This window comes from Prosthecobacter sp. (assembly GCF_049294395.1).
Lineage (GTDB): Bacteria > Verrucomicrobiota > Verrucomicrobiia > Verrucomicrobiales > Verrucomicrobiaceae > Prosthecobacter.
Map to the genome: position 1 here is coordinate 1 of NZ_JBAQCR010000071.1, position 50574 is coordinate 50574.

Below are 50574 nucleotides of genomic sequence, written 5' to 3' on the forward strand. Positions count from 1 at the left end.
CGCACTTCATCTCCAGTCGCGTTGTCCAGGTTGAGTTCGATGCACGGGCGGGCCACCACCGCTTATTCATTACCATAATTCTAAAATGTACAGCCGGAATATGACATTCTTTTTGAGAACCGGTCTAGAATGGAGCAACTCGGACACATTCACTCCGGCCAATTTCCGGTCTTCGTTCACCGCATCGGCAGCTATGACGAGTTGAGGTCTGTCACTCCACCGAGCAGGCACTCTGTTATTCTTCTCGCGGGAGATGCTAAGGGCATATCGACGGACATCATCAGCGAAGCGGCTGACCATCTGCTGGCCGCTGGACTCTCCTACGTCTGCACTTGGGGGCCAGATTGTGAGCGAGTTCACGACATCTTTGACCAGAGCTACGTTGGGGACGGCACCACAGAACCAATGTCAGAATTCATGAGCACTTGGCACAGTGCAGAGAGTTTCGAAGAGGCCGTTGAGTTCTTTGCGGTGACAGCATGGCCGATGGATGACACCATCGAGCACCTATCTTATCTTGCCATTTTGGTCGGTTTTGTTCGGACTGAGGTCATGTTCACCGAGGCGGTTCGCCCCTACCTCATCCAGACCGCATGACCATTCACTATCCATCAACCAAGGGTGAACAAATCGGGGCAGGGTGGAAAAACAGACATAATTAGCACCTGCCTCCGCCCATTCCATGGCTCTCCATTCCTTTGCTAAAATCAAGGCCTCCGCAACACCACGCCCGTCATCCACCGCCTGTATCCCTCGATCTCCCGGAATAATTAATCAGCGGCTTCCCTGAATCTGCGGGAAAAATTCTCCCCCTCCACCAAGAAGTAAAACGGAACCAGCCCTCCCATGCGCTGATTCAAAAGCTCTTCTCTGCGGCGTTCCAGCCTCTGCGGTGTTAAATCCGTGATTCCCTCACGTAGTGCTCCACCACACGCCCATGCACCTCCGCCTCTTCTTCGCTTTCCTCCTGCTCCCCCTCACGGGCATCTCCGCAGCCCCCCTCATCCCCGCCGGTGCCGCCTCCGTGGACATCACCCCGGACTACCCTGTCCGCCTCAGCGGCTACGGCGGCCGCCGCGCCCCCAACACCGGCGTCTCCCAGCACATCTTCGCCAAAGCCCTCGCCCTCGGCAGCGACGCCGAAGGCCCCGCCATCCTCGTCACCGTCGACAACGTCGGCGTCCCCGCCTCCATCCGCACCGAAGTCCTGCGCCGTCTCCAAGCAGACACCAAAGCCACCGACGCCCGCTTCGCCCTCTGCTCCAGCCACACCCACTGCGCTCCCATGCTCATCGGCGTGCTCCCCAATCTCTTCGGCATGGACATCCCCGCCGAGCACCTACCCGCCATCGAGCGCTACACCCGCGAACTCACCGACCACATCGAAAAAGCCGCCCGCGCCGCTCTCGCAAATAGAAAGCCCTCCTCCCTCGCCTGGGGCATCGGCAAAGTCGGCTTCGCCGCCAACCGTCGCCTCTTCCCCCTGAAGCCCATCGATCACGACCTCCCCGTCCTTCGTGTCACCGGCACCGATGGCAAAGTGCGCGCCATCTTCACCAGCTACGCCTGCCACTGCACCACCATCGGCATCGATGAAATCCACGGCGACTGGGCCGGCGTCGCTCAAGAAGCCCTCCAGCGCGAATTCCCCGGAGCCATCGCCCTCACCGCCCTCGGCTGTGGTGCCGATCAAAATCCGAATCCCCGCCGCACCATGGAACTCGTCAAACAATACGGCGAAGACCTCGGCGCAGAAGCCAAGCGCATCGCCACCAGCGAACTCAAACCCCTCAACGGCCCGCTCGCCTGCCAATCAAAACAAATCGACCTCGCCTTCGACACTCTCCCAACCCGCGAAGAATGGCAAACCCTCGCCGCCTCCAAAACACCCGCCATCGCCTACCACGCGCAGAAGAATCTCGCCCGCCTCGATCGCGGCGAAAAACTCCCCACCCATCTGCCCTACCTCGTCCAGCGCTGGAGCTTCGGCAACGACATGGCCATGGTCTTCCTCCCCGGCGAAATCACCGTCGACTACTCCCTCCGCATCAAACGCGAGTTCGACCGCTCACGCATGTGGGTCAACGGCTACTCCAACGACGTCCCCTGCTACGTCCCCTCCCGCCGCGTCCTCGAAGAAGGCGGCTACGAAGGCGCCGGTGCCATGGTCTATTACGACCGCCCCACCAAGTTCGCCCCCGATGTCGAAGACCGCATCATGACCGCCGTGCATGCCGTCACCCCCAAAGAATTCCTCACCCGCCCGGACCAAATCAAAACCGCTGAAGCCCCGTCAGCCATCGCCTATCCCGACCACTCCAACCTCCTCGTCGTCCGCGACTCCAAAGGCGCCGAACGTCCCGTCCAAACCGCCGCCGACTGGGCCGAACGCGTCACCCACATCAAAGCCAGCATGCAGCAAGTCATGGGCTCCCTCCACGACACCTCCCGCTGGTCTCCTCTCAACGTCAAAACCATCTCCGAAGAAAAAAGAGAGAAATACCTCCGCCGCAAAATCCACTACACCCCCGAACTCGGCGACCACGTCCCCGCCTGGCTCCTCATCCCAAACGAACTCCCTGCCAGCGGCAAAGCACCCGCCATGCTCTGCCTCCATCAAACCACCCAGATCGGCAAAGACGAACCCGTCGGCCTCGGCGGCAAACCCTCCCTCCACTACGCCCACGAACTCGCCGAACGCGGCTACATCTGCCTCGTCCCCGACTATCCCTCCTTCGGCGAATACCCCTACGACTTCAAAACCCAGGGCGCACACCGCGCCAGCGGCTCCATGAAAGCCATCTGGAACAACCTGCGCGCCGTCGATCTCCTGCAAACCCTTCCTCAGGTAAACAAAGACCGCATTGGCGTCATCGGCCACTCCCTCGGCGGCCACAACTCCCTCTTCACCGCCGTCTTCGACGACCGCATCAAAGCCGTCGTCACCAGCTGCGGCTTCACCCCCTTCCACGACTACTACGGCGGCAAAGTCGCCGGCTGGACCAGCGACCGCTACATGCCCCGCATCCGCGATGCCTACGAAAACAACGCCGACAAAATCCCCTTCGACTTCTACGAAATCCTCGCCGCCATCGCCCCCCGCGCCGTCTTCTCCAACTCCCCCATCCACGACACCAACTTCGACATCACCGGCGTCCGCAAAGCCTTCACCAAAGCCACCGAAATCTACACCCTCCTCAAAGCCGAAAACAAACTCACCCTAGTCACCCCCGACGCCCCCCACGACTTCCCCGACCCCGAACGGAAAGCCGCATATCAGTGGCTCGATCAAATGCTAAAATAATCTCAGGCGCGAATGGCACTCAGTTAAGAACCATCATCGCGAATAGAGCGCCGCAGACCAAAGCGCCCCGGAGCGCGGACTTCCAGTCCGCAGCACTCCGCAAGCACCCATGCCTCCGCACGTCTCCTCATCCTCTTAACCTCCAGCGAGCCCTCCTGCTCCTCATTTCTTCACCAACGTCGGCTCCGCCCAGATCGCATAGTTGCTCTTGGAATCAACACCGCGTGAAGTGAGCGCAAGCTGAAGCTCCCTAACCCCCGTCACATCACACTCCAGCAACTTTGCCGGATCAGTCCCATTCAGAATAACCGTCGTCAGCACCTTGCCATTCCCGCTGATCGTAAACTCAACGCGCCCCTTGGCTCCCAATTCCGGATGCAATCCGGCCAGCACCGTGAACCGCGAATAAACATCTTTCGGCAGCAAAAAAGTCAGCGCCTTCCCCATGCCCGCGCTGATCCCGTTTTTGAACTCCTGATTGCCGGATCCGACACAAAGTTTGAGCGGCATGTCCGTGTTTCCACCCGCCAATATGACCCCGCTCCGCGCATGCCCCCAGTTCGGCGAACTGAAAAACTGCGACTGCGGATAGTAGCAACTGGTCGCCTCCAGCGGAAAGAAGCTGCCAATTTGCACCTGCTTGAGCGCCGCCTGCTCTTCCGCTGCAAACTTCTGCATCCCGAGGCACAGGATGGTATAAACCGCATCCGCCACCACCTGCGCATCCATCGTCGCCGCCCGCAGCTGATGCCTCACGACACTTTCCTTGTCCTCCTTGTACAGCGCCTGGATGATCGGCACCGTGGTGCTGCGCGCATTGAGAATCTCATCATGCACCCGGTGCATGAGCCTCCATGCAGCTTCATCCACCGTGGTGCCAAGCAGCCGCGGCTGGTACCCAGCAATGCTCACCTTGAAGTCCCCGTTCTCAATCGGTCCATGCATGAGCTGGCCCTTCATGGCATCCGTCGGCGGCAGGAACTGCTGCAGCAGCGTAAACATGTTGTCTCCGGGCACCGTGTGCGAAGGGCTGCCATAATCTTCGATCTGATGGCAGACCGTGCCCATGTAACGCGCTGCATCGCCAGGCTTCCCGTTGCGCAGAGATGCAACCGCCTGCTCCATGAAGTAACGCATCGCTTCAAGATATTCCGGCTGCTGCGTCGGCAGGTGCAGGATTTTCAAATACACCTCATTGGGAACTGACTCCATCTTGGCATACTTTGCGTTTTCCTTGTCCGAGAACACATGGTCCGGAATCATGCAGTAGTTGTCGCCAAGTTGCGTCAATTCACCACCCAGCACCTCCTTTTGCCACGCCGGCAAAACCTCCAGCGCCGCTCTTGTGATGGCATGATGCGGCTCATCCCAGCCCAAGACCAAGGAGGGAGTTGCAAGGGGCAAAAGAGCGGCAAATGCGAGCTGTCTCATTGTGATTGAAGTTAATACTAAAGTTACTCAATGCGAAAAAGGGGTGCGCCAAACCGTAGGTTTGAAGTGATAACAATGAAAGCACCTCTTAAAGCATGGATGATCGTGATGCTCGCCGGAACGAGTTTCGCGGCGGAATCGTCGCGCCCCTTAAGCTTCGTCAATGATATTCAACCCATCCTCACCAAGGCGGGATGCAATGCAGGCGTGTGCCATGCCAAGGCGATTACAGGGCAGCGCGGCTTCCGTCTGAGCGTGCTCGGTTTTGAGCCTGAAGAAGATTACGAGGCCATCGTGAAGCAGGGGAAGGGACGGCGTGTGTTTCCACCGGCACCTGAGGAAAGTCTGCTGATCACCAAGGGCGCAGCCATCGTGCCGCACACGGGCGGGAAGAAGCTGGAACCGGGCTCCGAAGACTACAAGATGCTCGTGCGCTGGATTGCCGAAGGCATGAACTATGCGCAAAAGGATGAGGCCAAGCTGAGCAGCATTTTGGTGGAGCCTGCGCGCGTGACGATGAAAGTTAAAACCACGCAGCAGCTCAAAGTAACCGCACGCTACTCGGATGGCCGCAGCCGGGATGTGACCAAACTGGCGCTCTTTGAAGCCAATGACCGCGCCATGGCCGAGGCAGGAGAGCAGGGATTGGTGAAGACCTTGGATATTCCCGGCAACGTGGCCGTGATGGTGCGCTTCGGCGGCCGTGTTTCCGTCTGCAGCGTCTCGATTCCACTGGGTGCGCCCGTTGACTCGCTTCCACCGGTAAAGAATTTCATCGACCAGCATGTGTTTGCCAATCTGAAGCAGATCGGCGTGCCCCCTTCACCCATTTGCGATGACTCGACCTTTCTGCGCCGCATCTCCCTCGATATCGGTGGTCGCCTGCCTACGGCGGAAGAGACCAAGGCTTTCCTGGAGAGCCAGGCGCCTGACAAGCGGGACCGCGCCATCGAGACCCTTCTGAACAGCCCCGACTACGCGGACTACTTCGCCAACAAATGGACTTCGCTTCTCAAGAACACCCGTTCGGAAGCGGCGGACATCACCTCGAACTTCGCTTTCCACGCCTGGATGCGCGACAGCTTGCTGGCGAACACCAAGTACGACCAGATCGTGCGTCAGATCCTCGCCTCCACCGGCACCATCGTTTCAAATCCTCCAGTAGCTTGGTACAAGCGCGTGAAGGAGCCCACGACGCAGCTCGAAGACGTTGCACAGCTTTTCCTCGGCGTGCGCATGCAGTGCGCGCAATGCCATCATCATCCCTTTGAGCGCTGGACGCAGGCTGAGTATTATCACCTCGCCGCCTTCTTCAGCCAGATTGGTCGCAAACCGACCGCCATTGCCGGTGAAGACCTCATTTTCCACAAACGCGGCACCGCGCAGACCGAGCATCGTAAAACTCGCGTGATGCTGAAGCCCGCAGGTCTCGGCGAGCCGGAGCTCGACATTGCCCCCGATGATGATCCGCGTCTCGCGCTGGTCGACTGGATGAGCAAGAAGGACAATCCCTTCTTCGCCAAGTCTCTCGTGAACCGCTACTGGAAGCATTTCTTCAAGCGCGGCCTCGTCGAACCCGAGGATGATCTGCGCGACACGAATCCGCCGACCAATCCCGATCTCTTCGAGGCGCTGGCCAAAAGCTTCACGGACAGCGGCTACGATTTGAAAGCGCTCGTGCGCACCATCACGCAGAGCCATGCATATCAGCTCAGTTCCACGCCGAACCAGTACAATGCCGTTGATCGGCAGGCCTACTCCCACTACTACCCAAGACGGATGACCGCCGAGGTGATGCTCGACAGCATCGACATGGTCACCGGCTCCAAGACCGACTTCGCCGATCTTCCGGCCGGTACACGCGCCATATCGCTGCCGGACAACAGCTACAACCGCGCCGCGCCTTTCCTCAAGGTCTTCGGCCGTCCTGAGGGGGCCAGCGTCTGCGAGTGCGAGCGCGTTTCGTCCGCCAGCCTGGCGCAAAGCCTGCATCTCATGAATGCCGCCGACGTGAAGGCCAAGCTCACCGCCAGCGGCGGACGTGCTGAATCCTTGAGCAAGGCCGAGATGCCCGAGCCCAAGCGCATCCGTGAACTCTACCTTGCCGCCTTCTCCCGCGAACCCACCGCCGATGAAGTACGAATCAGTGAAAATTATGTCGTCAAGCCCCGCACTGATGCTGCCGGGAAACCGCTCGATTCCCAGCGTGCCAAACGCAACGGCTACGAAGACCTGCTCTGGGCACTGCTGAACACAAAGGAATTTTTGTACAATCACTAATCTATGCTCGCGAAATCCACACTCACACTCGCCGTCTTCACATGGATGGCTGCTTCGGCCCTCGCCCAGCAGGTCACACTGCCGTTGCCACGTCTGCTCACGGTCATGCCCATGGGCGGCCAGGCGGGCACGACAGTCGAGGTCACGATCACCGGCGAGAACACGGAGAACATCAGCGAGCTGATGTTCTCGACGCCAAAGATCACCGCGAAGCCGGTCGCAGGCACGGAGAATAAGTTCACCGTGAGCATTGCGGCGGATGCACCGGTGGGCGTTTATGATGCGCGGGTGATGTCACGACTTGGCGTCTCGGCGGCGCGGGCGTTTTCGGTGAACAAACTGCCGGAGGTGATTCGCACCAAGGCGAACAATTCCGTGGAGACGGCGATGGTGCTGCCCCTGGGCACCATCTGCAATGCGACGATGACGAAGCGGTCAGTGGATTTTTATGCATTCCAAGGCGTGAAGGGGAAACGCGTGGCAGTGGATTGCGCCGCCACGGGCATCGACTCCCGACTGACGCCGGTGCTGATCCTGGCGGACGCCAAAGGCGGCGATTTGAAAGTGAACCGCACCGGAGGCGTGATCGACTTCACACCACCTGCTGACGGCACCTACCTGATCAAGGTGAGCGACCTCACCTATCAAGGTGGCGAGCGCCTGTTCTACCGCCTCGCTTTGCAGGAAGTGCCGGGCACCGGACCTGCGCCACGGCAGCCACAAACGCAGACGGTCAGCGCGATGTCCTGGCCGCCAGCCGGTCTTGCCGCGACTGCGAAGGCGAATGAAACGGAGCCGAACAACAAACCTTCTGAAGCGCAGAAGATCACTCTGCCCTGCGACATTGCGGGTTCCTTTTTCCCAGCCGCGGATGTCGATACCTTCGAGTTCACCGCCAAGAAAGGCGAGACATGGTGGGTCGAAGTGGCCTCAGAGCGCCTGGGTTTGAACACGGACCCCTTTGTGCTCGTGCAGCAGGTGAAAGCAACGGGTGGAAAAGAAACGCTGACCGATGTGGCCGAGCTCTATGACATTGCCCCGCCCATGAAGGTCACCAGCAACGGCTACTCGTACGACGGCCCTCCATACGACGCCGGATCACCCGACGTGAACGGTAAGTTTGTGGTCAAGGAAGACGGGACTTATCGCCTGCAGGTGCGCGATCTGTTCGGAGGTACGCGCAGCGATGCGAACAACATTTATCGCCTCATCGTGCGTCAGGCCACACCGGATTTCTCCCTCGCCGCCTGGGCCGTTCACATGACACTGCGCAACGGCGACCGCGCTGCGCTTTCCAAGCCGATGGCTATGCGTGCGGGTGAGACGCGCGCCTTTGAGGTCGCGGTGCAGCGTCGCGATGGGTTCGATGGCGAGATTGAGATCGGCATGGAAAACCTGCCGCCTGGGGTGAGTGCCGCCGGATTGAAGATCGCGAAAGGCAAGCCCTGCGGTCATCTGATTCTGACTGCCTCAAGCGATGCGAAGCGCGGCTTCTCCCTCGCGAAAATCACCGGCAAGGCCACGGTCAATGGGGCCGTCGTGACGCGCCCGGTGCGGGTGGCGAGCATGGAATGGCCGGTGAAAGATGCGAAGGGCGAGATTCCTGCGCCGCGTCTCATGGCCGACGTTCCGGTTTCCGTGAGTGATTCCGAGCAGGCACCACTGACCATCGCCACTGCTGAAAACAAGGTCTTCGAGGCGAAGGTGGGTGAGACACTGAAAATCCCGCTCAAGCTCACCTGGCGCAATGAATTCAACGGCACCTCGATCAAGGTGAAGGCCTACGGCGAAGGCTTCAGCGCCATCAAGGAGTTCGACATTCCCCTCAAAGCAGCCACCTACGAGGCTGTGATTGATCTTGCCGCGTTGAAGATTGCGCCAGGAGATTACACCTTCGCTTTCCAGAGCCTGGGCATCTGCAAGTACCGTTACAACCCTGCTGCGGTGCCGCTGGCCGAGGCTGAGCAGAAAAAGGCCGAGCAGCTTGCCGCCACGGTGGCCGCCGAAGCCAAAAAACTCGCCGCCACGGATGCAGAAGCCGCGAAGAAGGCCGCAGAGAAGCAAAAGCAGGCGGAAGCCGCCATGACTGCGGCCACCAACCGCATGAAGGCCATCACCACGGCGGCATCGCCCACCGACACGGTGGAAATTCTCATTTCTGAACCGATTCGCGTTTCGGTGAAGCCCGCCGCAACCACCACCGCCAGCAAGTGATGAAGCCGCATTCCCTCCTCGTTCTCCTGTTCACCTCGACCGCAGCTCTGGCGGCCGATCTCGACTACTATCGGGACGTTTATCCGTTCCTGAAAGCGAACTGCATTTCGTGTCATAACAAGACGACGACGAAAGCAGATCTGAACATGGAGACACCGGAACTGATGATCAAAGGCGGCGAAAGCGGTCCTGCGATCATTCCAGGGAAAGGCGCGGAGAGCCTGATCGTCACTGCCTCGCTGCACACGAAGGACATGGAAATGCCGCCGCCGAACAACAAGTCTGGCGCGGTGAATCTCATCCCTGAGCAGATCGCCACCCTACAGGCGTGGATTGACCAGGGTGCAAAGGGTTCGGTGATGGTGGAGCGCGCGGTGGTGCTGCAGGCATTCTCCGCCAGCATTGATCCGATTTACAGCGTGGCGATGACGAAGGACGGGCGTTACGTTGCCTGCGGGCGTTCGAACCACATCTATGTTTATGACATGGCCACGCGGCAGTTCGTCGCGCAGATCAGCGACCCTGCGGAGAAAAATGGCGCAGCGCACCGCGCGCTGGTGCAGTCGCTTTCATTCAGCCCGGACGGCACGCGCCTCGCGAGCGGCAGCTTTCGTGAGGTGAAGATTTGGAAACTGGCAGAAGGCAAGCCAACGGCGAGTGCCGCGAAAGCGTCCTCGGCTCCTGCGAGCGCCGAGTTGATCAAGAAGATCGCCACTGCAGGCAAAGTCACTGTCCTGAGCAGTGCGATGTCTGCCGATGGCAAGCAGGTGGTCACAGGATGTGAGGATGGCTCCGTGCGTGTGTGGGATGCGGCGACCGCGAAGCCTGTCATCGAACTGCGCGGCAGTGTGGCGGCGGCAAAGAAGATGGCGGAACTGGACTGGGTCATCGCGGCGCAGACCTTGGAGCAGGCATTTCAAAAAAGTGAGATCACCCGAATCGAGGCCCAGGACAAGGCTCTGGATATTCTGCTGGGCAAAGCCAAGGAGGCCATTGTGGCCATGAACAAGGTGCTGCCCGAGAAGCAGAAAGCCGTGCCGCCGACCACCGAGGCGAAAACGACGGCACAGAAAGCTGTCGATGAAGCCGCCGCCAAAATCAAAGCATTGCCTGGCGGCAAACCTGATGCTGCGCTTGAGAAGGAGCTCAAGGCCGCGCAAGAAAAGCTCATCACCGCAAAAATGACGGAGGTTTCCGCGCTCGCGGCCGTCTCCGCCACGCAGAGCAATGTGAAAGACGCCGAGGATGACTTGAAGCGCATCACGGATTCCAAAGCCGTCAATGCGAAGGTCGTTGCTGCTGCGAATGCCGCCATCGCTGCCGCGAAAACTGTGCAGGACAAGGCCACGGCCGATCTCGCTGCTGCGAAGCTGGCACTGACGAAGACCACCGCAAAACCCATTGCCGTATCATTCTCCGCCGATGCGCTGCGTGTGGCCTCGATGTTCGATGATGGCAGCCTGCGCGTCTGGGGAACTGCCACTGGTACGCCGATCGAAGAAAGCACCGGCAGTGCTGCCGCGACCACGACCATCACCTCCTCTCCCGATGGTTCATTTGTGGCCACCAAGGCTGTCACACAGTCGGCAGGCAGTTCACCGCGCTGGGCATTGGAGCGCAAGATCGATCAGAAGGGACTCTTTGCCGATCGTGTGAATGCGGTGCGGTTCAGTCCCGATGGCAAAACCCTCGCCACAGGGGGCGGTGAGCTGTCACGCAGCGGCGACATCATTTTCTTTGACGTCGCAACTGGCAAGGCCACGCAGACCTGGAAGGAAAAGCATGCTGATACGGTGCTCTGCCTTGATTACTCGCCGGATGGAAAGCGTCTGGCCTCCGGTGGGGCTGACAAGATCGCGCGTGTCACCGACATCGCCACGGGCAAGCAGTTGAACCTTTTCGAAGGCCACACTCATCACGTCATGGGTGTTGCGTTCCGCAGCGATGGCCGTGTGCTTGCCACGGCGGGTGCGGAGGGCACGGTGGTGACTTGGAATATGATCATCGGCGAGCGGAAGAGAAAGATCGAAGGCTGGACCAAGGAGGTCACTTCGCTGCAGTTCATCGGCGCCACGAATCAAATCGTCACTTCGGCCGGTGACAACCGCATTCGCATTGTCACCGATGACGGCACCGAAGTCCGTGCCATGGCCAACCTGCCGGACTTTATGCAGGCCGCCGTGAGCGCGCCCAATGGCAGCGCCATCATCGGCGGTGGTGAAGACAGCATCCTGCGTGTGTGGGATGGCGCAGGAAAAGAGCTGGTGGTGTTTGGGGCGAAGTAGCTCCTTCGATGGGAGAAAAAAGCCGCTGTTTATTTCGTGAATTTTTCCCATGTCCTCCCTCATCCAACCTCCTTCTGCCGTTCGCTGTGCGGGTCCCATGCAGCGCCGCGCTTTCATGCAGTTTGGTCTGACCGGCATGGCAGCGCTGAGCTGGCCGAGCCTGCTCAAGCTGCGTGCGGATAACGCGGCGCTGCCGAAGAGTGAGCGTAAATCCATCATCATGGTCTGGCTGCCGGGCGGGCAGTCGCACATCGACACCTACGATCCGAAGCCGGAATCCAGCAGCGAGTACCGTGGGCCGTTCAAGACGATTGCCACCAAGATTCCGGGCGTGCATTTCACGGAGTTGATGCCGTTGCAGGCGAAGATTGCGGACAAGTTCACGGTGCTGCGCTCGATGAGTCAAACGGCGGGCGGGCATCCGGCGGGAACGCTGCAAATGCTCTCGGGTGACCCCGATACGCGCGACAAACCGGTGCCGCGTTTGCCGGACTGGATGTCCGTGGCGCATTACCTGCGGTCCAAAGATCCGCAGCGCCCGCAGGCGCTGCCAAACTATGTCAGCGTCAATCCGATCAACGCGACCTACAGTGGGCCAGCGTATCTGGGTGCATCCTATGCGCCGTTCTCAGTGAGCGAGGATCCGAACCGCCCGAGTTTTGAGGTGCCGAACATTGGCCTGCCGGATGAGGCGGAGACGCGCCGGCTCAGCGACCGCGTCGCGCTGCGTCGCAGTCTCGACAAGATGGAACGTGCGTTTGATCGCGAGGGCGAACTCGGTGCGCTCGATCAATTTGAGTCCCAGGCGATGTCCCTGCTTACGAATGCACAGACTCGCGATGCTTTTGATGTGAGCCAAGAGGACGCCCGCACACGGGACCGCTATGGACGGAATCGCTGGGGGCAGCAGCTGCTGCTCGCGCGGCGTCTGGTGGAGGCGGGTGTGGAGATCATCACCAGCAGCCTGCATGGTCCGCTGTGCGGTCGCACACAGGTGTGGGACGACCATGCGGTGGACCACCACATCTTTGAGGCGCTGCGATTCCGCATGGGAAACTATGATCAGGCGGTGTCCGCGCTGATCGAGGACATTTATGCAAGGGGTCTCGACAAACGCGTGCTCGTGGTCGTCACGGGTGAGTTTGGACGCACGCCGAAAATCACGTTTGACCGCAGCACGGGAGCGGGAGATGCCAGCGGACCTGCGGGCACGCTGCAGCCGGGCCGCGACCACTGGCCGCGGGCTTTTTCCAACATCTGGGCCGGTGGCGGCATCCAGACGGGGGCGGTCATCGGTGCCACGGACAAACGCGGCGAGGACGTGATCGAGCGGCCGTGCAGTGCGGGGGATTTTCTTGCGACGATCTATCACCATCTGGGCATTGATGCCTCCAAGGTCACGATCAATGACTTTAATGGCCGCCCGACGCCCATTGTTGATCACGGCCGACCGATTCCAGAGCTGATGGCGTGAGTTTTACCGACGTATTGCCCGATAAACACCGGCATCGGCAAGCGTAGGTTTCAGTGCATGTCTTCCATCATTCAGCCCCCTTCTCTCGTTCGCTGCGCCGGTCCCTTGTCGCGTCGCGGTTTCATGCAGTTTGGATTGTCAGGAATGGCGACGCTGAGCTGGCCGGGCCTGCTGAAGCTGCGTGCAGAAAATGCGGCGAAGCCGAAGGGTGAACGCAAGTCCATCATCATGGTGTGGCTGCCGGGCGGGCAGTCGCACATTGACACCTACGATCCGAAGCCGGAGGCCAGCAGCGAGTATCGCGGGCCGTTCAAGACGATCAGCACCAAGGTGCCGGGCATGCAGTTCACTGAGATGCTGCCGATGAATGCGAAGATCGCGGACAAGTTCACGATTGTGCGCTCCATGAATCAATCGGCGGGTGGACATCCCGCAGGGACGATGCAGATGTTTTCCGGTGACAGTGACACGCGCGACAAGCCGAAGCCGCGCCTGCCTGACTGGATGTCTGTGGCGCACTACCTCCGGGCCAAGGATGGCGGCCGCGCAAACCCGCTGCCAAATTACATCGGGGTGCCTGCGGCATCGCCTGAGTATTCGAGTCCGGCGTATCTGGGCGATGCGTATGCGCCATTCGCGGTGAACGATGATCCGAACCGCCCGAGCTTTCAGGTGCCGAACATCGGACTGGCCGATGAGTCGGAAAATCGCCGTCTCAGTGACCGCATTGTTTTGCGCAAGAGCCTGGACAAGATGGAGCGTGCGTTTGATCGCGAGGGCGAACTCGGTGCACTGGATGAATTTGAAGCCCAGGCGGCCACGCTGCTGACGAATCCGCACACCCGCGATGCCTTTGACCTGAGCAAGGAGGATGCCGCGATCCGTGATCGTTATGGACGCAATCGCTGGGGGCAGCAGCTTCTGCTGGCACGTCGCCTTGTCGAAGCAGGTGTGGAAATTGTGACCAGCAGTCTCAGCGGTCCTCTGTGCGGCCGGGTGAACAACTGGGATGACCACGCGGTGAACCAGCATCAGTTTGAAGCGTTGCGTTTCCGCATGCCAACCTACGACCGCGCGGTGTCCGCGTTGATCGAGGACATTTATGCGCGGGGTCTCGACAAACGCGTGCTCGTTGTCGTCACCGGGGAGTTTGGCCGCACGCCGAAGATCAGCTTTGACCGCAGCACGGGTGCGGGTGATGCCAGCGGACCCACCGGCACACTGCAGCCCGGACGTGATCACTGGCCACGTGCCTTCACCAATGTGTGGGCCGGCGGTGGCATCCAGACGGGTGGCATCATCGGTGCCAGTGACAAGCGCGGTGAAGATGTGGTAGAGCGCCCCTGCAACGCGAGCGACTTCCTTGCCACGATTTATCATCATCTCGGGATCGACTACTCGAAGGTCACCCTCAACGATCTCAACGGACGTCCTGTTCACATTGTGGAAAATGGCAGACCGATTGCGGAGTTGATCGCGTGATTATTTGCAGCCTTTGAGAGCGTAGAAGAGAGCCATGCATCTCCGCCCGGCACTTCTTCTTGGTCTTTGCTTCATCCTTTCTCATGCGCACGCGCAGGAGATCAAGGATGGCAGTTTTCCCATCGTCTCGAATCTCAAAGCCGGGGTGGCCAAGGTGGACATCACCCCGCCAGATGCGGCGGAATCCAAAATCGTCGGGCATGTGCGTCAGGTGAGCGGTGTGCGTGATCCGCTGCGTGCAGGAGTTTTGATCCTGGACGATGGCGAAACGAAAGCGGCCATTGTCACGATGGACACCATCGGTGCGTGGGATGACATGGTGAAGGATGCGCGGGCACGGATCGAGGCGGAAACAGGTGTGCCATCCGCGAACATTCTTATCTCCGCCTCACACAATCACTCGGGGCCTGGGTACATGGAAAACATGCGGTGGGCGGCGGATTTGATCCGAAAGCTGGGGCTGGCTGCGAAGGAGGCTGCCGCCAGCATGAAGCCTGTAAACATCGGTTATGGTGAGGATCGTATCAGCTTTGGCATCAACCGTCGCAAAACGTACGATGGCCGGGCGGTGGTGAGTTTGAATCCCGATGGACCCAACGACAAACGTGTGAAAGTGCTGCGCTTCGATGATGGCCGAACGCTCACACCGCTGGCGGTCATCATGCACGCGGTCTGCCATCCGTGCTTTTTCACCTGGGGCGACAAAGGATCGCAGCCATATCCGAAGGGGTATCCGAAAATGAGCGCCGATTTTCCAGGGGAGGCACAGACGTTTGTGGAGATGTGCTACGCGCAAAAGACCAGCGCTTTGTTCATGCAGGGCTGTGCTGGAGACATCCGGCCCAATCTGCCCGGGTATCCGTATCGCTGTGCTGATGAGGCGGACATCCAGTGGGCGGGCCGCGATCTCGGAGGCGCGGTGGCGCGTGCGGCATCATTCAGCGTGACGCGTGAGCAACTGCGCAAACGCGAGACCTTTTACCCCATCCGTGTTGCCAGCGAGGTGGTGGAACTTCCAGGCAAAGAGCAGCCGGTGCGCGCTGAACTGATGGCGATGAAGATCGGCCCGTTTCTTCTGCTGACCATGCCGGGTGAGCCGATGGTGGAATATGGATTTAAACTTGAACAGGCCATCGCCAACCGGGCCACACCCATCATCCTCGGCTATGCGAATGGAAACATCGGCTACATCGCCACGGCGGATGCCCATACGGTGGGTGGTTACGAGCCCAACTTGTCCAAGCTCAAGCCCGAAGCTGAGGCGATCATTTTGAAGAAGCTTGGCGCGCTGGCGGATCGAGTGGTCGGTGATGTGTTTGAGAGTTTCTCAAAACATCCGAAGGATCTGCAGAAGCGCGAAGCCGAGGAAAAGGCGCGCCTGCAGTCTGCGCCAGCTGGCAAACCCTGATCTTCTTATCATCATGACACATCCGCTCGTCTCTTATCCCCAACTGCCCGATACGCCTACTTCACATCTGCCCTTCAGTCCCTGCGTGGTGGTGGGCGATTTGATTTTTGTTTCGGGTCAGGCTTCCGTGGATCAGGAGGGCAACATTGTCAGCGATACCTTCGAAGGGGAGTTTCGCCGCAGCATTGAAAATGTGCGCAAGGTGCTGGAAGCCGCCGGCAGCGATCTCGCCCACGTGGTGCAGACGCGGAACTACGTCCGCGATGCCGAGGATGTCCCGCTGTACAACCAGCTCTATCGTGAATACTTCCCGCAGCCTTCGCCTGCGCGCACCACGATCACGAACTGCCTGCCGCCCACACTGCGCTACGAGGTGGAGGCCGTGGCGGTACGCAAAGCCAACTGAACCGACCATGAACAACGACGAAGCAGCGCGCCGGGCCTACTGGGCGGATCAAATGGAGCAAGGCTATGCGATTGTGCAGAAGCTCATCGAGTTTCCAGTCAATGAGTGTGGCGAGCGCTTTGCCTCGATCCCGGATGCCGCGGCCGCGGCGAATGTGGAGATGCTGTTTTCCACCAGCAAGATCGCCGGGGATCTGGACCGCGTTTACTTCCTGCGCGAGAGCCTCGTGCGCGATGTCATCACTATCGGGCGCGAGATGAATGAGCGTGGTTGGATCTTGAAAATTGAGGACGGCTTTCGTTCGCTGGACATGCAGCGGCAGCTTGTGCGCAAGCCGTCGGTTTTTGATACGGTTTTGAAGAAGTGCATCTGGGAGCTCGGAGGAGAGATCCCGAGCACGGAGATGATGTTTCGGCGTGCCATCGTGCTGACGGCCAACATGCCGAAGATCGGGGCGCACATGTCGGGATCAGCCATCGACATTTCGGTGTTTCGTCGTGATGACAGCACCGAGGTCTGGCGCGGCTATCCGTATCTTGAAATGAGCGAATGCACGCCGATGAGGTCGCCTTTTGTCGCGCCCGAGCACGTCGCCACACGGCTGGAGATCGCGGCGATGATGGAAAAGCATGGCTTCATACATTTCCCGTTCGAGTTCTGGCACTTCGATAAGGACGATGCGGGTATGCACATACTGACTGGGAATCCCGCGCCCTGCCGTTTTGGCCCGGTGAACTGGGATCCACGCACCAACGAAGTCACGCCTGTGTCAGATCCACTCAACTTGCTCAATCCGCTGCCGGTCATCGAAAAAGAAATCGCCGCTGCCTTGGAACGTGTCCGCAATGCATAACCCTATGAAATCACTCCACTTGCTTCTTCTGCTGCCAGCTTTCGCCGCGCTCGGTGCTCCTCCAGCAGCACCAACCAAATCACCGGAAGTGCCAGCGCAACTGCCGCCGCAGATCGAAACGTTGCAGCCGGGCGTCAAACTCACGCTGCTCGCGGAGCATCCGGATCTGGTCACGCCAACGGGCATCGCCGTGGACAAAAGCGGGAACATTTATTCGATCTCATGTCACACTCATTTCCGGCCGGAAGACTATGACGGGCCGGTGCATGATGAGGTGCTGGTCTTTGATGCGAACGGCAAGAACCGCCGGGTGTTTTACAACAAGACTGATGCCACCATGCATGTGGAGATCGGGCCGGACGGCTGGATCTACCTTGCGGAGCGGGACCGCGTGCTGCGTGTAAAGGACACCAATGGCGATGGCGTGGGCGATGTTGAGGAGAATCTGGCCACGCTCGATTCCGTGGCGGACTATCCGCACAATGGTCTTAGCGGCATGTCGTGGCATCCCGACGGCGGCCTTGTCTTCTCACTCGGTGAGAATTTTGGCAAGGACTGGACGCTCACGGCCAAGGATGGCTCCAAGGTCAGCGGACGTGGTGAAGGCGGCGTGTTTCGCTGCACTGCGGATGGTGCGCAGATGCGCCGCATCGCCCGTGGTTTCTGGAATCCGTTTGGACTGATGGTGCGCAAAGATGGTGAAATCTTCGCTGCTGAAAATGATCCAGGCAGCCGCCCACCGTGCCGATTGTTGTATGTCGTGGAAGGAGCGGACTACGGTTTCCAGTGGGTGTATGGCAGCGCGCCGGTGCATCCTTTCGTGGCATGGAACGGTGAACTGCGCGGTACGCTTGGCATGGTGCATCCTTCTGGCGAAGGCCCCTGTGCCATCGTGGAACTCGGCGGCGGTGTATTGATCCCGAGCTGGAGCGATCACAGCATTGATTACTTTCCGCTTACACGAAAAGGTGCGGGATACACTTCAGAGCGGATTCCGTTGGTCAAAGGCAGTGATTTCTTCCGGCCAACGTGCATGGCGGTTGGTCCCGATGGTTCCTACTACCTCAATGACTGGGTGTTCAGCTCTTATCCGATTCACAAGCGCGGGCGTCTTTGGAAGCTGGAGATCGACAAAGCGAAAGCGGCCTGGGTGAACGACAAACCGGATGCGCTGAATGATGATGCGCGTCTTGCTGATGATCTGCGCACTGGCAAAGCCATGCTGGATACCAACAAGCTTCTCCAGCTTGCGCGTGGCAAGGATGCGTATCTCAGCGATGCCGCTTTGACTGCACTGGCGCGTGCGAAGTGGACAGTTGAAAAAGTGAAGCAGCTGCCGGCTCAAGATCGTCTCTGGGCCTTTGTGGCTCTGCGGCGGTTTGATTTGAGTGACGACCAATGGGTGAGCGCCTTCTTGGGCGACGGCGATCCTGAAATGCGTTTCGAGTGCCTGCGCTGGATTGCGGATGCGGTTTTGACCAAGTTCACGCCGCAGGTGGAGGCGATGCTGTCAGACTCGACACTGGACTATCATCTGTTTGAAGCTGTTCTGGCCACTTGGAACACGCTGCGCGGTGAACCCGCCGCAGGCGTGACGAATCCCGAAGTGCTTGTCGAGCGCATCATCAATCCCAAGACGCCCGCACGGCTCAAAGGTTATGCGCTTCGTCTTGCGCCAGCAACGCACAAGCAACTCACGGTGCCGTTGCTGCGTGAGCTTTTTGCTAATGGCGATTCCGTGCTGTCACAGGAAGTGGTGCGCACTCTGGTGGCACGCAATGCTGATGATGCGCGCGTGGTGCTGGCGGAGATTGCTGCCGATGAATCGCAGAAGACGGAGTTGCGTGCGGATGCCATCGTGGGGCTCGCCAGCTCCACCAAAGCGGAAGAGCAGGTACTGCTGGTGAAACTGGCTGCTGGCAAGGAGGGAAGTCTGCGCGATGAAGCGCGGCGCGCACTGCGCTACACCGACAAGGACAAGTCGTTTGTGATGAGCACGACCCGCCCTGTGTTTGATGACACCGCTGCGTGGCTGAAACTGCTGGATGCGCTGCCTGGCAAGGCGGATGTGGATGCTGGTCGTCGGATTTTCTTTCATTCCAAAGTCGGGCTTTGCGCCACCTGCCATCGCCACAGCGGGCGCGGCAATGTGGTGGGTCCTGATTTGAGCCTAGTATCGAAGCAGGGGGATCGAGCGGCGATTCTGCGCTCCATCTTAGAGCCCAGCCGCGAGGTGGCCCCGCAGTACTACCCCTCACAGGTGAAGCTCAAGGACGGCACCGAGTTCATCGGCATCATGCTGCGTTCTTCCAATACGGAGGTCTTTCGTGATCTCACCGGCAAGGAGCGTTCCTTTCCGCAGACGGACATTGTGAAGCGCACGGAGCTGAAAACATCGATCATGCCGCAGGGGCTCGCGGTGTCTCTGACAGATGAAGAATTGAGAGATTTGCTGGCCTTCCTCACCGTTCAGTAGGGGCATGCGCCCCAACCTGCTTCTAGCTGCCCTGTGTTTTACCGCTTCGGTGATGGCTGACGATTCGGTGATCCTGGCACCCGGGACACCTTGGAGTCGGCATACCATCGACAACACTTCACGTGGGGCCGACGGGGTGAAACTGGGGGATTTGAACAAGGATGGCCTGCCGGACATTGTGACCGGCTGGGAAGAGGGTGGTGTGGTGCGGGTGTATCTGAATCCGGGGCCGGCTAAAGCGCGCGAACCATGGTCGCAGATCACCGTGGGAGAGGTGAAGAATGTCGAGGAGGCGATCTTCACCGATCTGGATGGTGATGGAGAGCTGGAGGTTGTCAGTGGAACGGAAGGCAAGACGTGCACGCTGTACTGGCACCGAAGGGTGGACGGCGCCTGGACGACGCAACCCTTTCCAGCAGCGACGAACACGCAGATGTGGATGCAGGTGGCTACGCTCGATCTCGACGGGCAGCATGGGGCTGATCTCCTGGTGGCATCGAAAAACAAAGGCGCTGCGGTGAGCTGGCTGCAGGCTCCGAAGAAAGCGGATGATCTCAAGGAGTGGTCACTGCACAAGCTGCGGGATGCCGGCTGGGTGATGTCACTCACGCCGCAGGACATGGACAAAGATGGAGACGCGGATGCTGTGATCAGTGATCGCAAAGGTGAACGCACCGGGGTCTTCTGGCTGGAAAATCCAGGCGCTGAGGGGAATCGCAAGCATGCAGCGTGGAAAGAGCATGCCATTGGTGGTTTGGGCAAACAGGTCATGTTTGCCGACCTTGGCGATGTGAATGGTGACGGCCTGCTGGATGTCGCGGTGGCGGCCAAGCCGGTGGAGATCGTGCTTTGTTTGCGCAAGGCCGATGGTGGCTGGGAAGAGCACACAGTGAAACTGGATGGAGCAAATTTGGGCGATGCCAAGGCGGTGAAAATTGCGGACGTGAATGGTGACAAGCTCGCGGATCTCTTGTTCACCTGTGAAAATGCCAAAGGGAAACTTGACGGTATTGTGTGGCTGGAGCAGCAGCGCCATGGGCCCTGGAAGCAGCACACTCTGGGTGGGCCAGAAGGCTTGAAGTATGACCTCATGCAGACGCTGGATCTCGATGGGGATGGCGATCTCGATGTCATCACCTGCGAGGAGCGGGATCAGCTTGGGGTGATTTGGTATGAGAATCCGCACAAGTGAGACGTATTGGAGAGCCATGAAATCTGCCGTCTTTGCCCTGCTGCTCATTGCCCCATCCCTGTTTGCGCAAACCAAAACGCTGCGTGCCGGGGCGGCGGCGGTGGACATCACGCCCACGGAGTTTCCCATGAACATGCCGGGAGGATTCAGTGCCAATGCGGCGAACAAGGCGCATGATCCGTTTCATGCGCGGGCCCTGGTGCTTGATGATGGAAAAACGACGGTAGCGATGGTGGTGGTGGATGTTCTGGGCGCGGGTCCGGATGTGCTCAATGAGGCGAAGGCCATCGCAGCGGCAAAGACAGGCATGGCGGCGGACAAGATGCTCATCAGCTCCACGCACACGCACAGCGGGCCTTCGGTGAACACGCGCAGCGAGATGGCGGCGCGTTATTACAAACGGTTTGTGGAGGGCATCGCCGAATCAATCATCAAGGCGCATGCGGCTTTGAGGCCTGCCACTGTGGGAGCAGCGGCGCACCCGCTTCCGGATGAGGTTTTCAATCGTCGCTGGTATTTGAAGCCAGGGAAAATGCCGCTGAATCCCTTTGGTCGGATGGACAAGGTGAAGATGAATCCCGGCACCGACCCGAACACGCTGGATCATCCTGCCGGGCCGACGGACCCTGACATCACGATCATTTCGGTGCAGGATGCCAAGCGGAAGCCCATCGCGCTTTATGCGAACTACTCGCTGCACTACGTCGGGGGCGCGCCTGCAGGCGAGATGTCTGCGGATTACTTTGGTGAGTTTGCCCGGGTCATGCCTTCGCGTGTGCGGGGCGATGAGAACTTCGTGGCGATGATGTCGAACGGGACCTCCGGCGACATCAATAACATTCCCTTTGGCGCGACGCGCCCGCCACGTGAGCCGTTTGAGCAGATTCGCATCGTGGCGCAAAAGGCGGCGGACACGGCCTGGTTTGCGCAGCGAAAGATCGAAAAGCATCGCGGTGATGTGACGCTTGGCATGCTCCAGCGCGAGATCAGGCTCAAGTTTCGCCGCCCTTCGGAACAGGATGTTGCTGAGGCGAAAGCGGTGCTGGCGGTGAAGGACAAGGAGGCGGTGGAGAAGCTGCCGCGTCTGGCGAAGAACTATGCGGGCAGTGTCGTCGCTGCGGCAGAGCGCAAGGAAGAAACGATCATGGTGCAGCTGCAAGCCATCCGCATCGGCGACCTTGTGGTGTGCGGCATTCCGTTTGAGACCTTTGTCGAAATCGGTCTCGATTTGAAGAAACGCAGCCCGTTTCCGCAAACGATGGTCGTGGGTCTGGCCAACGGTCGGCACGGTTATCTGCCCACTTTGGAGCAGCACAAGCTCGGAGGTTATGAGACCTGGCTGGGCACAAATCAGGTGCAGGAGGACACGAGTGTCATCCTCACGGACAACCTGCTGGAGATGCTGGCGGAATTGAAAAAGGCGGACTGAACGCGGCTACGCCGCGGGAATGGAGATCAGGATTTCCAGGCCGGTTGGTTCGCGCAGTTTTGCGGTCACCGTGCCGCCGCAGGCCTCAATGCAGCGCTTCGTGATGGCGAGGCCGAGGCCGCTGCCGCCGGTGGAGCGGCGGCGTGCGGCTTCCGGACGATAGAAGGGTTCGAATAAACGGGGCAATGTTTCGGACGGCACACCCGGGCCTTGATCGGAAATGCGGATGATGGTTTTGCCATCCTGCTGCCCGGCATGGATTTGAATGGGGCCGGAATCGGCGGCGTAGCGTGCGGCATTGCGCAGGACGTTGCCGATGGCGCGATCGAGAGCGTCGCGCAGTGAATGCAGCTGAAGATCCGTGGACACAGCAAGCTGGATATCAGCCTCAGGGGCTTCACGAGCGATGACGGCCACAATCAAATCATGCAGGTTGATGTCTTCGGCGGTTTCGCGTTCGGGCAGAGTCTCGGCTTTGGAGAAGGCGAGCACTTCTTCAACAAGCTTCGCCATGTGCTGGAGTTCGGCGTCGAGTTTTTTCAGATACCCGGCCTGCTCCGGCGTGCTGCGTTGTTCCACCACGCCAAGCGCCATCTGCATGCGCGCGATCGGCGAGCAGAGCTCATGCGCCACGTCCGCAGTGATGCGACGCTGCTCCGCGACGTATTCACCGAGCTGCGCGGCCATGGCGTTCACGGAGGAGGACAGCTCGCCCAGTTCGTCGTTGCGGCTGCGTGAGACACGTTCGCCGAAGTTTCCCTGTGCTATGCGGCCTGCGGCATGGTTGAGACGTCCAATAAAGCCGGTGATGCCACGCACAAAGGGCATCCAGACGAGCGCGGAGAGCAGCAGGGCTGCGGCGGCGAGACCAAGCCAGGGCCATAGATCAAAAAACAGGCCGCCTCCAGTGATGGTGTTTGAGACCATGAGCAGGGTCAGCGGGCGGTGATCGCTCTGCTGAGTGAGATCAAGGTGCACGCCTGCCCAATAGTGTGCGGGATCACCAGCGCGCAGCATGAAACGTGGTTTGGGAGGTGCATCGGAGGGTCTTTTTCTGGCAACGCCGGGTGGCGGGCGTCGTGGGGGCGGGCGGTCGTTCGGGCCGCGTTTGTCGATGAGTTTTGGCAGAACTTCCGGAGGAACTTGAACCTGGGTTCCCATGATCTGGGTTCCGTTGCTGCTGAAAAGAGCGAAGGTCACATTGTATTGCGCGCCGTGCCGCTGCAGGACTTCTGGCCATTGCTGTTCGGGGAGCTGGGAGAGCTCGTCCGTGAGGCTGTCGCCGATGGCGGAGACACGCTCGCCTGCTTCCCCAGAAAGCATCCAGTCGAGGCTCATGCGAAACTGCATGCTGAGGAACCCAAAGACGAGGAATGCCAGCACCAGCAGATTCACCCCGAACCAGAGTAGAATCTTTAGATACAATGGCAGGCGCAGGCGGCTCATGAGGGGTCAGCGAGTGGGCGTGACGAGCTGGTAGCCGTAGCCGCGCACGGTCTTGATGAACTGGGGATTCTTTGGGTCGTCCCCCAGCTTGCGGCGCAGCGTGGAAATGTGCATGTCGATGGCGCGGTCAAACACATCCCATTCACGGTCGGCGACATCTTCGATGAGCTGCTCGCGGGTGCGCACGCGGCCATGGGCCTTTGCCAATGAGAGCAGCAGGCCAAATTCTGCCGGAGTGAGTTCCAAGGGCGTGTCGCCGAGAACGACCCCATGCGAATCCACATTGATGCGCAGCGGGCCGATGACGATCTCCTGCATGGGCGCCTGCGTGGAAGTTTCCGCCACCCAGCCAGAGCGCCGCAGAACGGCGCGCAGCCGGGCGAGAAGCTCGCGCGATGAAAACGTTTTCGGCAGGTAGTCGTCTGCTCCGAGTTCGAGACCGACGATGCGATCCACCTCTTCACCACGGCCTGTGAGCATCATGACCGGCACCTTGGATTTTGCCCGGATGCGCCGCAGCACCTCAAAACCATCGCAGCCGGGCATCATCACATCGAGGATGATCGCATTCCACGGCTCGCTGAGGGCGCGCTCGGCTCCGCTGTTGCCCTCGTGTTCGCACTCGACCTCAAAGCCCATCGGCTTCAAATAATCCGCCACGAGCTGGGAAAGCTCGGTGTCGTCGTCGATGACGAGGATGCGCGTGACGGGTGGCATGTGGAACTATCGGCTTCAGCGACTGGTTTCGCGAGTTTCTTTACGGTTTGCTGACAAATCAGCCGCAATTCGCTGATAAGCGACTGACACCACTGCTCCAGCATGAGGACTATGAAAGCCATCTTCGTTGCCGCCTTGTCCGTGGGATTGTTCAACAGTCCTGCGGCTTTAGCCCATACCTGGAAAGCTGGTGCATCCACCGACAAAGAGAGCCTGCGTGAGCATATTCTGGAGGAGTGGATGCAGCAGCATGCGGTGCCGACACAAGGAGAGAGCAAGCCGGTGCAGGTGGCTTCGACGGCGTCCACTTTGAACCTTGCTGCGGCAACGGTGGCCAATGCGGCGAACGCACCGGCGGCGGCGAAGCCGTTCCTGGCGTTCCAGAGGCTCGAATTGAAGTGGGACAAGGATTTCCTGTTCGTTGGGTCCAATGGGATGTCTGATCACAACATGATGGTGGGCATCACCGCGTGGCAACAGCAGGTGCCGCTGCCGCAGAACTACACGGGGGACAACATGTGGCGCATTCCTTTGCACCCAGTACCGGCGAAAACTCCCGCGATTGTGGAAGGGCATTTTCTTCGGGGTGCCATCGCGCTCGGGGTGAACGGCATTCCCATTTTCAATCCGCAGAACAATCGCGGCGAGGTTTCCTATGAGATCGGGGAACTGGACAAATGGGGCGGTCACTGTGGACGTGCGGACGATTACCACTACCACATCGCGCCACTGCATTTGCAGACGGTGGTGGGGAAGGGGATGCCGATCGCTTATGCGCTGGATGGCTACCCGATCTATGGCCTCACGGAGCCGGACGGATCGCCCGTGGGCAAGCTGGACGAGTGTCATGGCCATGAAGATGCGAAGGTGGGCTACCACTACCATGCCTCGATGAAGCGTCCCTATTTGCAGAGTGCGTTTCATGGAGTGGTGGTAGAGGCAGAGGGCCAGGTGGACCCGCAGCCGCGTGCGCAGGGCGTGCGCCCGGATACGCCCCCTCTGCGCGGTGCGGAGATCACCGGTTTTGAGAGCACGGGAGCTAACAGCTACAAGCTGAGCTATCAGGTGGGCAGTGATAAGCGTTCGATCAGCTACAGCATCAACAGCGACGGCACTTATCCTTTTGAGTTTAACAACGGCAGTGAGGGTGTCGTGAAGGAAGTCTATACGAGCCGGGGCAGCGGTGGTGGCGGAAAAGCCAAGGGCATGGGGAAGGGCAAGGGTGCCCCCGGGAAAGGCATGAAGCCCAATGAGAATCCACCTGGACCTCCTCCGGAAGATGCTCCGCGCCCACCTCAGCCGCAGGTTTCAGGGAGCCTGATGGATGTGAATGGCGACGGCACCGTCACGGCACAAGAATTTGCTGATAATGTGAAGCGCGAGTTTGCCGCGAAGCGCAGTGGCGGGACGCTGGCGGCCGCCATGGCGAAGGCTCGCGCCGAATTCATCGCACTGGACCGCAATGCGGATGGTAAACTGGATGCGGGCGAACTTTCAGCTCCGATGGCCGCGCCTGCCCAGGAACCCAGTGGCCGGCGAGGTGGAGCATCTGCCGCAACGACCAGCGGCTTCGTTTTGACCAGCCCCGAAGTGTCAGACGGCGGCAGTCTGCCCGCAGATTATACCGGCGATGGCAGTGGTGCGACGTTGCCCCTTGAATGGAAGGGGGCACCCACTGGCACAAAGAGTTATGCCTTGATCATGGATCATCTGGCTCCGGGCAATGAGATGAAGAGCTACTGGGTGATTTGGGACATCCCGGCGAAGGTGACGAATCTGCCGAAGAACGTGAAGGGTGTGGGCAAGCTGGGAGTTGGGTTCAAAGGAGAGGAAGGCTACGAGCCGCCGCATTCACAGGGACCCGGCGAAAAGACGTATGTGCTGCATGTGTATGCGCTTTCCACCGAGCCGCAGCCCAAGGCCACGGGGCGTGGCGGCGTGACACGCGAAGACTTGCTCGCTGCGATTGATGGCAAGATTCTCGCCAAGGCAGATTTGAGCGTGGTTTACTCACGTGGTGGTGGTGAAAGTGGCGGACGCATTGGCATGGCTCCCGGAGGCAGCCCCCAGCCGGTACGGCCGGAAACGTCCATGCAGCCTACGCAGCCCATGGCTCCGCAGGGCAGTGGTGGCGGGCAGCAGGGGGGGCAGCGCAAGCCGTGGATGCAGATGCATGGAACTGAGCTCGATGGCGATCAGGATGGCATCGTGACCGTGGCCGAGACTCTTGCGGATATGAAGGGCGCTGCTTCCAAATATGATGCGGACATGGATGGCATCATCACACCTGCGGAGATCGATGCGGCAGGTGAGATCCGTGAAGGTGCTGCGTTTGCCGGTTTTATCTACCGTCATGCTTACGAACTGGATGTGAACCAAGACAGCCGTCTGAGCAGCGCGGAACTGGCGGATGCAGCCAAGTACATGTTCGGTGCAGCGGATCTGGACCACGATGGCAAGCTCACGGCGGAAGAGGTGCAAAACGCGCCCAACACGCCGTTGCGCGCGGCTGCTCCTAGTAGCGGAGATCAACCGCCTGCTTCACCTCTTGCCACGAATCTTCCTCTCGGACCGAACCCAATGCCAACCACAAACGGGGCTGGGGGCAGCGGTGGTATGCGCCCGCTCGACGGCATTTTCAATCCGACTGTGCAGACTGGCGCAGGCGGTGGGGGTGCGCAGGCCGGTGCAGGCCAGGGTGGGCAGCGGCCTGGGGGTGCTCCGGGTGGGACTGGAAAGGGTGGTGGCGGAAAAAAGAAGAAAGGTGGTGGTCCACTCGGACTCATCAAGCCGAGCATCACTGACACGATGAAGCTCAACGTGTATGCGGACAATTGGTTCATGCTTTATGTGAATGGACGCCTAGTTGCCGTGGATCCGATTCAGTTCACACCGCATAATGTCGTCAGTGTGGATTTCCTCCCTGAATATCCGATGACGATCGCGGTGCTGGCGAAGGACAACGCCGATCCCAAGACCGGCCTCGAATATGGCAGCAGCGTCGGCGATGGCGGCTTCATTTTGAAGTTTGCCGACGGCACCGTGACCAATGCCAGTTGGAAAGCCAGAAGCTTTTTCCATGGTCCGATCAATGGCGACACTGCAAACCCGCAGGTCAAACATGAGCCGCTGCCGGCCAACTGGTGGGCCGTGGATTTCGACGACAGCTCATGGAAAAACGCCAAAGAGTACACGGTGGAGGAGGTCGATCCCAAGCAGCCCTATTTCGAGAATGATTTTGAAGGCGCCAAGTTCATCTGGACCGACGACCTCGCTCTGGACAACACCATCATCTTCCGCACCAAGATCGAGAAGCCCGACTGGAAGCAGCGCTGGAACACGAAGCCAGATCTCGACGTCACCGGAGCACCCCTGAAATGAAAACACTCATCACATCTAGTTTGCTGCTGCTCCTTGCTGGCAGCGCCTGGGCCAAGGCCCCGAACATTCTCTTTATCCTCGCGGATGATCAATCATGGAGCGGCACCTCGGTGCGGATGATGCCCAATGAGGCGGGCAGTGCGAGCCGTGAATTTCGCACGCCGAATCTCGAAAAACTTGCGGCGCAGGGCATCACATTTTCGCAGGCCTATGCGGCCCACTGCAAATGCGAGTGCTCACGCGCGGCAATTCAAATGGGGCGCAGCACGAGCACGCTGAACGCGACCGATAAAAATGCTCGCAACTGGAGCGCTCCGGTCACCGACTCACTCGTGAACACGCTCAAGAAGGCGGATGGCACCTATCGTGCGGCGCATTTCGGCAAGTGGCAGTGGTTTCACACGCCGGAGTCGATGGGGTACGATGCCAGCGATGGCATCACGATGAATGAGGACGGCGACACGACAGATCCAGAAGATCCCAAGCAGTCCTTCAGCATCACCCAGCGGGCGGGTGCGTTCATGGAGTCGCAGGTGAGAGAGGGGCACCCGTTCTTTCTTCAGCTTTCCTACTATGCCGTGCATCAGACACCGCAGGCGCTGGCAGCCACGCTCAAGAAATACGAGGGAATGGCTGATGCGAGCAAAGGTGGGCGCGGTGATCGTGCTGTGATGGCGGCCATGACCGAGGATCTCGACACCTGCGTGGGTGCGGTCTTGAAGAAACTCGACGACCTGCGCATCGCCGAGAACACCATCGTCATTTATACTTCCGACAACGGTGGCCGCACCAGCCTGCTGAATGGTGGCAAGGGTGATCTCGGCGAAGGTGGCATCCGTGAGCCGATGATCATTCGCGTTCCAGGCCTCAAAGGCGGTGTGAACTGCACCACCCCTGTCATCGGCTACGATCTGATGGCCACGGTGCTTGATTTTGCAGCTCCAGGGTTTGTGCTGCCGAAGGGTGTTGAAGGGGGCAGTTGGAAGCCTTTGCTGATGAGTGCCGGCAAGGCGCCGGTGAAGCGTCCCATTGACCGGTTTGTATGGCACCAGGCTGTCGAGATTGAGCACCCGCAGTCCGCCATTCGCAAGGGCGACTACAAGCTGTTCTATTTCTGGGACACGAAGGAAGGACTGCTTTTTGACGTGGTTAAGGATCTCGGGGAGACACGTGATCTCGCGAAGCAAAATCCTGAACTTGCTGCCAGACTTCAGGCCGAGCTCAAGGCCCACATCCGTGCAGGACTCGGGGAGCAGGCCTACGCAGCGCTGGAGCGTGGAGAGTTTCCGCAGGGACGCGGACCGGGCAAAGGCAAGGGGCCCGGCGGCAAAAAGAAAGATGCCAAGAAGATGGTGAAGTGATCCGTCGCTGGTCCCGGAATCGCCGCATGTGCGTTTCGGTATTTGCAGTGTGGGTGTTGGAAGATTGTAAATCCGGCGTTTACTGCCGATGAAGAAGACTGGCCGCCAGTGTTGATCAACGGGCGGTTTTCGTCTTCACTGCAAATCACTCACGCCCCATGTCTGAAGCTTTCAATTCCAACTACCCCTCCATCGAACATCTTCGCGAGAGAGCGCGTCAGCGTGTACCGCGTTTCGCCTTTGAGTATCTGGAGGGCGGCTGCTTCTCAAACATCAATCTTCAGCGCAACACGGATGAGATCCGGCAGGTGCAGCTGCGGCCTTGGTATTTGCGGGACTATCCCGGCTCTGACCTGAAGACGGAGCTCTTTGGCACCACCTATGATGCTCCCTTTGGTGTCTCGCCCATCGGCTTGCAGGGACTGATCTGGCCCAAGGCGACTGAGATCATCGCAAAAGCGGCGCATCAGCACAACATTCCATTCACGCTCAGCACGGTCGCGACGGCCAGCATCGAAACGGTGGCCGAACTCACGCAAGGCAAGGCCTGGTTTCAGCTTTACCATCCCGCCGAGGATTCGCTGCGCGACAAGCTGCTGGATCGTGCGCGGGATGCGGGTTTTCCAGTGCTCGTCATTCTCGCGGACACGCCCACCTTTGCCTATCGGCCCAAGGAAATCCGCAATGGACTGTCCATCCCGCCGCGGATGTCGGTGCGCAATGTGATTCAGATGATGCTGCATCCCACGTGGTCGTTTAGCCAGCTCGCGGCAGGTGCGCCGGAGTTCAAGACGATGAAGCCTTATCTGCCGAAGGGGCTGAGCATGAAACACCTCGGCCTCTTCATGAACAAAACCTTCTCGGGTCGCTTGAATCCGACGAAGATCAAAGCCATTCGCGAGCGCTGGAAGGGCAAGCTCGTGGTGAAGGGCGTCGTTACTGAGGAGGATGCCGAGACGGCGCTGGGCCTGGGAGTGGATGGTTTCATTGTGTCCAATCACGGTGGCCGTCAGCTTGATGCCGGGCAGTCCACCATCAAACCGCTCACCGAGCTCGCCAAGAAATTTGGACAGCGCACCACGGTCATGATCGACAGCGGCCTGCGCGCTGGTCCGGATGTCGCCTGTGCCCTCGCGAGCGGTGCCAAGTTTGCCTTCATGGGGCGGTCCTTCATGTATGGTGTCGCTGCACTGGGCAAGGCCGGCGGTGATCATACGATGACGATGCTGAAGCGCCAGATCAAGCAGGTGATGGAACAGGTGGGATGTGAGCGCGTGGCGGACCTGCCGAAACATCTGGTGAGCGGGCCCGAGGCTTGAAAATGATCTCAGACTCGAACGATCTTCCCTATCTGCACGGCGGCCCTTTAGGTCGTGCGCGTTTCAAAGTTCAGCCGGAAGATTTTGTGGTGGAGGAGCTGCTCGGTTTCGAACCTTCGGGCGAGGGAGAGCACTGCCTTGTCTGGGCGGAGAAGCGGAATCTGGACAGTAATGCTGCTGCGGCGCGGCTTGCGGATTCCGTGGGCATTCGGCGGCGGCTTGTCAGCCACTGCGGGCTGAAGGACCGGCATGCGGTCACGCGCCAGTGGTTCAGCCTGCACATGCCGGGACAGGCTTCGCCGGAGCCGCAGGCGTTGGAGTCTGAGGGGCTGCGCGTGCTGCGCATCACTCGCAACTTGCGCAAGCTGCGGCGTGGCATTCATCTGGGCAATCGCTTTACCATCCGGCTGCGCGAGCCGAATTTCGACGCAGGGCTTGCCGCGCAGCGCTGGCAGGCGATCACGGAGAAGGGGGCACCCAATTACTTCGGCACCCAGCGCTTTGGTAACGAGGGGCAAAATGTGGCGAAGGCGCAGGCGATGTTTCGCGGAGAGTTCACACCGGGGGATCGTCTGCTGAGAGGCATCCTGCTTTCTGCTGCGCGCAGTCATTTGTTCAATGCTGTGGTGGCTGGCCGGATGGCGGGCGGGAGCTGGGACAAACCGCTGGAGGGTGAGGTCTTTGGTTTTGCCGACAACGGCACCATCTTGCTGCCGGAAAACCAACGAGGCGATGAAGTGGTACGGTTTGAAAAGGGCATCGTTGAACTTACCGCCCCCCTATGGGGCAGTGGCGAGCTGCAAAGTGTGGGCGAGGTGCGCAGGCTCGAACAAGAGCTGCTTGCTGGGTTTCCTGACATCACCGCCGGACTCGAAGCCTTCGGACTGCGGCAAGAGCGCCGCGTGATGAGGCTGCGTCCGCTCGACTCCAAGTTTGAGGTGATGGAAAATGGTGACCTGCAGATTCGCTTTGATCTTCCCAAAGGGACCTATGCCACTACCCTGCTGAGCGAGCTGGCGGAGCTGGATGAATCCAGCCAGGATGCGGACGCATAATTGATTCATCGCAATGTAGGAGGGGGAGGACGCGTAGCTGATGAATCACCATGCTCATGCGCCGCTACTCATTCATCCTTCGTCTCCTTGCCGTCTGCCTGACTGCATCACTGTTTTGCGCCAACGGTGCTGACGCCGTTCCTGGCCAGCGAGTCTTTTACACGGGGCACAGCTTTCACATGTTTGTGCCGGGGATGATCGAAGCGATGGTCAAGACCACGGACATTAGGGGGCACAAGCTTGCCGGGCAGCAGGGCATCGGTGGTTCGAAGGTGATCCAGCACTGGGACTTGGCGGACGATAAGAACGTGGCGAAAAAAGCGCTCGGCGGCGGCGAGGTCGATGTCTTCACGATGGCGTCACACCTGCTCAGCCCGGATGAAGGCATCACGAATTTCGTGAATCTTGGTCTGGAGCATAATCCCAACGTGCGCTTCCTGGTGCAGGCCTCGTGGTATCCCTTTGATTTACCTGCACCTGCTTCCGGTGAGCCGGACCGGCGAATCAAGGACAATGCCCAGCGTGACAACGTGAAGATCGAAGATCTGCAAGCCGCAATCAATGGCTGGCGCACGCAGATCGAAGCGCAAGTGGCCGGACTCAACCAGAAGCATGGCAAGGCGTGTGTGTTCATTGTCCCTGTGGGCGATGCAGTGGTGAAACTGCGCGCCATGGTGGTGGCGGGTGAGTTTCCTGGGATCACGAAACAGTCCGCGCTCTTCCGCGATCCCATCGGCCATGGTCAGGGCGCCGTCATGGCACTGGCTGCCTATTGCAACTTTGCCGCGATCTATCGCATCAGTCCCGTTGGCCACACGGCCCCTGAGCGCAGCATCAATGCGGAGCAGCATGCGATACTTCAAAAAATCGCATGGGATACAGTGTCGAAGTATCCATTGGCAGGTGTGAAGTGATCACCGCACGAGTTCGAGCACCCCGAACGAAGCGGGCACATGAAAGTCTGGGCGTTCAGTTTGCGGATCCACCCAGGGCATCCAGCCGGAGTGAACGGTGCCATCGGGGCGGTGATGGAATTCGGCGCGATAGAGGCCTGCGAAGAATTCAGATGAGCCGGGCTTGAGCACCTTCAAGGCACGCAGTGTGTCGAGCGGCAGGCTGCCGGTGACGGTGTAGCGATTGCCTTCGATATTGGCGGTGAGTTGCAGGCCCTCGCATTGCCAGTCCCAGTTCATTTCACGGTAGAAATTTGCTTCGTAGGCCAGCACGTCACCACGGGGGGACATTTCGAGGCAGTAGTAGGGTTTCAGGCTCAGATCGGGGGCGAGGAAGATTTCGACGCGGTCGGAGCCGAGCACGCGGTCTTTGGCGGTGGGGCCTTCGGGCAGTACTAGATCGTCATCGATGCAGTCGAAGCGGAAATGAAGATGGGTTTCATTCCACAGGGCGCGGAACTCGGTGAACGGAGTGTGGCGCTCTTCCCAAGGAAAGGTGAAGTCGGTCAATGGTTCCACGGAAGACCAATCCAAGGGAGATGAGGAGGCGTGGCGGACGGGGTAGCGTTTCATGCGGCAGCTTTGGCAAGGTCACGCGTCAATTCAACGGCGGGTGGATAGTTGTCATCGAGTAGGTGCGTTGGTGCTGGATGAAATGGATTCTGGTTTGCCTGCCTGCACTTAGTTTATTGGCGGAGGATTTGACGGTGGAAGCCAAGCGGCTGCATCTCGGAAAGACGGGGCAGTTTGAGTGGGAGGCGTTCAAGGATCGCGCTGTCGATGCAGAGCGGCTTGAGCGGCGATTTGAGGCGAAGGCCAATGCCACTGAGCAGACGCTGCGGCTATGGCAGCGGGATGTGAAATTGACATGGCCGGTGCTGTTGAACGGGCGCAAGCTGGGAACGCTGGTGACGGCGGAAACGGCGATGGAGAGCCTGCTGGCGATCCCGGCGGGGGCTCTGCGTGATGGTGAAAATGTTTTGACGATCGAAGCACCGCCTAGTCTGGATGACATCGAGGTGGGGCCGGTGTTCCTTGCTGCGAAGCCGATGCCGGAGGTGATGAGAGGCGCGAAAGTGGAGGTGACGGTGACGGATGGTGAAACGGGCGGGGGACTGCCATGCCGGCTGACATTGACGCGTGCGGATGGGACGCTGCAGCCGCTGCTTGCGGAACCGGCGGGCGAGGTGGCGTTGCGGATTGGCGTGGTTTATACGCGGAATGGCAGGGCCATGCTGTCGCTGCCGCCGGGTGACTACGTTCTGCATGCTGGACGTGGTTTTGAATGGAGTGTGGAGCGTACGGCGATTTTGCTGCGTGAGGGGGAGACAAAGCAGGTGGCAGTGAAACTAAAACGAGAGGTGCCGACGGCGGGCTGGATCGCGGCAGACAGCCACATTCACACGCTGACTCACAGCGGGCATGGCGATGCAAAGATCGAGGAGCGGATGCTGACGATTGCGGGTGAGGGGATCGAACTGGCGGTGGCGACGGATCACAATCATCACACGGACTTTGCGCTCAGCGCTGCGAGCATGGGCGTGGCGGAGAGATTCGCGCCGGTGATCGGCAATGAGGTGACGACGAAGCACGGGCACTTCAATGCGTTTCCGATTGAACCGGGTGTGCGTGTGGTGAATCACCAGCAGGAGGACTGGGCGAAGCTGCTGCCAGAGATCCGTGCGACACCGGGCGTGAAGGTGATCACGCTGAATCATCCACGTGACCTGCACAGCGGCTTTATTCCGCTAGGCGGCATGCAGTTCAATCCGAAGACGGGCAGGCATCGGCAGGCCGAGGCGCTCGATATTGATGCGATGGAGGTGATCACCTCAGCGGCGATGCAGTCGGACATTCATCTGCTGTACCGGGATTGGTTTGCTTTGCTGAACCGTGGTCATCGCATCGCGGCGATTGCTTCGAGCGACAGCCACGATGTGAATCGCTTCATACTGGGGCAGGGGCGCACGTATGTGGCGGCGAAGGATGCCGATCCGGCGAATCTGGATCGCGATGAAGTCTGGCGAAGCTACAAGGAGGGGCGGCTGCTGGTGAGCCTGGGGCTGCTGACGACGCTGAAAGTGAATGACAAGTTCACGGTCGGCGATCTGGCCACGGGACTGGGGAAGAGCATCCAAGTGGAGGCCACCGTCTTTGGTCCGGCGTGGACGCAGGCAGATCGCATCGAGCTTTTCGCGAACGGCATTCTGATTCGCGAGCAGAAGATCGAGGATGGCCATCGTGCGGGTGAAAAGGCGCGCATCGTCTGGCAGCTGCCGAAACCGGCGCACGATATGCATCTGGTGGTGATTGCGACGGGACCGGGCGTCACCGAGCCGTTTTGGGAGATTCCCCGGCCGTATCAACCGAGCAGCAAGACTTTCGTGCCGCGTGTGGTGGGCTCCACGAATCCCATCTGGCTGGATGCAGATGGGGATGGACGCTTTGAGCCGGCGGTAGCAATCGCCCGGCGATTGATCCAGGAAAGCGGGGGAGATCGCGAGAAACTGCAGGATGCCTTGAAGAGTTGCGATGAGGCCGTGGCGGTGCAGGTGGAGTCGCTGATGGTGAAAAGTGAACAATGATCTTGTCCAAATCCGCCTTTCATCTGACTTCTATACCATCATGAGCACTCCCAGCCCTTCCCCTGATCTCAAACGCCGCTCCTTCCTGGCCGCCGCTTTCTCCGGTGCGCTTGTCACCCCTGGAGCCATGAACGCGGCGGAGGTGGAGAAGGCCATTGCAGGGAAGTTTCATGAGCCTGCGCAGGATCTGCCGCTGGCGGAAGATGCCGATGTCATTGTCTGCGGTGCGGGACCGGCGGGAATTGCGGCGGCGATCACTGCGGCGCGAGCGGGGGCCAAGGTGCGGGTGTTTGAATGGCGTGGCTGCCTCGGTGGCGTATGGACGGCCGGACTGCTGGGTTACCTGCTGGATTTCGACAAGCCCGGCTTCAACCAAGAACTGCTGAAGCGGTTGGAGGAACGCGACATTCGCCGTGGCACGAACAAAAAGAGCGTCGTCTATGAGCCGGAAGGCATGAAGCTGCTGCTGGAGGAAATGTTTGTGGAAGCAGGCATCAAGTTCCAGCTCCACACCAAGGTCTGCGCTGCCTATCGTGAAGGGAAACGGCTCACGACCATCGTGACCGAGTCGAAGTCGGGGCGGCAGGCGTGGAAAGCGCCGGTGTTCATTGACACGACGGGCGATGGTGATCTCGGTGCGCTGGCGGGCTGTGCCTTTGAGTACGGAGAGGCAGATTCGTGCCCCTGCCAGCCGATGTCGCTCAATGCGTTGCTGGTGTGCAAAGACGCGGCGGCATTGAAGGATTTCATTCACGGTTCAGATCCAAGCAAGACGGATGGCACGTCAAAAGACGCGTTCCTTGCGGAGATCAAACGCACCGATCATTTCCCCTCGTATGCGAAGCCCACGCTGTGGCAGGTGCGGGACAATCTGCTGCTGGTGATGATGAACCACCAATATGGCGTGCCGTGTTTTGATGCGGCGAAGATCACCGAGGCCACCGTACACGCGCGGGCGGAAATGAACAAGATCGTGAACGGCCTGCGCAAGCTCGGCGGCCCATGGGAGGGGCTGCAAATCGCCGCGACGGCGGAGCAGATCGGTGTGCGCGACGGGCGGCGCATTGCGGGTCGCTACACGGTGAGCAAGGAGGATGTGATCGCCGGTGCGCGGTATGATGACGCCGTGGTGCGGCCGACCTTCAGTGTGGATATTCATGCGCTGAGTGCGGACATGAACAAGAAGTCGGCCTACAGCAATGCGGGCATCAAAGTGAAGCCGTATGACATTCCATTGCGGGCCTTGATCGCGAAAGACGTGGACGGCCTGATGATGGCCGGGCGCAACATCAGCGGAGATTTCATTGCGCATGCGAGCTATCGCGTGACGGGGAACTCGGTGGCGATGGGCGAGGCCGCGGGCGTGACTGCTGCGCTGGCGGCGACGAGCAAGCGCCTGCCGCATGATGTTCAGTGGAGCGAAGCCGAGGCCAAACTGAAGGCACTCGGACAGCGGGTGTAGTTATTTTCCAGTGCGCTTGCGTTTGGCTTCCTGCTTGAGGAAGAGCGGCTCAAGAGTTTCGCGAATCCATGCGAAGGCGGGTTCCAGACCTTCGCGCTGATAGATGACGCCGATGTCGGCTTCGACGGCGGTGGGATTGCCGGTGCAGGAGAGGAATTGGTTGCAGGTGAAGCGCGTTTTCATCTCAGCATCCACTTTGCCCTGCTGCTTCAGGATGAGGCTGCGGACGTAGAGTTCCAGAACGGCATCGCCTATCCAGGCGTTTTCGCGCAGGCGCTGAGTGAGATCGAGGTCTTGTGTGGATGCCATGAGCATGGCATCCAGAGCGAGCATTGATCCAAGTTCAACCGGGGATCAGTTGGTTTTGGTGGACTGCGCTGAACTGCTCAGCCCTTGAAAATAGGCGCTGATCCAGGTGTGCTGCAGGCGGGTGGCCTTCACGGAAACGGAGTTCTGTTCCTTTTTGAAGGTCACGCTTGGGTGAGGTGCGTCTGCAACAGGCTTGGTTTCGTCACCCTCAATGACCGTGCTGATGTCCTTGAGGATGGTTTCGATGCTGGCCTGCGTTTTTGGCAGGGCATATTCCTTCGTGACCAGAGCGGAATCATCGGCGACACGGATGAACCACCTGTTCTGGTCAAGTGTGAGCACCAAACCGTTTGCGCGACAAAGAGTCTCAAGGACCCCAAACGGGCTGCCGTTGATACTGAAGGTCACCAGCTTTTGATTGATGGGATTGTCATCCGGCAGTGAAATGAAATTGATGCTGGCATCAGTGGCGAGAAAACGCAGCACGTCGCCGAGGTTCGCCTTGGCGAAGTCATACTGTTGCGGACGTGCTTTGCGCAACTCGGCGGCCTTTGGCTCGGCGGCATTTGGTGATGGCTGTGCAATGGGGCTGGACGCCTGAGCCTTGGTGGCTGGCGGCGGTAGAATTTCTGTCACGTGTGCTCCGGAGGTGGTCAGCTTGCCGGAGGCCAGATCCAGCACAGCAGAGGATTCTGATGATGTACTGTTGTGTTTTTGACTGCCACCACTGATGATGGTGAACGGACCGCGGATTTTAAGCTGATGGGCTTTACGATCACAGATCAGTTCTGCCGCTTGAATGGAGGTATCCCCCACCTGGCATCTGGCGTCACCTTTTGCGGTTTGAATTTCCGTGCTGGGATCGATGGATGTTTCCTTTGCTGTGATGACAATTTCACTGATTTTGTCGGGTGGATTGAGCGCCGAGGATGCTGCTTTCGTCTGAGCGGATGAGGTCATGTAACTCAGATCAAGCGCCCGGGACCTGGCGGCTTCTGCTTCAGTGCCGAAGTAGATGCCGCCGAATGGCTTGTGTGTGAGGGTGTCGTAGAAAGTAATATGTGGCAGTCCTTGGGAAGGATTGGGGAGATGCAGGATGAAGCTGCCCCGGCCTCGTTTCAAAAGAGCCTGCTGCCGTGCATCAAAGGCGGCTGCTTTATGATCAGTGGTGGAAGTGATGTTTAGGGTTGCGGTGGCTTCATCTGCGCTGCCGAGTTCATAGTCCACCCCGACCGTGAGCATCTCGGCTGAGCGCGTCATGGAGGTAATGACCATGGAATCGCGAGGACGAAAGACGGATTTTCCAACGGCGAAGTCGCTGGGGGCGGCTGCTGCAAGTCCGCCCCTTTTTGGATCGATCACGTGGGGGGTGATGATGTAAAGCACGGGACGTTTGCTTTGAGGTTTGCCGTCATGCCAACCGGCGATCACACAGGATTGTCCGGTCTGCATTTGTTGATTGGACTTGTAAACCCGGCTGCGGGCGTTCGCATATTCACCTTTGATCTCGGAGACCACCGCACCTGTTGCCGGGTCAAAAAGCTCCGAGTTGGTGATATCAATGCCGAGGTTGACCGCATCACCGCTCACGGTGGGCGTGAACTTGCAGACGAGGCCAATTGGCACATAGGCAATTTTACCATCCTTGTCTTTGCTGGGCTGGTTCACGATGCTTTTAATCACGACTTCCTTTTCGTTGGCCGTGACTATGCGTGGGTAGGAAGTGACATTGGTTCTGTCATTCCTCAGCAGTTCCCGCAGTTGAACGGTGAACTCGTCGGCGGACAGCAGCACCGGGAGAAAAGGCTGTGTTTCTTCGGCTGGCAGCCTGCCGTCAAAATTCCAATCGGTGGCTTTCTCGAATTCAACGATTTTCACTTCAATTGCGATGAGCGGCGCATCCTCAGCGGGTTTCGGCTGCTGAGCACGAGTGACTCCGAAAAAGGTCATGAGCACGATACACATAGTGATCATTGCCTTCATGGTGGGATGAGGCGTACGATGTTTGGCAATGGACTGGATGCGGGAGCGCAAAGCGGCGCCGCGCTGGAAGATGCCGACAAAGCCGAGACTCAAGCCGCGAGGGGAGAAGGCTGTTTCGACTTTGAGGAGGGCATGGCCGTAGGCGATGCGATGGTCACGGGTGGCATTCTGGAGCACCTGGGCATCGCAGGCGGCTTCGCGGTCGGCACGGATTTTGAAGAACGCGATCCAGAGCAGGGGATTGAACCAATGCAGCGCCATCAGCACGCACATGAGGGCATTGAGCGAGAGGTCTCCACGCTTGAGATGCATGAGTTCATGCTTGAGGACGAGCCGGGTTTCGGCAGGCGTGAACTCTCGGTCGAACTCTGTGGGCAGCAGCAAGGTGGGGCGCAGGAGACCGGTGACGGCAGGGCTGCTGACACTTGAGGCGATCAAAACTCGCGGGACGTAGCGCAAGTGCATTTCGCTGGCGATTTGGGCGAGCGTTGCGAGGAGTTCGTCGCTGGCGGGTTGGCGGGCTTGTTTGAAACGGCGCAGAGTGAGCATGAAGGAGACGCTGCCGAAGACGAGCATGCCTGCGGAGACGCCGAGCCAGGCAAGAAGGAACACTTGCTGCCAGTGGATGGGTTCGGGCATAGGAGTGACCGAGTCGAAAACAACCGGGGCCGCTTCTGCCATCAGAGGAGAGACGGCTGCGGGTGTCGATGGTGCTGGCTGGGTTTGTGCTTGAAAGACGTACTCGATGCTCCAGCGGCTTTGTGGCAACACGGGCATGAGGAGAACGACAAGCACAGGCAGCCAGAGGGCATAGTGCATGCGGGCGGTGAGGTGCCGACGAAAAGCCACCTGAACGAGCAGCGTCGCGAGTGTGAGTAGGGACGCACGAAGACTGGCGGCGAGGAGCCAGTCGAAGATTTGTGTGAGCGTGTTCATGGAGGGTTAGGAGTTGAGATTTTGGTCGAGCAGCTTTTTGAGCTCCTTCACCTCCTCCGCGGTGAGCTTGCTGTTTTGGGCGAAGTGGACGAGCAGGGGCTTGGCGGCGCCGCCGAAGATGCGCTGCATGAAGGACTCGCTCTCGGCACGCACGCAGGCCTCCCGTTTCACGGCGGGGAGGAAGGTGCGGGTGCCGCTGGCGTTCTCGGCGGTCTTGAGCGCGCCTTTTTCCACCAGGCGTGTGAGCAGGGTGCGGACAGTGTTTTCCGCCCAGTTCATGGTGGGGCGCAGCGCCTTGGTAACTTCAGAAGCTGTCTGAGGAGAAGACTCCCAAAGTGCCTCCATGACGGACCATTCGGATTCAGCGATGTCAGGTGCGTTTGGCATGATTTTTTGGAATTAAAATCATTTCACTACATTTGTCGTGAAAAGGCAACTACAAATGTAGTGACGACGAATTTCTGGGAGCGAGAAGGGGGCTGCACCCCGGCGTCAAAGAGGGCTCAGCACATAGTTGCCGCCTTCTACCGAGAGCTTGTGGCCAGAAAGCTCAGCGATGTACCGAAGCGTCTCATGAAGGGAGATGTTTTTCAGCGAGAGGGTGATGGGCGGACCAGATGCCCCCGGTTTCACCTGGATGGAGATTTCGCGGTGGTCTGGACCAAACTCCCGAGACTTGATGCGGACGAAATCAAGTGATTCAGCGAGGGTCGCGTCTTGAAATTCCACCGTTGGAAAAACTGGCGAGTTTGCAGGGCTCTCCGGCGCAGAAGCATCCGTTTCGACGTCAGTGATCATCACTGCAGCCGTGTCGTAGCGGAGTCTAGAATTGGATATTTCAGCGCAATAACGTAGAGCTTCACTCATGGGGATGTCTTTCAGTTCTAGAGAGACAGCAGGTCGTTTGATGGCTTCGCGGAGATGCACCACAAAATTAAACGGAACATCGACGATCTGCGTGTCACTGGCATCAAGGCAGCCTCGGCTGATCCGGAGATACTCCACAGCCTCTCCGAGGCTGGCGTTTTGCCAATTGACCGTGGGAAGCACCCTCTTTTCAAACTGCCGCTGGAGGGCGGATGCGTTTCGGTAATCGGGTGTGCGCATGTCTTGTGTCTCGCGGACAGCTACAGCATGCGGCTCGATCGTGTATTTCAAGTTCACAAGGCCGGTGACATGCCGCAATGCCTCAGCCAAAGGAACATCTCGCAGTGGGAGTCCGGATGCGGCGGGCAGTTGTCTTTCGCCTCCGGCGATGATGACGATGTTCACGCCCTTGATCCCAGATTCGGTGTTGAGGGTATCGTATTTGCGACTCTTTACGCTCAGGTGTTCAATAGCTTCTGCAAGGGTGATGCCAGCGTTGGGATAGTCAGGGATGATAATCGTGTTCAGCTTATCTGCTAGAGACCTGGAGTGTGGCGTTGCTCTCGCCTCGGTGTGTGGTGCGGCTTGTTTGTGCCAAAACCAGCAGACGGGCAGCGCGATGCCTGCAACCAAGGATACCGCAGCGACGAACCTATTCATGAGAACATATTATGGCAACTGTCCACCCTGGGGAAAGCCCATTCCGGCCTGAATCCTGCTGCCTCGGCGGTTGACACCCTCCCCCCCCGGCGGTAATCCTGAATCCCTCAAAAATCCAAACTACCTCAAATAACATGGTCAAAATCGGCATCAATGGTTTCGGGCGCATCGGCCGCCTCGTGTTTCGCGCAATCTGTGACCAGGGCCTCCTGGGCAAGGAAATCGACGTCGTTGCTGTGAACGACCTCGTGCCTGCAGACAATCTGGCCTACCTCGTCAAGTACGACTCCACCCAGGGCAAGGCCCGTGAGAACGTTTCCTCCAAGAAATCCAGCCCTGATCTGGCTGCAGACGACATTCTGGTGGTCGATGGCCATGAGATCAAATGCCTCGCCGTGCGCGCAGGTCCTTCCGCACTTCCATGGAAAGAGCTTGGCGTGGACATCGTCATCGAGTCCACCGGTCTCTTCACCGAGCGCAGCAAGGCTCAGGGTCACATCGACGCCGGCGCGAAAAAGGTCATCATCTCTGCCCCTGGCAAGGATGAAGACATCACCATCGTCATGGGCGTGAACCATGAGAAGTATGATCCCGCCAATCATCACGTCGTTTCCAACGCAAGCTGCACGACGAACTGCCTTGCTCCCGTCGTTCACGTCCTTCTGAAAGAAGGATTCGGCGTCGCCGAAGGCCTCATGACCACCATCCACAGCTACACCGCCACGCAGAAGACTGTGGACGGCCCGAGCGCCAAGGATTGGAAAGGTGGCCGCAGCGCCGCCATCAACATCATTCCTTCCGGCACCGGCGCCGCCAAGGCCGTGGGCCTCGCCATTCCAGAAGTGAAGGGCAAGCTCACCGGCATGTCCTTCCGCGTGCCAACGCCGACGGTTTCCGTGGTCGATCTCACCGTGAAGACGGAGAAGGAAACCAGCTACAAGGAAATCTCCGCCGCCATGAAGAAGGCCAGCGAAACCTACCTCAAGGGCATCCTGAACTGGACCGCCGACGAAGTGGTGAGCACCGACTTCATGCACGACCAGCACAGCTCCATCTTTGACGCCGGTTCCGGCCTTGAGCTGAACAGCAAGTTCTTCAAGCTGGTGAGCTGGTACGACAACGAGTGGGGTTACTCCAACCGAGTCGTCGATCTCGTGAAATACATTGTGAGCAAAGGCCTGTAATCTAAACGAACACAGCAACCTTCAAAGCCTTCGACGGGCCGGCTCTTCTGAGCCGGCCCGTTTTGCGTACCTGCTCATCTCCCAACTTCCCATGAACCACTTTTTCTCTTTCCAACCATGTCTCTGTTTTCACAACTGCAGCTCCTGCCCAGACCCTTCTGGGTTCTCGTAGGCGCGACCTTCGTCAATCGGTTCGGCGTTTTCGTCGTGCCGTTCCTGGCGCTCTTCATCACGCGGAACGGCAACACGGCCACGCAGGCCGGTTACGCCGTGGCTGCGTATTCGTTAGGGGGCTTCATTGCCGCCGGGATCGGCGGCTGGATGGCGGACCGTCTAGGGCGGAATGTCACCATGGCTGTCTCAGCGCTCGCGGGCGCAGTCTGCATGATCGCCATGTCGCAGGCAGTGGACTGGCGGGCGCTGGCAGCGCTGGCGTTCATCACGGGGGCCATCAATGAGGCGGGGAGTCCGGCCAGCGCAGCGCTGGTGCAGGACATCGTGCCGCCAGAGCACCGCGTCATCGCCTATGCGGTGCAAAGGTTTGCCGTGAACCTGGCGTGGTCCCTTGGCCCCGCGACAGCCGGGTTCCTAGCGGAGTATTCATTCTTCTGGCTCTTCGTGGTGGATGCTGCTTCCTCGGCCTTCTTTGGCATCGTCGCGTGGCTGTTTTTGCCGCGCGGCAGACGCACCGCGCGCGAGCATGCGGGCTGGGGCCATGCGTGGCAGTCGATTCGTGCCAATCACGCCTTCCTGGCTTTGTTCGGCGCCTGCGTCTGCACGGCGTGGATCTTCCGGCAGACGAACACCACTTTTCCGCTGCACTTTGAGCGCAATGGCCTGCCGCTGCATTGGTGCGGTCTCGTGCTGGCTTTGAATGGCGTGATGATCTGTCTCTTTGAGGTGCCGCTGGCGGCAGGACTGCGGTTGTGGCCGGTCAAGCAGGTGCTAGCGCTCGGCTACATTCTGATGGGAGCCAGTTTCCTCACCTTCCTGATCAGCGGATCGCTCACTGCTTTTGTACTGATGATGGTGGTTTTCACGATGGGGGAGATGTCCGCGTTTTCGCGGCAGCAGGCCTATTCGGCGAGCCTCTCTCCTGACGACATGCGCGGGCGTTACGTCGGCTTTCTCAGTCTGGCCTGGTGCGCGGGAAATACCGCCAGCTCCGCGCTCGGCATGCCGCTTTATGATCATCATCCCACCGTGCTGTGGGTGATGAATGCCGTGCTCGGCATTGTGGCGGCGCTCCTCATTCTCTACACTCGTAAAACCCAGCTGCATGAATCCTGAAAAATCATCCGCCAATGCAGTGCTGAGTGCTGTGATCGCCTTTGGCCTGTGGGGCGTGCTGCCGGTGTATTGGAAACAGATTGGTCATCTCGGCAGCGGCGTGGCCCTGGCGCAGCGTGTGGTCTGGACCTTGGCCACGGTGCTGCCTCTGCTGATGCTGCGCGGCGAGTGGACCGGTTTTCTGCGCTCCATGCGGGATCTGCGCCTGCTCAAAGCGCATGCCTGGTCCGCCTTTTTGCTGGCCATCAACTGGGGTGTCTTCGTCTGGGCGGCGCAGCATTGGCGCATCATCGACTGCAGCCTCGGCTACTTCATCAATCCCTTGTTGAATGTGCTCATTGGCAGCCGTTTGCTGGGTGAGCGGCTGTCGCGATTGCAAAAATTCAGCATCGCCTCCGCAGCTTTTGGGGTGTTGACGCAACTGGTCTTGCTGGGGAGATTTCCGTGGATCGGCCTGCTGCTGGCTGGGAGCTTTGCGCTCTACGGTCTGGCGCGGCGGCGCTCGCCGCTGGGTTCACTGCCGGGGCTGGCGGTGGAAACCGTGGTCGGCATCCCGGTGGCGGTGCTCTACCTGATCTGGACGCAGCAGAGCGGCATGCCCATCTGGGGCACGGCTTCAGCGCATGATCTGCTGCTCATTGTTGGCCTCGGCATCATCACCACGATTCCACTGCTGGGTTTCGCGCATGGTGCACGACAGCTGCCGTTCGCGCTGCTCGGAGTGCTGCAGTTCCTTGCGCCCACGGGGCAGTTCATGGTGGGGGCCTTTGTGTATCATGAGCCGGTCAGCACCGCTTCCTTGGTGTCGTTTGGCCTGATCTGGCTCGGCGTGCTGCTGTTTTGCAGTGATCTTTGGCTGCGCAAGCCCTCCCGGGCCTGAGCGACTCAGGGTCTGGCCGCAATCGACAGCTCAATGATCTTCGCGCACAGATCCGGGAACTCGATGCCCACGGCCTTCGCGGCTTTGGGCAGCAGGCTGCTGCTGGTCATGCCGGGGATGGTGTTCACTTCGAGCACGAAGGGTGCTTGATCGCTGTCACGCAGCATGACATCCACTCGGCCATAGACTTCGGTGCCGCAGGAGCGGAAGGCTTTCAGCGCAGCCTCCTGCACGGCCTTGGTCACCTCGGGGCTGAGGTCGGCAGGGCAGTTGTAGTTCGTTTTGCCGGTGCCGCCCATCCAAGGGTACTTGTTGTTGATGTCGTAGAAGCCTTCGACGGGTTCGATGTGAATGATCGGCAGCACCTGGTCGCCAAGAATGCCGACCGTCAGTTCTTTGCCGGCCACGTAGTCCTCAATCAGGGTGTCGTTGCCAAATTTCTTCGCGTCTTCAATGGCGGCATCGAGTTCCGCCTGCGTGTGGCAGATATGCACGCCCACGCTGGAACCTTCACGCGGTGGTTTGACGACGAGGGGCAGGGAGATCGCCAGCGGCTGGCTGCCATCGAGTGGATAGGTTTGCGAGAGCGGAGTCGGCACACCGGCGGCGATGAAGCGTTCCTTGCTCAGAAGCTTGTCGAAGGCGATGCGGCTGCTGGTCACGCCCGCACCTGTATAGCGGATGCCGCGCTGTTCCAGAATGGCCTGAATCTGGCCGTCCTCGCCAAAGGTGCCGTGGATCAGGTTCATGGCGATGAACACATCCCCGGGGACTTCGAAGTCCGGGCCGGTGACATCCACTTCGACGACGATGGCGCCTTTGCTGCGCAGCGCCTCGGCCACGCTTTCGGCGGTTTTGAGCGAAACTTTGCGTTCGGAGCCGGGGCCGCCCATCAGGAGGGCGATTTTCTTGTTCGTCAGGTCGATCATGGTGCGAAGATATGGAATGCGGAGGCCGGATTGGCAAAAGGAATCCTGGCAATGTCCGTGCCATCAGCCACGTCTTTCCCTGTCACCATGAATTCCGGCTTCTTTTTTGCCTTGCTGCTCACGGGTTCCACCCTGGCGGCGGATTTTGATCTCCTCATCACCAACGCCCAGATTGCGGATGGCAGCGGCGGACCGCTGGCACATGGCAGCATCGCGGTGAAGAGCGGGCGCATTGTGGCGGTCGGCCAGGTCGAAGGCTCAGCCGATACGGTCATCGATGCGGGCGGCAAAGTGGCCGCCCCGGGCTTCATTGATGTCCATACCCACTCCGAGGACATCTGCCTCATCCCGGATGCGGAGAATTTTCTGCGCATGGGAGTCACGACCATCATCACCGGCAATTGTGGTCATTCGCGCACGGATGTGGCGAAGTTTTTTCAGGAGATCGAGGAATCGAAAGTTTCCCTCAATGTGGCCACGCTGATCGGTCATGGTTCCGTGCGTGAGCAGGGAATGGGCGGCAGTTTCATCCGGGCGCCGAATGAGGAACAACTCGCCACGATGAAAGGACTGGTCGATCAGGCGATGAAGGATGGAGCGGTCGGGTTGAGCACGGGACTCATTTATGTGCCCGGCTCGTTTGCCAAGACGGATGAACTCATCGAGCTGGCAAAGGTCGCGGCAGCTCATGACGGCATCTATGTCAGCCACATGCGTTATGAAACCGTGCGCATTTTTGAGGCGCTGGATGAGATCATCCGAATTGCCAGCGAGGCGAAAATCCGTGCCGAAGTCTCACACATCAAGCTCTCAGGTCCTACGGCCTGGGGCAAGGCCCGTGAAGTGCTCGCAGTGCTCGATAAAGCGCGTGCGGACGGATTGAAGATCACACAAGACCAGTATGCTTACACGGCCTCCAGCACCGGGCTGCGGCAGACCTTGCCAGACAGCGCTCTCGAAGGCGAGCAGGCAGACTTCGTCGCGCGGCTAGCTGATCCTGAGAAGAAAGCCTCGATCATCGCCAGCATGGCCAAGATGCGTGACCGCCAGGGGCGCAAAGATTACGGATATGCGGTGATCGCCCGCTGCAAGGCTGATCCCTCACTCAATGGCAAAACCATTCCTGAGGTGGCGAAGATGCGGCGCGGTGCAGACACGCTCGAAGAGCAAATCGAAGTCATCCTTGAGATCGAAGCTCAGGGAGGCGCCAGCGCCATTTTCCACGGCATGAACGAGGAGGATCTGCAGACCTTCCTGAAGCACCCGCTCACGATGATCGCCAGCGATGGCGGTCCGCGTCGTCTGGGCGAGGATGTGCCGCATCCGCGCAGCTACGGCAACAACGTGCGTGTGCTGGGCCGCTACGTGCGCGAGTTGAAGCTGCTCACTTTGCCAGAAGCGGTGCGCCGCATGACCTCATTGCCTGCGCAGATTTTTCATCTCAAAGATCGTGGCATGCTCCAAGTGGGTGCGCATGCCGACATCTTGATCTTTGATCCTGCCAGAGTCACAGATCCTTCCACCTTCAGCGACCCGCATCAGTACGCGGAGGGGTTTGATCATGTGATTGTGAACGGTGGCGTCACGATCCGCGATGGCAAACTCACGGAGGTGCGCAGCGGCGGTCCATTAAGGATGGGCCAGTGACTCACGGCTTGTCCGTCTCTGCACCCAGATGCCCGTTGCGGAAGAGCCATGAGGCGGACTGGTAGAGCGAGATGGTGTCATCCAGTCGTGACTGCAATGCTCCTGATTTGTCAGGTGTGATCGTCCCTGCTTTCAGATCGACCTTGCCGACAGTGGACTCCTGCTTGGGCTTGAGCATGGCAAAGTCACCCTGGGTGATGTAGGCGATCTTTTGGTAGTTCGAGACAAAGATGCGCTCCTTGTCTGGTGTGTAGCCGGGAGAAAAAACGTCCTGGCCAAAGTTCCGCGTGGTGTAGCTCCAGTTCATCAGGCCAAAGAGTGTCGGAACCATGTCGATCTGGCTGCAAAGGCGGTCGTAGGAGCGGGGTTGGATCAGCTGAGGATTCCAGATGATGCAGGGGATGTGATACTTGGTGACATCCAGCTCCACCTTGCCTGCACTGCCGTGGCAATGATCTGCCACGACGACAAAGATCGTGTTGGCGAACCACGGCTTTGATTTTGCCTTTTCGAGGAAGTCGCCGATGCACCAGTCGGTGTATTTGACGGCGGCATCACGGGATCCCTGCGGCATGTCGATGCGGTTGTCCGGGAAGGTGAAGGGACGGTGGTTGGACACCGTCATGACGTGCATGAAGAACGGTTTGCTTGCGGCATGGTTCGTGTCCGCCTCCTGCAGGGCCCAGCGGAACAGATCCTCGTCCGCCACGCCCCAGGCGTTTTGGAAAGTGATCTCACTTTTGGGTTTGGTGCTGCGATCGATCACCCGGTAGTTGTTGCGGGAAAAGTAGGTGCGCATGTTGTCAAACATCGCGTCTCCACCGTAGAGGTAGCTGACGTCGTAACCACGGCTGCGGCAGACGGAGCCGGAGGTGAAGAGATTCGTGTTCATCGGCCGCCAGACAATGGACTGGCCCGGCGTGGGCGGCACGCTGAGGGTGAGCGCCTCCAGCCCGCGCACGGTGCGGGTGCCCGTGGCGTAAAGATTGGTGAAGAGGATGCCTTCATCCGCGAGCCGGTCGAGGTTCGGAGTGAGATAGGAGCGCATCTTGAAGTTCACCTTGAAGTGGCTCATGAAGGCGGCGCTCAGGCTTTCCACGGAGACAAAGACAATGTTGTACCGCTTTTCCGCGCCTTCGTGTTTGATGACGCGACGCAAGTCGTGTGGATCAACGCTGGCACTTGGTGTGTCGGAAAGAGTGAGCAGTTCCTTCGCTCGGGCGAGCGCCTTGTCCGTGTCTTGCTTGAGGTAGAAGCGCTCGTAATCAATCTCGCTCTCCCAGAACGCGGCACAGAAAGCATAGGGGCCGTCCTTGGCCAGTTCGCGATTGAACTCGTTGCTGAAGCGCGGGAGCTGTGATTGCGAGAAAAGATAGGAGATGCCCACTACCAGGAGGGCGCTGCCGAGTGCGGGCAGGACGCGCAGTTTCCACACGCTGTCTCCTGCGCATACCCAGCGCACCGCGCCTATTCTCCACGCCACCCAAACCACAGCAGAGCCGGCGAGCGCCAGTCCTGCATAGATCAGCGGCATCGGGTAGGACTGCTGAATGTTGTCGATCACCTCCTGGGTGAAGACGAGGTAATCCACCGCGATGAAATTGAACCTCACCTGAAACTCATCCCAGAAAAACCACTCCGCCACGCCGATGAAAATGAACACCACGGCGTACAGCAGGAGGAGAAAAGACACCACCCATGGGGCCGCCCTGCTGCGCCACATCACGGCTGGCAGCAGCAGGGTGAGCAAAAACCATGGCACCACTGCATGCCCGGCGGCCAGCAGATCATACCACAGGCCAAAGCCGAACGAGCCGAGCAGGGAAAGATTCCACGCGATGTCATGCCGCCCTTGAATCAAAAGCGCGACACGGATGAGCAGCGCAATCAGCAGAAACATGGCGGTGATCAACAGGGCACCCCGGGCGATGGTCGATCGTGGTGTCAGTCGTCTGGGCATGACAGTTGGTTGTGGGTCGGGAGTCATGGTTGGATAAGTAAAAAGAGCGTGGATGCAGGCTGACGAGGTGGTAATGAAATGCCGGGTTATGATTTTGCCTGCAAGATGAAAAACCTCTCATGAAGGCGGGGACGCTGTCATGACAACATGCTGGTAAAGCACTGGCAAATCGCATCTGGGCCACGGGGCTTCGATGGTTTCCCGAATCACGAAGACGTGCTGAGCTTCGTAAAGAATGATTAGTTCTCGAATTGATGGAGTTTCACGGCCACGAGTTCTTGAGGTCTACGGCAGCGGTGGCATCGTCGCGCATGCCAATGAAACCGCCACCCCGGTACAGATTGCCCGCCACTGTCTGGGCGCTGGGATGGGTGAGCTTTTTCACCGATGTCTCCACCGAGATGGTGTACCCGCTGCTGCCGGTGTTTCTCACTACGGTGCTGGGGGCCAACATGGCGTTTGTGGGATTGGTCGAAGGCATCGCAGAGTCCACGGCAAGCCTGCTGAAAATCGCCAGCGGCTGGTGGTCTGACCGGGTGCGGAAACGCAAGCCACTCATGATCGCAGGATACGGCCTCAGTGCGCTCACACGGCCACTGATTGCCATTGCAGCAACAGGTGGACAAGTGCTGGGCGCACGTTTCATCGATCGCATCGGCAAAGGCATCCGTGCTTCACCGCGCGATGCCTTGCTGGCGGCCTCAGTGCCGGCGGAGCAGCGTGGTGCGGCCTTTGGTGTGCAGCGTGCCATGGACAATGCTGGTGCTGTATTCGGACCACTCATTGCGTGGATCATGCTCCATTGGTTCACGAGTGATTACCGGGTGCTGTTTTGGATCGCCGTGATCCCCATGGTGGGTGCGATGGGGTGTCTGATCTTTGGCGCACGGGACCAGGTGCTTCCTGCAGCACCTCCTGCGGACAAATCCGTGGTTCCGTTCAATGTCACGCCCGCCTTCAAGAGCTATCTCGGCGCCGTGCTGCTGTTCACGCTTGGAAATTCGAGCGATGCCTTCCTGCTGCTGCGAGCGCAGGCGGTCGGCATTCCTGTCAGCAGTCTGCCGCTGCTGTGGCTGGCGCTCAGTTTGGTAAAATCTTTGAGCAGCTATCCTGCAGGCGTGCTGAGTGATCGCATCGGCCGTCGTGGGCTCATCATCGGTGGCTGGTGCATGTATGCGCTGGTGTATGTGGGCTTTGGCCTCGCGAAACAGCCCTGGCACATCTGGGCCTTGTTTGTCGCCTATGGTCTCTTCTACGGCATGACGGAATCAACGGAGCGTGCGCTGGTGGCTGATTTTTATCCAGACGCCCAGCGTGGCCGTGCCTTTGGCAGCTTCAATTTCATCACCGGCATTGGAGCCTTGCCTGCCAGCCTGCTCATGGGCTGGCTGTGGACGGCATATGGACCTCTCGTTG

35 protein-coding genes and 1 pseudogene are annotated in these 50574 nt (G+C 59.3%); 26 read left to right on the forward strand and 10 right to left on the reverse strand.

Features of this window, described 5'->3' with window-relative positions; genetic code table 11:
- Positions 1-129: 129 nt before the first annotated feature.
- Positions 130-597 (forward strand): DUF7684 family protein, encoded by a 468-nt coding sequence (locus WAW39_RS04790; protein WP_422316322.1) that lies wholly within the window; start codon positions 130-132, stop codon positions 595-597.
- Positions 598-937: 340 nt separating this feature from the next.
- Positions 938-3304: a neutral/alkaline non-lysosomal ceramidase N-terminal domain-containing protein gene (locus WAW39_RS04795; RefSeq protein WP_422316324.1), complete on the forward strand. Its 2367-nt coding sequence runs from the start codon at positions 938-940 to the stop codon at positions 3302-3304.
- 162 nt (positions 3305-3466) lie between these two features.
- Here the strand turns inward: WAW39_RS04795 and WAW39_RS04800 are convergent, their stop codons facing one another.
- The gene (locus WAW39_RS04800) at positions 3467-4735 is read right to left on the reverse strand and encodes an NPCBM/NEW2 domain-containing protein (protein ID WP_422316326.1); all 1269 of its coding nucleotides are present in this window, start codon (positions 4733-4735) and stop codon (positions 3467-3469) included.
- A gap of 75 nt (positions 4736-4810) precedes the next feature.
- Between WAW39_RS04800 and WAW39_RS04805 the strand changes: the two genes are divergently transcribed.
- From WAW39_RS04805 to WAW39_RS04855, 11 genes are read left to right on the forward strand one after another with little or no spacing between them, the layout of a single operon-like run.
- Positions 4811-7015 (forward strand): DUF1549 and DUF1553 domain-containing protein, encoded by a 2205-nt coding sequence (locus tag WAW39_RS04805; RefSeq protein WP_422316328.1) that lies wholly within the window; start codon positions 4811-4813, stop codon positions 7013-7015.
- Between the two features lie 3 nt (positions 7016-7018).
- Positions 7019-9229: a PPC domain-containing protein gene (locus tag WAW39_RS04810; protein WP_422316330.1), complete on the forward strand. Its 2211-nt coding sequence runs from the start codon at positions 7019-7021 to the stop codon at positions 9227-9229.
- Positions 9229-11514, forward strand: a complete 2286-nt coding sequence (locus tag WAW39_RS04815) for a c-type cytochrome domain-containing protein (RefSeq protein ID WP_422316332.1) — start codon at positions 9229-9231, stop codon at positions 11512-11514. The genes WAW39_RS04810 and WAW39_RS04815 overlap by 1 nt, the downstream gene beginning before the upstream one ends.
- A 49-nt stretch (positions 11515-11563) precedes the next feature.
- Positions 11564-12988, forward strand: coding sequence for a DUF1501 domain-containing protein (locus WAW39_RS04820; RefSeq protein WP_422316334.1), 1425 nt, complete (start codon positions 11564-11566; stop codon positions 12986-12988).
- A gap of 57 nt (positions 12989-13045) precedes the next feature.
- Entirely contained in the window at positions 13046-14470 is a 1425-nt protein-coding gene (locus tag WAW39_RS04825; protein WP_422316336.1) for a DUF1501 domain-containing protein, read from the forward strand.
- A gap of 34 nt (positions 14471-14504) precedes the next feature.
- Complete coding sequence (locus WAW39_RS04830; RefSeq protein ID WP_422316338.1) at positions 14505-15878, forward strand: hypothetical protein; 1374 nt, start codon at positions 14505-14507, stop codon at positions 15876-15878.
- A 13-nt stretch (positions 15879-15891) separates the two neighbouring features.
- A complete protein-coding gene (locus tag WAW39_RS04835) occupies positions 15892-16284 on the forward strand; it encodes a RidA family protein (RefSeq protein ID WP_397385101.1) in 393 nt (130 codons plus the stop codon).
- 7 nt (positions 16285-16291) lie between these two features.
- The gene (locus WAW39_RS04840; RefSeq protein ID WP_422316341.1) at positions 16292-17137 is read left to right on the forward strand and encodes a M15 family metallopeptidase; all 846 of its coding nucleotides are present in this window, start codon (positions 16292-16294) and stop codon (positions 17135-17137) included.
- 4 nt (positions 17138-17141) lie between these two features.
- Positions 17142-19613 (forward strand): PVC-type heme-binding CxxCH protein, encoded by a 2472-nt coding sequence (locus WAW39_RS04845; protein WP_422316343.1) that lies wholly within the window; start codon positions 17142-17144, stop codon positions 19611-19613.
- Positions 19614-19617: 4 nt separating this feature from the next.
- Positions 19618-20805, forward strand: a complete 1188-nt coding sequence (locus WAW39_RS04850) for an FG-GAP repeat domain-containing protein (RefSeq protein WP_422316345.1) — start codon at positions 19618-19620, stop codon at positions 20803-20805.
- Positions 20806-20821: 16 nt separating this feature from the next.
- Positions 20822-22234, forward strand: coding sequence for a neutral/alkaline non-lysosomal ceramidase N-terminal domain-containing protein (locus tag WAW39_RS04855; RefSeq protein ID WP_422316347.1), 1413 nt, complete (start codon positions 20822-20824; stop codon positions 22232-22234).
- 6 nt (positions 22235-22240) lie between these two features.
- Here WAW39_RS04855 and WAW39_RS04860 read toward each other — a convergent pair whose 3' ends face one another.
- Both WAW39_RS04860 and WAW39_RS04865 read right to left on the reverse strand, forming a co-directional pair.
- The gene (locus WAW39_RS04860; RefSeq protein ID WP_422316349.1) at positions 22241-23680 is read right to left on the reverse strand and encodes an ATP-binding protein; all 1440 of its coding nucleotides are present in this window, start codon (positions 23678-23680) and stop codon (positions 22241-22243) included.
- Positions 23681-23686: 6 nt separating this feature from the next.
- Positions 23687-24397: a response regulator transcription factor gene (locus tag WAW39_RS04865; protein WP_422316351.1), complete on the reverse strand. Its 711-nt coding sequence runs from the start codon at positions 24395-24397 to the stop codon at positions 23687-23689.
- Between the two features lie 516 nt (positions 24398-24913).
- On the opposite strand from WAW39_RS04865, the pseudogene WAW39_RS04870 reads away from it, so the two are divergent.
- The 6 genes and pseudogenes from WAW39_RS04870 to WAW39_RS04895 form a co-directional block, all read left to right on the forward strand.
- Positions 24914-26878: pseudogene (locus WAW39_RS04870) on the forward strand (YHYH protein); the annotation flags it as partial.
- Positions 26879-27013: 135 nt separating this feature from the next.
- Positions 27014-27778 carry a hypothetical protein gene (locus WAW39_RS04875; protein WP_422316387.1) on the forward strand — a complete coding sequence of 255 codons (765 nt, stop codon included), beginning with the start codon at positions 27014-27016 and terminating at the stop codon, positions 27776-27778.
- Entirely contained in the window at positions 27775-29139 is a 1365-nt protein-coding gene (locus WAW39_RS04880) for a sulfatase-like hydrolase/transferase (RefSeq protein ID WP_422316353.1), read from the forward strand. Before WAW39_RS04875 ends, WAW39_RS04880 begins: the two co-directional genes overlap by 4 nt.
- A 158-nt stretch (positions 29140-29297) precedes the next feature.
- Positions 29298-30458: an alpha-hydroxy-acid oxidizing protein gene (locus WAW39_RS04885; protein WP_397381221.1), complete on the forward strand. Its 1161-nt coding sequence runs from the start codon at positions 29298-29300 to the stop codon at positions 30456-30458.
- Between the two features lie 2 nt (positions 30459-30460).
- The gene (gene truD, locus WAW39_RS04890) at positions 30461-31513 is read left to right on the forward strand and encodes a tRNA pseudouridine(13) synthase TruD (RefSeq protein WP_422316356.1); all 1053 of its coding nucleotides are present in this window, start codon (positions 30461-30463) and stop codon (positions 31511-31513) included.
- Positions 31514-31563: 50 nt separating this feature from the next.
- Positions 31564-32427 (forward strand): hypothetical protein, encoded by an 864-nt coding sequence (locus WAW39_RS04895; RefSeq protein WP_422316358.1) that lies wholly within the window; start codon positions 31564-31566, stop codon positions 32425-32427.
- Here WAW39_RS04895 and WAW39_RS04900 read toward each other — a convergent pair whose 3' ends face one another.
- Complete coding sequence (locus WAW39_RS04900; protein ID WP_422316360.1) at positions 32428-33039, reverse strand: carbohydrate-binding family 9-like protein; 612 nt, start codon at positions 33037-33039, stop codon at positions 32428-32430.
- Positions 33040-33116: 77 nt separating this feature from the next.
- On the opposite strand from WAW39_RS04900, the gene WAW39_RS04905 reads away from it, so the two are divergent.
- Together WAW39_RS04905 and WAW39_RS04910 are read left to right on the forward strand one after the other, a co-directional pair.
- A complete protein-coding gene (locus WAW39_RS04905) occupies positions 33117-35051 on the forward strand; it encodes a CehA/McbA family metallohydrolase (protein WP_422316362.1) in 1935 nt (644 codons plus the stop codon).
- Between the two features lie 40 nt (positions 35052-35091).
- Complete coding sequence (locus WAW39_RS04910; protein WP_422316364.1) at positions 35092-36513, forward strand: FAD-dependent oxidoreductase; 1422 nt, start codon at positions 35092-35094, stop codon at positions 36511-36513.
- On the opposite strand, the gene WAW39_RS04915 is transcribed toward WAW39_RS04910, so the two are convergent.
- The 4 genes from WAW39_RS04915 to WAW39_RS04930 form a co-directional block, all read right to left on the reverse strand.
- A complete protein-coding gene (locus WAW39_RS04915) occupies positions 36514-36822 on the reverse strand; it encodes a hypothetical protein (RefSeq protein ID WP_397381215.1) in 309 nt (102 codons plus the stop codon). It lies immediately after the preceding gene.
- Between the two features lie 45 nt (positions 36823-36867).
- Complete coding sequence (locus WAW39_RS04920; RefSeq protein ID WP_422316367.1) at positions 36868-39741, reverse strand: M56 family metallopeptidase; 2874 nt, start codon at positions 39739-39741, stop codon at positions 36868-36870.
- Between the two features lie 6 nt (positions 39742-39747).
- Entirely contained in the window at positions 39748-40128 is a 381-nt protein-coding gene (locus tag WAW39_RS04925; RefSeq protein WP_422316369.1) for a BlaI/MecI/CopY family transcriptional regulator, read from the reverse strand.
- Positions 40129-40233: 105 nt separating this feature from the next.
- Positions 40234-41268: a hypothetical protein gene (locus WAW39_RS04930; RefSeq protein WP_422316371.1), complete on the reverse strand. Its 1035-nt coding sequence runs from the start codon at positions 41266-41268 to the stop codon at positions 40234-40236.
- Positions 41269-41402: 134 nt separating this feature from the next.
- Here WAW39_RS04930 and gap point away from each other — a divergent pair, with 134 nt between their 5' ends.
- The 3 genes from gap (at position 41403) to rarD (ending at position 44622) form a co-directional block, all read left to right on the forward strand.
- Entirely contained in the window at positions 41403-42452 is a 1050-nt protein-coding gene (gene gap, locus WAW39_RS04935) for a type I glyceraldehyde-3-phosphate dehydrogenase (protein WP_422316373.1), read from the forward strand.
- A 117-nt stretch (positions 42453-42569) separates the two neighbouring features.
- Complete coding sequence (locus WAW39_RS04940; RefSeq protein WP_422316375.1) at positions 42570-43742, forward strand: MFS transporter; 1173 nt, start codon at positions 42570-42572, stop codon at positions 43740-43742.
- Positions 43732-44622 carry an EamA family transporter RarD gene (gene rarD, locus WAW39_RS04945; RefSeq protein WP_422316377.1) on the forward strand — a complete coding sequence of 297 codons (891 nt, stop codon included), beginning with the start codon at positions 43732-43734 and terminating at the stop codon, positions 44620-44622. The genes WAW39_RS04940 and rarD overlap by 11 nt, the downstream gene beginning before the upstream one ends.
- A gap of 5 nt (positions 44623-44627) precedes the next feature.
- Here rarD and WAW39_RS04950 read toward each other — a convergent pair whose 3' ends face one another.
- Positions 44628-45551, reverse strand: coding sequence for a D-alanine--D-alanine ligase (locus WAW39_RS04950; protein WP_422316379.1), 924 nt, complete (start codon positions 45549-45551; stop codon positions 44628-44630).
- Between the two features lie 87 nt (positions 45552-45638).
- Here WAW39_RS04950 and WAW39_RS04955 point away from each other — a divergent pair, with 87 nt between their 5' ends.
- Complete coding sequence (locus WAW39_RS04955) at positions 45639-47198, forward strand: N-acyl-D-amino-acid deacylase family protein (protein ID WP_422316381.1); 1560 nt, start codon at positions 45639-45641, stop codon at positions 47196-47198.
- A 1-nt stretch (position 47199) separates the two neighbouring features.
- Here WAW39_RS04955 and WAW39_RS04960 read toward each other — a convergent pair whose 3' ends face one another.
- The gene (locus WAW39_RS04960) at positions 47200-49158 is read right to left on the reverse strand and encodes an LTA synthase family protein (RefSeq protein WP_422316383.1); all 1959 of its coding nucleotides are present in this window, start codon (positions 49156-49158) and stop codon (positions 47200-47202) included.
- A gap of 341 nt (positions 49159-49499) precedes the next feature.
- On the opposite strand from WAW39_RS04960, the gene WAW39_RS04965 reads away from it, so the two are divergent.
- A partial coding sequence (locus WAW39_RS04965) for an MFS transporter (protein ID WP_422316385.1) occupies positions 49500-50574 on the forward strand: 1075 nt, incomplete at its 3' end.

Coding starts and splice junctions, on each gene's coding strand:
- WAW39_RS04790 (WP_422316322.1), top strand. CDS start 130: ATGGAGCAACTCGGACACATTCACTCCGGCCAATTTCCGGTCTTCGTT.
- WAW39_RS04795 (WP_422316324.1), top strand. CDS start 938: ATGCACCTCCGCCTCTTCTTCGCTTTCCTCCTGCTCCCCCTCACGGGC.
- WAW39_RS04800 (WP_422316326.1), bottom strand. CDS start 4,735: ATGAGACAGCTCGCATTTGCCGCTCTTTTGCCCCTTGCAACTCCCTCC.
- WAW39_RS04805 (WP_422316328.1), top strand. CDS start 4,811: ATGAAAGCACCTCTTAAAGCATGGATGATCGTGATGCTCGCCGGAACG.
- WAW39_RS04810 (WP_422316330.1), top strand. CDS start 7,019: ATGCTCGCGAAATCCACACTCACACTCGCCGTCTTCACATGGATGGCT.
- WAW39_RS04815 (WP_422316332.1), top strand. CDS start 9,229: ATGAAGCCGCATTCCCTCCTCGTTCTCCTGTTCACCTCGACCGCAGCT.
- WAW39_RS04820 (WP_422316334.1), top strand. CDS start 11,564: ATGTCCTCCCTCATCCAACCTCCTTCTGCCGTTCGCTGTGCGGGTCCC.
- WAW39_RS04825 (WP_422316336.1), top strand. CDS start 13,046: ATGTCTTCCATCATTCAGCCCCCTTCTCTCGTTCGCTGCGCCGGTCCC.
- WAW39_RS04830 (WP_422316338.1), top strand. CDS start 14,505: ATGCATCTCCGCCCGGCACTTCTTCTTGGTCTTTGCTTCATCCTTTCT.
- WAW39_RS04835 (WP_397385101.1), top strand. CDS start 15,892: ATGACACATCCGCTCGTCTCTTATCCCCAACTGCCCGATACGCCTACT.
- WAW39_RS04840 (WP_422316341.1), top strand. CDS start 16,292: ATGAACAACGACGAAGCAGCGCGCCGGGCCTACTGGGCGGATCAAATG.
- WAW39_RS04845 (WP_422316343.1), top strand. CDS start 17,142: ATGAAATCACTCCACTTGCTTCTTCTGCTGCCAGCTTTCGCCGCGCTC.
- WAW39_RS04850 (WP_422316345.1), top strand. CDS start 19,618: ATGCGCCCCAACCTGCTTCTAGCTGCCCTGTGTTTTACCGCTTCGGTG.
- WAW39_RS04855 (WP_422316347.1), top strand. CDS start 20,822: ATGAAATCTGCCGTCTTTGCCCTGCTGCTCATTGCCCCATCCCTGTTT.
- WAW39_RS04860 (WP_422316349.1), bottom strand. CDS start 23,680: ATGAGCCGCCTGCGCCTGCCATTGTATCTAAAGATTCTACTCTGGTTC.
- WAW39_RS04865 (WP_422316351.1), bottom strand. CDS start 24,397: ATGCCACCCGTCACGCGCATCCTCGTCATCGACGACGACACCGAGCTT.
- WAW39_RS04875 (WP_422316387.1), top strand. CDS start 27,014: ATGCGCCCGCTCGACGGCATTTTCAATCCGACTGTGCAGACTGGCGCA.
- WAW39_RS04880 (WP_422316353.1), top strand. CDS start 27,775: ATGAAAACACTCATCACATCTAGTTTGCTGCTGCTCCTTGCTGGCAGC.
- WAW39_RS04885 (WP_397381221.1), top strand. CDS start 29,298: ATGTCTGAAGCTTTCAATTCCAACTACCCCTCCATCGAACATCTTCGC.
- truD (WP_422316356.1), top strand. CDS start 30,461: ATGATCTCAGACTCGAACGATCTTCCCTATCTGCACGGCGGCCCTTTA.
- WAW39_RS04895 (WP_422316358.1), top strand. CDS start 31,564: ATGCTCATGCGCCGCTACTCATTCATCCTTCGTCTCCTTGCCGTCTGC.
- WAW39_RS04900 (WP_422316360.1), bottom strand. CDS start 33,039: ATGAAACGCTACCCCGTCCGCCACGCCTCCTCATCTCCCTTGGATTGG.
- WAW39_RS04905 (WP_422316362.1), top strand. CDS start 33,117: ATGAAATGGATTCTGGTTTGCCTGCCTGCACTTAGTTTATTGGCGGAG.
- WAW39_RS04910 (WP_422316364.1), top strand. CDS start 35,092: ATGAGCACTCCCAGCCCTTCCCCTGATCTCAAACGCCGCTCCTTCCTG.
- WAW39_RS04915 (WP_397381215.1), bottom strand. CDS start 36,822: ATGGCATCCACACAAGACCTCGATCTCACTCAGCGCCTGCGCGAAAAC.
- WAW39_RS04920 (WP_422316367.1), bottom strand. CDS start 39,741: ATGAACACGCTCACACAAATCTTCGACTGGCTCCTCGCCGCCAGTCTT.
- WAW39_RS04925 (WP_422316369.1), bottom strand. CDS start 40,128: ATGCCAAACGCACCTGACATCGCTGAATCCGAATGGTCCGTCATGGAG.
- WAW39_RS04930 (WP_422316371.1), bottom strand. CDS start 41,268: ATGAATAGGTTCGTCGCTGCGGTATCCTTGGTTGCAGGCATCGCGCTG.
- gap (WP_422316373.1), top strand. CDS start 41,403: ATGGTCAAAATCGGCATCAATGGTTTCGGGCGCATCGGCCGCCTCGTG.
- WAW39_RS04940 (WP_422316375.1), top strand. CDS start 42,570: ATGTCTCTGTTTTCACAACTGCAGCTCCTGCCCAGACCCTTCTGGGTT.
- rarD (WP_422316377.1), top strand. CDS start 43,732: ATGAATCCTGAAAAATCATCCGCCAATGCAGTGCTGAGTGCTGTGATC.
- WAW39_RS04950 (WP_422316379.1), bottom strand. CDS start 45,551: ATGATCGACCTGACGAACAAGAAAATCGCCCTCCTGATGGGCGGCCCC.
- WAW39_RS04955 (WP_422316381.1), top strand. CDS start 45,639: ATGAATTCCGGCTTCTTTTTTGCCTTGCTGCTCACGGGTTCCACCCTG.
- WAW39_RS04960 (WP_422316383.1), bottom strand. CDS start 49,158: ATGCCCAGACGACTGACACCACGATCGACCATCGCCCGGGGTGCCCTG.